This window comes from Paenibacillus woosongensis (assembly GCF_009725165.1).
GTDB lineage: Bacteria > Bacillota > Bacilli > Paenibacillales > Paenibacillaceae > Fontibacillus > Fontibacillus woosongensis.
In genome coordinates, this window is record NZ_WNZW01000010.1 from 115,344 (window position 1) to 160,025 (window position 44,682).

Sequence of the window (44,682 nt, forward strand, 5' to 3'; positions counted from 1 at the left end):
TGGACGTTAAAGCTTGCAGGCCAGCTTGCTCTCTTTCGCTGTCAGCGGTGGCGCCCCAGCTAATGTTTTGGCCCCGATGACCATAATGCTCGGCAGGCATGCGAAGCGGCAGCTTACGCTGAACGGCTCGCAGCACGCCTGGGAGATAGTCGCAGTTGCCAAGCAGAATGTTGTCCAGGTATTCGTTAAGGATGGCTGCTGAAGCTGCTTGATCCGGTTTCTCGCCGCTGCCATCCACACAGTTCAAAATAAGATCCCAGTGATGTGGCCGGCGGATGGAGCAAGGGGAGTTAACTGTGTCGAGTTTTTTCCAGGTCCAGAAGTTCCATGAAATATGATGATCCTCATATAAACCAAAGGCTCCAGCATACCAGCCCAAGCTGTTCTCACCGCCTTCACCCATGTATATAGGCATGTTCAGCATTTCCCGCTTCTCTAAATAGGGGGCGATTCCTTCCTGGTCAGGACTGCTCCAGTACTTGTGGAATTGCAGCAAAAGATTGTCGTCGAACATATCTTCGGCGGTAAACATCGACCAGTCGGTTGCCTAATGGGCGCCTTCAATGATAATCATATGCTTGTCGTCGACCTCGCGGATCGCGGCGGTGATTTCCTTGTAGAGCGGCATGAGCTTGCCGTTATGCATGTTGAACCATTCCGGAAGCGGCTCGTTCAGCAGATCGTAGCCGCCGACGATCCATTCATCCTTATAACGGTCGGCTAGCATTCTCCACAGCTCGACGGTACGCCGCCAGTAATCCTCGTTAGTGAACAGCTCCGGCTGATCATGTTCGGAGTCGTCGATATTCGCTCCCGTTTGCCCGCCTGGTGCTCCGTGCAGATCAAGGATGACGTACAGGCTGTATTTTTTGCACCAGCCAATAAAACGATCGATTAAAGCGAGGGTATCCGGGTTGAATCTTACAGGATCGCCCTCCTCCAGCAGCCAGCGCGCATTGATTGGCAGTCGAATGGAGTTCAAGCCCTCCGCAGCGATTTGGCGCACGTCATCCTCGGTTATAAACCGTTCGCGAAACGTAACCCAAAATTCCTTGGCAACGGCTTCTCCGATCAAGTCCGTGATGAGCTTCTCGATTCGTCTTGGCCGATCGGCGTTGGTCGGCGGGAACTTCCACATATAACCTTCCGGCAGCAGCCAGTTTCCCAGCCCCACGCCGCGCAGCAGCAGCTCCTGCCCGTCTCCGTTCACAATTCGCTGGCCTTCGGCACGCAAGTAGCCTTTTACCCGTCCATCGTCTCTGTACATTGCTTGCTCACACCTTTCGGTTGAAGTTGAGGTAGTCAAAGTGGACATTCAGCCTTAATATAGTCCTAATTTTGCCGGTTTGGGTAGGTCTCGAATTTCGGGTACGATTTTTCGGGTGGAAGAGAAAAAGACTCCTGTATTCTACCGGAGCCAATGGTATAGACTATATTATTTTTATGTAAGCTAAGAATAAGGAAACCCATCGCATAGGATTTGTTCCTAACGATGGGTTATTTGATGCAATTTACTAATGTAACTGAGATGAACTATTAGGGTCAGGATTCAACTCTACGTTCCGTGCAGTGCTGAATTGCTCGTTATTTTACTGTCTGATGAGTATTGGGTAGGAATAAATAAAGTAAATGCAAAGCTAGCTGTCAAAAGAAGTAACAGGATTTTTTTCTTCATTCTCATAAACTCCTTTTACTATAGTTTTATATTTTAGCAAGGTTTCTTGGGATGCCATATCTCTATATCGTTCGAATAATCCCATACATTTAAGCATACACTTTTTGTTATTTATATAGGAGGATTTTTCAAGTCCTTTTAGCAAATTCACGAACCCCGCGGTGTAAATTTCCTTCTTAAGATAATAGTAAGCTAAATTGTGTAATAATAGAGACAAAAGGTTTTCGCTATAATGGTTTTTGTTGATATCAACAGTCTTGTCCTTATTCACATAAGCTGCAAGTTCAGACTCAAAATGCTTAAGAATATGATCTACATTGAAATGGTATTGATTAGCTGCTTCCATAATATTAAATAAAGCTGGGATAAGTTCATTTTGTTCTTTTTCGATATATGCAACGTACTCTGGGAGTACACTGGTATCACCACACATTAGCTTAATCACATATGTATTGGCCTTTGCCCATTCCAGAAAGACACCTTTCCAGTGCCGGGTGTTCTCATCATCTTCTTTAACCCAGCTAAAATCAGCATAGTAGGAGGTATAGTGTAGTGCCTGCTTATAATCTCTTCGTGCATCACAAACATCAGCGTGAAATAAGTTGGCCAATGCTATATATGTAAACAGCGGCCTGCTAGGTTTAGATTTTTCTTGAATCTTCACAGGTCGCGCCGTGAAGTATAAAGTTCTGGCCAAATAACCCAGTCTGTTTGCTATCATTTCTACTTTATCCCACTGGTGTAAAAAACGGTATACATTTCCTAAGTCTCTCAAAGCATCTAATTGAACAAGTTCATCCAATCTTTCTACATAGGGCTCGAACAGAATAGCTGCTTTATAATTATCCTCTTGATTGCTTCCCAAGCGGATTGAAAATAGTCGATATTGGCAGAAGGCGAGCCGTTCTGAATGCTGATGCTTCTCGCTTAGAGCCACATTTTCAAACAATAGTTCTGCTGCTTTGCGCTTGTTCTGCTGGTAAAGGTCTTCCGCTACATCGAATAGAAGGGGAGAGTACATCAGATTATCCATTAACAAGCTGATCACTTGCTTCATACAGTCCAATTTATCGAGATCTGCACAGCGGTATAAGAACGGCTTGAATCTTCGCCAGTTGGGAATGTTTTGGCTCAAATGGTCTTTAATATATTGCTCGTAAAAATATCCCTCAGGGTAATTCATGACCCTTGTAAGGCGGTCCAAATGATCTACTGTTAATGTTTTGTTTTTATTTAATATGGAACTCAGTGTGCCTGCGTTAATATTGGAGCTACTTGCTAATTTCCTTAGATTCATATTTTCCTGGTTCATGAAATCGACGATATGCTGGAGAACTGAAGATGTATAGCTCATGCAAATCATCCTTCTTCAGTATTTCTTGTCAAACTGTAAGTGTTTAGAAAATGGAAAGGCCCTTGTCTTCGAAATATGTCTTTTTATTCTTTGATTTCTAGTATATTACAAATATAAACAATATTTGATGATTGGTCAATTCTATTTAATAAGATGTTTATATTATGTCATAATTTGATCTCAAGCTATACGAAAGAAGTTCATCCTTTGGAAGGGATTAAAGCTAGAGTCTGCAGGGAATGTCTGATAAAATAAATAAGTTATCGTCGTTTCAATTTAAATTTAAGGGAAATCAATATACGAGGGCCGCTCGGCCGCTCGGGGAGGAATATATGAGCAGCACAACATTAACGCGGCAGGACGTGGAACTCTTGGCGCCGGCGGGCGATTGGGACTGTATGCGGGCCGCGGTGGCGAATGGGGCGGACGCGATTTTTTTTGGAGTCGAGAAATTCAACGCCAGAGCCCGGGCGAACAATTTTCGCATGGACGAGCTTCCGGAGATTATGGCCTTTTTGCACAGCTACGGGGTTAAGGGATTCCTGACTTTTAATATTCTCGTATTCGAGGATGAGCTGCGGGATGCGGCGGAGTTGATCGAGGCCTGCATCGATGCGGGCGTAGACGCGGTGATCGTGCAGGATTTGGGACTGGTCAAAATGATTCGCGAAATGTCGCCGGACTTTCCGATTCACGGCTCGACCCAGATGACGATTACTTCGCCGGAAGCAGTCGAGTTCACGAAGCCATGGAATATGGAACGTGTCGTGCTGGGCCGCGAGAACAATTTGAAGCAAATCCAGAAAATCGGAGAACAGGCAAAGCTGCCGATGGAAGTGTTTGTTCACGGGGCGCTTTGCGTATCGTATTCGGGACAATGCCTGACCTCGGAGATGTGGGGCGGGCGCTCCGCGAACCGGGGGGAATGCGCTCAGGCCTGCCGTCTCCCGTATGACCTGATCGTGGACGGGGAGCAGAAGCCGATGGGGGATGTGGCGTATTTATTGTCTCCCAAAGACCTGGCAGCGATTGATTTGATGCCGGAGCTGATCGAGGCGGGTGTGACGTCTTTTAAAATCGAAGGCCGCTTAAAAAGCCCGGAATACGTAGCTAACGTTGTGAGCAAATACCGCAAGGCGATTGACCGTTATTTTGACGGGGAGGATGCCCGGCCGTCGAAGGAAGAGGTTCGGGAGCTGCAGCAGAGCTTCTCGCGGGGCTTTACGCATGGATTCCTGGAGGGCACGAACAATAAGAAGCTCGTAGAGGGCACGTTTCCGAAGAGCCGGGGCGTGTATTTGGGCCGGGTGGAGCAGGTGCTGCGCGACGGCGTTGTCTGCCGCCTGGAGGCTCCTGTGAAGCGCGGAGACGGGATTGTCTTCGATGCCGGGGATCCGACGAAAAAAGAAGAAGGCGGACGTGTCTATGATTTGCGCCGCAAAGGTGTGAGGCTGGAAGGCGAAGCGGACGAGAAGTGGATCGTCGATATCATACCGGGACGCAATGACGTCGATCTGCGCAAGGTTCACGTCGGCGACCGCATTTGGAAGACGAGCGATCCCGCGCTGGATAAAAGACTGCGCCAGACGTTCGAGACGGACAAGCCATACCGGGTATTCCCGGTGCATGTCCGCGCTGCAGGGCGGGCTGGCGAGCCGCTGGCGACCTTCTGGACGGATGTGCAGAAGGGAACAACGGTGCGCGTCGACTCCGAGCTGCTGCTCGAGACGGCGCAAAAACGGCCGATGGACGGCGCCCTGCTCGAAGAGCAGTTCGGCCGTCTCGGCGGCACGCTGTTTCAGCTCGAGCAGCTGGATGCATCGCTGCATGGCGATGTGATCCTGCCGATGCGAGAGCTGAACAGCATCCGCCGGCGCGCAGTGGAGCTGCTCGCCGGCGAACGGCCAAAGCCGCCCGTTTACGTGAAACGGGCGGACGCCGCCACCGCCGCCACAGCTGTGCTGGGCGCGGCGGGCGCTGGCGCACCACGCGCAGCGGGTGCGCCTGAAGGCGGCGGCGCGGGCTTGGCCGCGCGCCGCGCCTTGCGCGGTGAAGCGGAGCTCACCGCGCTGTGCCGCAGCCTGCCGCAGGTGCAGGCTGCGCTGGAGGCTGGCGTAGGGATGATCTACGCCGACTTTGAATTCATCAAGCAGTTTCCGGCAGCGGTGGAAGCCGTTCGGGCTGCTGGCAAACGAATCGCGCTCGCGACGCCGCGCATCCATATGCCGGGCGAGAACGGCTACCATAACAACATCCTGCGGCTTGAGCCCGATGCGGTGCTGGTGCGCAACACCGGGGCGCTGTACTATTATTTGCGCCACCGGCAGGAGAATCCGGACTCGAAGCATCCGCAACTGATCGGCGACTTCTCGCTGAATATTGCCAACCACAAGACCGTGGAGCTGTTTCTGGAGACCGGCTGCGATATCGTTACGCCATCCTACGATCTCAACATCCAGCAGATGGTGGATTTGCTGGGCAACAGCCAGAGCCTGGCTGGTAATATGGAGATCGTCATTCACCAGCACTTGCCGATGTTCCATACGGAGCATTGCGTCTACTGCACCTTCCTGAGCGAGGGTACGGACTATACGAACTGCGGCCGCCCATGCGAGCAGCATAGAGCATCCCTGCAGGATCGTATCGGCATGTCCCATCCGGTTCGTGTTGATGAAGGCTGCCGCAATACGGTATATAATGCGATCGAGCAGTCGGGTGCGGAATATTTGCGGAACTTCCTGGAGCTTGGGGTACGGAGCTATCGTGTCGAATTCTTGGAGGAAACGCCGGAGAAGGTGCATGAGGTCATCCGTCTCTACACCCAAGCCCTACGCGGTGAAATTAGCGGCACCCAGGTATGGAAGACGCTCAAGGCGACGAACCAGCTCGGCGTGACGCGTGGACAGCTGATCAAGTAAGCTGGCTGAAGTTAACCATCCAACTACGTGAAGCGACGAATTGAATAAACCAACTAAAGTAAACTGGGCGGCTCAAGCCAAGTGCACGACGAAGGGCAAGCTAGCCGACCGATCTATAGGAAATAACTAACCAAAGCCCCTCTGACGCTTCGAAATTAAGCGGAGGAGGGGCTTTTAGAATTGATAAAAAGTAGAAATTTTGGAGCTTTCGTCTGTTCTTGTCGCTGGAACTTATTAAGCAAGTTCTGCAGTGATAAGGCCAGGTGTTCCCTGTGTGGGCTTATCCCACATGCACTTCGAAGGAGGCGACCGCCTGTCAGCGGTCTAACGAATCTTAGCCACGTTATTTGTACATATTTGCGATTATTTTGAATTTAACGGTTATCATCGACTCTATTTACGGTTTATCTGCTGTTTGGGGAAGTGAAGTGTAAAATAACGTTACCTGCAACCGTTACATTTACCCAAGGGCTTATTTTAACCAAATAATGATTGTGAGATTCGTTAGAGAGTCGCGGTCAGTCTCAAGATCAAGGTCACCATCAGGGTCTAAGCCTTGGTGTCGCATCTCCCTAGGAGTCACGTCTTGCTGTTGCGCCCCGGTGTCGTATCTCAGTGCTTCGTCTCAATGTCACATATCCGAGGTTTCACGTGTGTCTCACTTCGTGCCACAGTCTAGGTCCAGGTATCGCGTTTGCCTCGCCTCGTGCCACAGTTCTAGGTCAGATCTAGGCCCCTGCCTCACTTTAACTCTATGTCCTGCCCGGGTGCTTGCAAATTCGCTCTCATGCTTCACGACTTGCGCTCAGCAGCAAAGTCTTGCTACAAGATGGCGAAGTCTCTACCTTACGATGAGCGTCCCCAAACATCTACCACAATTATAGCGTGGCAATGATTTTACCTGCAGAAATGGCTGTGGTATAGTCGGCGGGCGTTCCGGTATGGTCATAACCCGTCGGCCAGAATATCGTAGCTTCCGGCGGAGAAGAATTCGCCGCCGACAACGTCGTCCAAGCGCCGCTGCTGTCCTTGTAGCTGAAGCAATCGCACACGACGGCGTCGTGGCGGGTCGTCCATTCTGGAAGCGGGTCAGGCACAATCTCGAATTTCTGATCACAAGTGGCAACAACAAGCCTGGCAGTGGTCAATGCACCGAAGGGTTCATCCTCAGCCAGGAAGGTCTTCACGACCTCGCCGGCAACCTTGAACTCCAGCTGGCCGTCGCAATTCAGGGATAGTTCGATCGGCACCACCGATCCTCCCTTTATCATCCACGGCCCCCCATCGTTGGCAAATCCGGTATTCCAGAACCAGTGCCAGTTGTCATTTGCTGCTTCTGCGGGTTTGGTGGATAGTCCGCATTCGTAATGGACATTTGCGCCAAAGACACCCAAGTAGAAGTTGATGAAGCCTACATTTTTCTCGAAAGTTGCACTCTTGGGCAGCTGAATGGTAGTTCTTAGCCCATACACACCCACATCCGTTGACCATCGCAGAACTTTTGCATACTCTTCCATAACTACAACCTCTTTTCGTATATTTTTTGGATAAAGGAGGACAAGCTGTCGCCATGCTGAGGTAGTATTGTCCTTTCATGAATTAAGGAAATTATAGAAGGCGTTTTACAACCGTCGTTTAGTACTTTCGAAGTTTTAGCGGGAGATACTTCTTTTTTATATGCATAAAAAGCCTTGATTATATCCAAAGGGGACTAAACTTGTTTTAGATTAAAAGATTTAACGGAGTTACACTTTGAAGATCCTCTTATTTATATAAACCAAATACAGAATCGATAATAATACAGTCAGATGGACCAGTAGATTTCCATGTCCAGATTAATTCTCACAAGTAATCAAATGTTTTAAAACGAAGATGGTGGTGTGATTTGATAAAATGAATTACATTATGCAACAAGAATAGAAAGTGGACATCCCCTTAATGCAAAAATAGATAATGGGTATAACAATGAAGGATGTTGAAGATGAGTGAACAAGGCAATGGTACAACGAAACGTTTAAACAAAGTCATAAAGTATGTTCAAGAACAAACCAAGTTACTTGAGGGGAATGCTAAAGAGTTAAACATTAATCCCGGTACATTACGAAACTGGGGTGAAAGTATCGAAAGACTGAGAATGAACCTGTTAACGAAGGCGATACTCTTCGCTAGTAATCTAGTAATCGATGAGCAACATCGTTAAATCGAAGAGCTGAAATCAAAGGAGCCTAATTGGCTCCTTCTTCAATATGTACTGCATATTTCATTTTTAGTTTTACAGCAAAATTACTAATATGATAAATAATAAATGATATAAAAATGGATGAACCTAGATAAACAAAGGGCATTAGAGGTAAATTGTAACGAGCATAAGCAAAGTAGTAGCTATTAATCACAGTAAAATAAAGTATAAACAAAAAAATGAAGAATATTTCAGAGCGTTTATTTTTCAGCGAAAAAAGGGAAATTAGAAGGCCAGAAAAACCAATCCCTAACGAAATTTTTTGAAAAAGTGCTACGAAATCACCCGTTATATTAAATATTGGAATCCAATAAAAGGTATCTTTCCAAAATAAGATGGGCTTAAGAAGTAGATAACTTTTGATCATTGAAGACGGGTTTGTTTCCCACCAAACTCTCATTCTCTCTTTGGCAAAGATCTCCTCGTATTTAAGTTCATAATAAGCATCTTGCACAGGCATGACTTCTTTAACCTTTATTATCACATCATCGTATGATTCGTTGTTCGGATATCCTTCGCCTTGAAATGTTCCAAGAAGTAATGGATCTCCCGAACTACCTGAAAGGGGTATGAAGTCATTGAAATGAATATAGTTTCTAATCCACCAAGGAGTTAATAGCAGGATTAAAGTTATAAAAGCTATGGCGGCATACCTGATCATTAATTTCCAAGGATATTTTTTTGTTAGGTAGTATATTAGCAAAACAAAAGGCATTAGGGCTACCGTGGGCCTTAAAAATAAACAAATAACATAGAATGCCAACAAGCAGTAAAAATGTCTTCTTAGTTTAAACTTTACATGTAACATAGAAAAATAAACAAAAAAGATAAAACATGCTGTAAATGGTGCCTCTGTCATAACGAGGTTGTCAGTAACAATGTGAGGCACAGAAAGCGAGAAGATCAGAGCTGATAGAAGGCCAGTCCAAACATTATGTAAATATTTACCAATAAGGTATATTCCGTAAATTGAAGCCATGCCAAATAACATCATAAAAGTTTTTGTTACGTATAAACCTAAATCAGCAGAACCAAAGACATAAAATATTGTAGCAAGAAAGATGGTAAAGCCTGGCATAATATGTACTGTAGGAGTTCCTTTTTGATGATAACTAAACACTCCGGTTTGTAACAGATCCTTTGCACTATTGATATATCCTTGATCATCACTATTAATGGTCATGCCAATACCGTATTTTGCCATGGTGTAATTTCTTAATATGAACGCAATGCCTAGCACTATATAGATAAGGTATTGATTTTTCCCTAACAACATCTTTATCTTCATTAAGCTAATCATCTCCTTAGAAACTAATAGTATCATAATATTAATCTAGCGTGGTGTTCTTATAATGTTGTTGAGAAGAACTATTTATAAAACTGGTAGATCAGACGAAGCAGAGTTGACATTATGCATATAGCTTGGGTTAAGTTTCATGAGATGATTGCGATAACCCGGGAGGTATGAGTATAATTTAGAGCAATTACTATTTTTAGAAGAAGGTGCTCGATATTATAAATCAGAGGATCATATTTGCAGATATATTGAAGATTATAGCCATCTTTGCAGTAATTAATATCCATGTATCTGGATCATTCTCTATAGCTAGTTTTACTACAACCAATATCACTAACTGGTGGTTGGATAATGTATTTAACGGGGCTTCGAGATGGGCGGTACCAATCTTTTTTATGGTATCAGGGATGCTGTTACTAGAACCGAAGAAAAATGATTCTCTAAAGGTATTTTTCACTAAAAGATTCAATAAAATTTTTATTCCGTTTATAGTCTGGGGTGTATTGTATGAATTAATTAAACCCAGGTATACGGGCGTTGACTTTACATTCAAAGAAATGATAAAGGATTTTTTAGGAGGGTCAATCTATACACACTTTTGGTTTATGTATGCAATTATCGTCATATATATTTTTGCACCAATTTTAAAATCATTTGTTGCAAAAGCTAGCAAAGAAACTTTGTTATACACTCTGGCCGTTTGGTTCGTATTCGTATCAATATTGCCCCAACTAGAGCATTTATTAAAATTTAATTTTGATTATAGCACGGACATATCTTTTATTTGTTCATACGCTGGTTACTTCCTCTTGGGGCATGTGTTATCCCAGTACGAGTTTACGAAACTTTTCAAATCTGTAGTTTATACAGGGGCTATAATTGGTTTGATATTTGCACCAATATCAACTTACTACCTCACCAAAAAGAACGATGGTAATTATGCAACCTTCTTCAGCAACAATTTGAGCCCTGATGTAATCTTAATTGCTGTATCCGTGTTTCTTCTTTTCAAGTCGATAAATTGGGATCGCGTATCTGGGAAAAAGCAGGAAGTATTTGTAAGAGGAATTGAGACATTGAGTAAAACTAGCTTCGGTATTTATTTGTTACACTTTATTGTTTTAAATGAGTTGGTACGAAGTGGAATAGGCGTTTTTAAAGTGGATGCTCCATCTATATTAAGAGTGCCTATTACTGATATTGCAGTATTTTCAATAAGTTTTGCAGTGATTTACCTGCTACAAAAGATTCCGTTAGTCAAAAAAATTGTTCCTTAAAGTAATACAGACCCCTGTTTTGAGACAGGGATCAAAACACCCTGCAAATTTACGAAGCCAGTCGTTGGAAATCCATCGGCGACTGGTTATCTAGTTTCGTTTGAAAGCGAATTAAAGCGATGTGGTCACGAACGGTCTGTACCACGATTGCAATCGTGGTAAACTGTTCAAGATAGAACGTTTCAGACTTTAGCGTAGAGTTCCATAGGGCATTTCGGCAGGCGTTCCTTTATGGAACATGCTCATGATAATGCCTTTTCATTTTATCGCAGTCCTATAAGCTTGAGCCCATATATATGGCTGCCTTCCGTTGCTGTGAAGCAGCATATTTACCCGTTTGGAAGTTGATTCAGTGTATCCATAAGGAACCTGGGAAGCACCAACTGCTGCAATTTGGTCGTGTACATGCCCCCTTTTTGTGTATAATAGGCATATATTATTTCAGGTCTTTTATTAGAAAGGGACAAAGAAATATGAAAATCCGTAAAGCCATTATACCTGCGGCAGGATTAGGAACGCGGTTCTTGCCGGCGACCAAGGCGATGCCTAAGGAAATGCTTCCGATTGTGGATAAACCGACGATACAATATATCGTTGAGGAGGCAGTAGCCTCAGGAATTGAGGATATCATCATCGTAACGGGGAAAGGCAAGCGTGCGATCGAAGATCATTTCGATCACTCATTCGAACTTGAGTATAATCTACATGAGAAAGGCAAGTGGAAACTGCTTGAAGAGGTTCGTAAATCCTCCGAGATGGCGGACATCCATTATATTCGGCAGAAGGAGCCGAAGGGTCTGGGGCATGCGATCTGGTGCGCGAGAAAGTTCATTGGAGACGAACCGTTCGCCGTGCTGCTCGGGGATGATATCGTCGAATCAGAGAAGCCTTGCCTAAGACAAATGATTGAAGTATATAATGAGCAGAAATCATCTATCGTAGGCGTTCAGCCGGTGCCGTGGAGCGAAGTGTCGCGTTACGGCATCGTGGATGGCACGGAAATCGGAGATCGTGTTTACGTAGCTAATCAGCTTGTAGAGAAGCCGGAAATGGAAAAGTCTCCGTCCAATTTGGCTATTATGGGGAGATATATTTTAACCCCTGCCATCTTTGGCATACTGGAGGAGCAGCGTGTCGGCGTAGGCGGCGAAATTCAATTAACGGATGCGATATCCAGACTTAAAGAATATGAGCAAATCATTGCTTATAATTTTGAGGGAATCCGCCATGATGTGGGCGAGAAGCTAGGATTCATTGAAACGACGATACACTATGCCTTGCAGAGCGAAGAGTTGAGAGATCAACTGCTGGAGTACATGGCGCAGATCATCGACCGAAACCAACGAACAAAAACGGCCTCTCGTTAAACGAGAAGCCGTTTTTCTTATGCCTAGAATTGAAGCTTTGCGAGCTGAGTAATGGTTTCCTGCTCAGATGGGTTAATTTGAATCAATTGGTCGTAGACCGCTTGGTCATTCGCTCCGGTTTTCTGCAATGCAGCCAAATACCAGACAGCGATTTCTTGCATGGTTGAATCATGTAAGTCTCCCGTCAGGCCATTTTTCAGAACAGCAGCTGCCTGCTCCGGTTCATTCATCATAAACTGCATTTTACCGGCACTTAACGTCATCTGCGGTGTGATGTAGAACTCTCCGCCTTGGAATTGTCCCGGAGGGAGGGTTTTTAAATGCTCGACTCCCTCAACCACATGCTGGTAAGCATTTAGCCCGGTTTTGAAGTACTGCTCTTTTTCGGCGATATTGGCCTGGCCAAGTGCCTGATAACCGAGCTCATAGGATTGATAGATCAGTTGATCATACCAATTCATGTCCCAGGCATACTTGTCTGCGTTGTCTCTATATATAGCATACGCCTGCTCGTCTTCTCCTTTTAGCTGGTGCAGGGCGATAAGCTGGTTATAGATGTTTTTATTAAATGGTTCCTTTTTCAAAGCATTCGTTAGTAAATCATAGCTTGCCGTATAGAAGGTCTCATTCTGTGTCTGTTCATATCCTGCTTTCAGAAGCACGGACATATTTAGTACAGCATCAGGCTGGTGGGCACGTTTCTGAAGCGCACGATCCAGCGGTGCTTGGATCTCCTGGAAGTCGGAGCTTGTGCCCATGAGTTCTCGTCCTCTAGTTACTTCATCATTGGCTTGAATGTAGCGAATCGAGGTAAAGATGAGTACGAGTGAAGCAATGACCGCCACTGCGCTATACAACCCGCGAGCTGCGGATGGTTTCAAGGCTAGGCGCTTCACGGGCTCATTATCCATCGCTGCCGCCATGCCGGCCAATCCCAGGAATACGATAATACCGATATAAATGTAGCTCATATTGAAGTCCATCAAGCTGTGAATGAACAACGAGAATACGAGGATGAAGTAAATGAAATGAGATTCGCGCTGTTCTTCTGATGAACGGATATAACCTTTAATATATTTGTAGAAAATAAACAGAATGAAAGCCATAAATACCGCAAAGCCCAGAATCCCGACTTCCACTAAATACTGCATAACAAAGCTGTGTGCCTGCCGGCTGAGATAAGGGTTGTTCTGGTATTTTTCATATAGAGCAGCCCATGCACCACCGCCCGCACCGATGACAGGATAGTCCTTCATGACTTTAAGGGCATCTTTATAGAAGGTTAGACGCTCGAGCACACTGTGCTGCTGGAAGTTGATGTTCTCGAGGCGCTCGCCGATATTGCCTGGCAATAGATGCTTGGCATTTGTTCCAAGGAAAACTGCTGCAATAATGACAACCGCTACGATGGAGCCGATCGGCAGCCATAGGTTAGACAGCTTGCGCACAGACAAGCCGCTCAGGCGCTGTTCCAGCTTAGGAGCCAGGAAACGCTGGGTCAGCCAGGCAAGAGCTGCAACGATAACGGATGCGGCCAACACGTAACCCCAGCCTTTGGCTGGATCCTGGATGAGACCTTGGTGAAATTGCTGTCCTAACTCAGTTACAGGTTTAGCAATTAGCAGTGTGCCGATACCGGAAATCAAACAGTACAGAATCCAAAGAACCTGCTTTGCCGGTTTTAAGAATAGCAGAAGTACGATAAATACGACCGGAAGGAAAACTAAACCACCGCGTGATAGAGTCAGCAGGATGGAAAGCGCCATCGGTACGAGCATGAAGCCATGGATCGCTTGCTCATACCATTTCCGGGAACGCGTAATGGCGAACACCGCAACAAAGAAGAAAGCCATCAGGAAGGCGGCATATGTGTTCGGATATTGGAACACCGATGCCAGCCGTGGACCGTTAGCGTCAATCCAGACAGCCTGGTTATATTCTCCATTATATACCGTGCTCGAAAACCACCCGACGAGCGCTGACACGGTTCTGCCTTGGCCAAGCCAATTCAGCAAACCGAACATAACGATGATGTAAGCAGCAGTAATTGTCGTTATTTCGACAAAGCGGTTGCCTTGTTTATTTTGCAGCAAATATAGGCCTATAATAAATAGGATGGCGTACAGGCACTGGATAAGTACCATGTTCATTGCAAAATAGTGGGAAGCCGCTGATAGGAGCGAGAGCAGGTACGTGATAGGCACAAGCAGCACAAAAGCGGCTGTCCAACTGCGCTGATCGTCCAGTTTAATATTTTTGTAGTAAGCGGCAAGCCAGATCAGCAGCAGGAAGCTGCCGATAATGACAGACCAGTAGATGGGCTTCTCAAATTGTAGAATGAGGCCGTTGAATAAGCCGGCCTGAAAGGGCGCCCAAATCATTAGAAAAGCAATGCCAATCTTTAACAGCCATGCAGCAACCGATAATTTCTCTCCATTTCTCGACGCTGAGGCCTTTTTCCCGTATACTGGATTCGACAAGGTTACAATCTCCTTTGCTTGTAGATACGTCAATTATTTTAGCATACAAGAATTTTGGAGACCAGTGCGGTAGATTATCAAAATTTTAAATCTAGAAGGAGTTTTTGAACTTGGGTACTGTTAAATCAATATTAAGAAACCCTATTACTTTAGTAATAATGGTAGCCTTTTTAATTCATGTACTATTTTTAGTGAAAAACCCTGGGGATAACTTTTATTTTCCCCATCTATATTCGGAAGAATTGGTAAATAGATTTGGCCCAGGTATTGTACAGTACGGCTCATACGACGCCACCTTTTATGCTAAAGCGGCTGAACAACTTCTGTATGAGGGTATATTAGGGTATAATTCAGAACAACCTAATGCTTACGTTACACCAGGTTTGCCAATTTACTTGGCTTGCACCTTCGCGTTAGCTGATTTGGTTCACATAGACCATTCATTAATGGCTAAGATTTTTAATTTACTATTAAGTGTCGGTACAATATATATAGTTTATTTGATTTGCAAAGAAACATTTTCTAGGAGAATAGGGCTTATTGCTGCAGTTGTACATACCTTCTATTTTCCGATAATGCATTATTTTAGAACCTTGTTAACAGAGACACCATCCATGTTTTTTTTCTATCTGTCTGTATATTTATTTGTAATGTGCTTAAAAACCAACAAAAAATTCTTTCATATTATATTCGGTATTATTTTTTCTATCTCATTAATGATTAGGCCTAATCAGGCACCATTGATATTAATACCGATATATCTTGTAATAAAAAAATTCGGAGTAAAAGAAAGTTTTAAAATTGCATTGTTATGGTTAATAGGACCGCTGTTGATAATACTACCTTGGATTATAAGAAATGCTATTCAGCTAAACGAATTCGTATTATTTTCAACACAATCTAATCCGCTATTTGCTGGATCTAATCCATTTTTTCTAGAAGATTATAATTTGATGTTACAAAATTTGCAAAATTCAGGTATGAGTGAGTCGGAATATGCTATTTTACGAATAAAAGAGGGATTTAGATCTAATCCAATACTTTGGATAAACTGGTTTTTATTCGGCAAAACAATGTACTTATTTAATCACCCATCCGGTTGGTACAATTATATAACCAACTATGGTTATTTAACCCCATTGGTAAAAATTTATCATTTTTCCATCCTGTTTATTGGAGTGGGGATATCAATCATTTCAAAAAATAAAAAAGTAAGAATTATTTTTAGCTCACTTCTAGTTTATGTTGGTTTTTGTAATCTGTTTCTACCGAATGATCGGTATGGTTTTTTTATATATCCATTTTTAATCATATTATTTAGTTACGCTATAAATGCAGTAATCAATAAACTTCTACCACGCTTTTCTTCTAAGGTATCTGACGAAGCATCTGAGGTGAATAACGAAAATAATACTCAGAAGCCTAAAAGTACTATTGAATTATTAAAAAGTAGCCATTTAATTCAATTTAGTAAAGAAATAATTAAACAAAGAAATATCATTTTTGAGTTGGCGAAGAAAGACTTTAAATCTCGATACTTAGGGTCATATTTGGGGGTCTTTTGGGCTTTTATTCAACCAACACTTTTGGTGATTATATATTGGTTTGTGTTTCAGGTTGGCTTTAGATCAACGCCTATTGAGAATTTTCCATTTATTTTATGGTTGCTGGCGGGTATAATCCCTTGGTTTTATTTCTCGGACAGCTTAGCATCAGCGGTTAGTTCAATTGAACAAAATAGCTATCTAGTAAAGAAAGTTGTATTTAACGTCTTTTTTTTGCCAATTGTAAAAATAGTGACATCTATGATAGTACATTCAGTTTTCATAGTAATACTTTTTACAGTTTATTTTTCCTATGGTCAGCCAATCAGCATTTATCAATTCCAGATTATTTATTATTCGTTCGCGGTAACTTTATTTTTAACAGGTTTGTCCTGGATCGTTGCCTCGTTAAATGTTTTTCTTAAAGATATTAGTCAAATTGTCACTGTAGTCCTTCAATTCGGCTTTTGGCTTACTCCAATTTTCTGGACGTTCAGCCTAGTACCAAATAATTTACATTGGTTGTTTAAGCTTAATCCTATTTATTATATTGTAGAGGGATATAGGGATTCCTTTATTAATCAGGTATGGTTTTGGGAGCATCCTTACTTAACAATATATTTTTGGGTTTTAACAATCCTAATGTTGTTCGTTGGGGCAAAGTTATTTAAAAAGCTTAGTCCGCATTTTTCTGATGTATTGTAAGAGTAGGAGGCTTTTATGAGTATGGATCAGAGCATAATTAGGGTTACAAACTTATCAAAGACATATAAAATTTACGAACGGCCAGTTGATAGGCTTAAGGAATCGATAGGTCTAGGCAAAAAAACGTATCATGCCAACTTTCGTGCACTGGATAGTATTTCATTTTCTATTAATAAAGGGCTGACAATTGGTATTATTGGCAGAAATGGATCCGGAAAATCAACATTATTAAAGATACTATCAGGGGTTCTCAGCCATACTGAAGGTTCAGTTAATATAAATGGATCAGTAGCAGCTATCCTAGAGCTTGGTGCTGGATTTAATGTGGAATATACCGGGATAGAAAATATCTACTTAAATGGCACTATACTTGGGAAAACCAAAAATCAAATAGACGAACGTTTAAACGAGATTCTTGATTTTGCAGATATTGGGGATTTCATACATCAGCCTGTTAAAACATATTCAAGTGGAATGTTTGCAAGGTTAGCATTTGCTGTGGCGATAAATGTGGGTTCGGATATATTGATTGTGGATGAGGCGTTAGCAGTTGGGGATATGAAGTTCCAAGCTAAATGTTTCCGTAAGTTTGAGGAGTTAAAGGAGCGGGGAACAACTATTTTATTTGTGGGACACGATATTTCAAGCATAAGAAAATTTTGTGATAAAACGATGTGGCTCCATAATGGTAAACTATTGAAGTTTGGAGACACCCTGAATGTGACTGCGGAATATATGGAATTTATGAATTCTGATCAAACAGGTGCACTTCAAACGGTTAACAGTTCAGAGGTTGATCAGGTAAACGAATATATTGAGAATAACATGGAGCCTATTAATCGTTGGGGAAGCCAAGTGGGATTAATAACTAACGTTCTTTTAATAAATGAACTAGGCAAACAAATAAACACTATTCAATACGGAGAGACAGTACGGATTAAAGTTAACTTTAAGTTACCTAAAGATGCTAATTTAGAATGTTTTAGTGTGGCTATTTCTATAAAAAACACTATGGGGCTTGATTTAATTGTATTCACCACTCATGACGAGAATAAAGTAAACTTCAGCAGTAATGATCCTGAAAAAATTGAGTTAATATTTGAATTTGTTAATTACTTAACTGAAGGAGATTTTATTGTTGTTGCAGCTCTTGAAGATCGATCAACAGCTCAACCCGAATATTATGACTTTGTTGAAGGGGCTTGTTATTTTAAATCTCTTATTCAAACCCAACTATTCGGTATTGTACACCCACCATATCGCTTAAGCAAAAAGGAGGGGTTTAAGTGACTACAGAGAATAAAAAAATGATAAATAGTGAACAGTATTGGGAACATAGATTTAATACGGACTGGGAGGAAAACTCCGGCAGACAACAAACGTTATACTTTTGTCAATTAGCCGAATCTATGTTTCCTGATTGGTTTAATACTTTACTAATAGAAGGGGCATCAGTAGCAGATATTGGCTGTGCTGAAGGGGACTGTACACATTTTTTAGCTTCACGTTACCCTAAAAGCACTTTTACAGGTATTGATTTTTCAGAGACAGCAATTCGTAAAGCCAGAATGTATTATCCAGACCAATTATACCTTCAACAAAGCATTCAAGACATTGACTTGAAATTTGACATAGTATTTTCTTCTAATACATTGGAACATTTTAAGGAACCCTTTGAAATTTTAAAGCATTTATTTCGTATTTCAAATAAATATGTAGCTATACTAATACCATTTCAGGAGTACGAACGGTTTAAAGAACATTTTTATACGTTTGACTATCATGATTTTGATATTAATGTGGATAAATTCTCAATAGTGTTCGCTGAGGAGCATGATTGCGGTAGAAACCCTAACATTTACTGGGCTGGGAAGCAAATTCTGCTCATTTATGCTCACAAGGATATATTGCCTGCTCATAAATTGACTTTAAAAGATTACATTAATTCTTTATCTAGTAACTACAATACTATAAAACAAGAACTTGACAATATTAGGGATCAGGCGATGAAGCTTGAAGAACGTCATAATGAACAGGTATCAATTAGTACTAGTCAGCAGGAAACATTATTATTGCAAGCAAAGTTAGTAGAACAGCTTAATAAAGAAAAAGAAGAAGCTTATAAAGAAAAAGTTGAGCTCATTAAAGAAAAAAAACAGTTGATTGAGGAAACAAAGGAACTATATAAGGAAATTACTGAGCTAACTAAAAATAATGAGAAAGCTAAAGTGCAAGTAACAGAATTAATAAGCGAAAAGAAAACTCTTGAGCAAGAGATACAACAACTAAATTTAGTTATTGAAATTGCAGATAAAGACATAACGAAATTAAAAGAAGAGCAGGGTAAAATAAGTGAACTACTTAACGACTTTAAGTTGGCACTTTCCTTAAGGGATGAAGATGAAATATCAGTGACTAGAGAAATAAAACAACAAAAAAATCAAATAGAGTGGTTACTGTCAGAAAAATATAGAGCGGACATTGAGCTTCAAGCTATAAAGTCATCGACTCTATGGGCGTTCGGGGCTAAATACTACGCATTTAGAGACCGGACTCCATTGGTTAGGGACGTATTTAAAGCGTTGCGTATATGGAGGAGATATGGTTTTAAGTCTCTAGTTAAAAGAGCTTTGTTTAAAATGAAAAATACAAAAGAAAAAAAAGTTAATGGATCAGTTAATTCATTATTTGAGGAAATTCTTACAAAGTACAATTCGCATGAAATAGATGGTCTTACTATTATACCGTCAGCCTTTGAATTCAAGGAGTTGTATAACCAACGCACAATTAATTTAGCAAAATATCTATCAACCAACAACAAAGCAGTTTTCTTTGTAGTATGGCAATGGTCTAAAGAAGATAACGTTGCACACAACTTCCAAGAAGTTTACCCTAATGTTTATCAAATAGCATTATATGATTTTTTTGACAATATCAAGTTGCTGGATCACTTCAGCGGAATGCCCTATAAAAAGGCTGTACTGAACATACCTTCTAAGAATTGGGGTCAAATCATAATCGATTTAAAAACGAAGGGTTTTGAAGTAGTTTACGATATCATGGATGACTGGGAGGAATTTCACAAGGTTGGTCAAGCAGACTGGTTTCAAAAGGAGTTTGAGGAATTCTTTATCTTAAATGCCGAACGAGTATTTGCAGTATCGCAAGCACTCGTAAATAAGTTTAAGTATTTGAGGGAAGATATTATCTGCGTAGGTAATGGTTATTATACTAGTCTATTGGGTGAAGAAAACCGAGATATTTCATTAAGTAATTTAAGGGAGGATGGCAAGGTTGTATTAGGCTATTTTGGACATCTTACAGAGTCGTGGTTTGATTGGGAGCTCATTGAAAAAATTCTTCTGCAAGAAAACTATATAGTTGAAATAATCGGATATGGTGCTAAGGAAGAAACTATTGCTCGAATGAAAAAAAATCCGAATTTTAAATATATAGGGACAGTTAATCCTGGAGAGCTCCATAATTACGTAAAAAATTGGGATATAGGATTAATACCTTTTAAGGAATCCAGTTTATCAGTTGCAGTTGATCCAATTAAAGTTTATGAATATATTTACTTTGGGCTTAAAGTAATAGTTACCGGAATTCCTCACCTTCATAGTTATCCTAATGTATTCCTTTATGAACAAAATACCGATTCTATTGAACAATTAATTAAGAATGTGTATGAACAAGAGAGAAGTAAGGAACTGGATAAGCAGATAGACATTTTCTTGAAGAAAACCACTTGGGAAAATCGATTTGAAGAATTACTAGGTAATCCAACAAATTGTTACATGGAGATATATAATCATGAATCAAATTAGGATTTTAAATGTTTATAAGTGGGCAACAATGGGTGGAGTAGAACGGGTATTTTTAAATAGAGCACATGCTTTTAAAAATGCTGGGTTGAACGTTAAATATGATGTACACTTTCTATATGATAGTGGAGGAATTACCAGATTTCAAAATTATATAGAAAGTAATAATTTAGAAGATCATATTGAACTTGTTAGCCAACTTGAAGCGGATAAATATGATGTTATACTTTCTGTGGACACACCAGAAATCTTTGATTATACAAATAATTACAGCAAAGTTTTTTTAGAGTGCCATACGTCATATAAGGATAATCGCTCGTATATTCGTAGACTCCCTTATAATTTAGGTGGGATTATAGTTCCATCTAATTTTTTTGCCGAGGAGCTTAAAAAGGAGTTGCCGGGATATTTAAAAGATAAAATCTATAAATTATCTAACTTTACAGTAGAATCGACTCCTAGTCTAAAATTGAATAACTTAATTTACGGTAAAACCCCACTGCTGTATTTAGGACGCTTAGATAAATTGAAAAATATAGAAGAGATTTTGCAGATATTAGCAGACTATTTAGAGACTTTTGGTGATGATTTTATTCTTATATTAGCAGGTCCAATTATTGAACATGAAATAAGTTTGCAGGAATTATTAATTAAATATGACGTGGTAAATCGTGTAGTATATTTACCTCCAATAGACTTTGAATATGTTAATAAAATTTTTCAAATGATTGTTTTACACAAGGGGATATTTATTTCCTCTTCTAAATCGGAAACCTTTGGTTTATCTTGTGCAGAAGCAATTTATAACAACATACCTACTTTGCTTTCATCTATTACTGCTCATGAAGAATTAGTTAATAATGACTCCCGTTTTTTATATCGTCTCGGGAACATTAAAGAAGCCTCACAGAAACTTCACAGTATTCAGCAAAACTATTCTGAATATAAGCACCAGTTGAAAAAATTACAATATAACTTTTCAGATAAACAATTCTTAAAGGATTGGATATCTTTAATAGAAGGTGTTGTTAGTGTTTAAGAAGCTTAGAATTGCATATTTTATGCATGTCGATTGGAACTGGGCAAAACAACGACCTCATTTCATTTTTGAAGGTTTATCAGAGGTGTATGATGTTGATCTTTATTGTGTCAAGAGCTTTGGGAAGCATTCATTAACTTCTGCAAATAAACAAAAAGATCGATTAAGAAAAAACTATTTTTCCATCAACAAAATACCTTTATCCGGCAAATCGAAGGCTTTAAAATGGCTTGAACGATTATCAAATAGTAAATTATCGAAAGGAATGTTAGATAGATACGATATAATTTGGATAACATCGCCTGTGATGCTTCACTTTATACCAAATCATTGGCTTTCTGGTAGAACAGTTATATATGATTGTATGGATGATTATTTGTCATTTAATAGAAACAAAAGTAAGTTAAAAAAACACCAGTCATATGAAGAAGAATTGATCAAGGCATCTATACTAGTATTTGCATCATCAAGAACATTAAAGGATAGGATGCTAAAAAGATATTCTACCTACTTTAATAACGTTAATATTGAAGTTATCCAAAATGGAATTACAGAAAAATGGCTAGATTATAATTTTGAGCATTTTAAGAGAAACATGTCCTCTAAAAGCTATAATATAGTTTATTCTGGAACCATAGGTGATTGGATAGATTTTGACAGCCTGGTTTACTTACTTGAATCACAAGCTGAAATTAGTATTCAATTAATAGGACCTATTGATACAAAAATTGTTAAGCATCCTAGGCTTAACTATATAGGGCCAGTATCGCATGAAGAGCTCCCAAATTATTTGATTAACGCTGATGCATTTATAATGCCCTTTCAACTGACAGATTTGGTTCTGACGGTTGATCCAGTCAAGATGTACGAGTATATATCGTTTTCAAAACCTGTATTTTCAATATATTACCAAGAAACTAAAAAATTCGCTCCGTTTGTTAAGCTATATTCAACGAAAGAAGAATTACTTTCATATGTTACAGAAACCATGTGGCAAAACCATGATAAAGAAGACATTGACATTGAAACTAGAAGAGAATTTTTGAAAAACAACACTTGGGCAGAGAGGCTTAAATGTGTTATTACAAAAATAGAAGAATTATAAATAAATAAAATACCTTTATATGAGTAAGGTGAGAAAATGAAAAAAGTACTTATTATTGTACCTGCATATAATGAAGAAAGAAACATTACTAGCTTGATTAATGAAATAACAGATTATAAAAAAAATGAAGGAGGAATCGAAATTGATCTGTTAGTAATAAATGATTGTTCAAGCGACTCCACTTCTCTTCATTGTAGAGAAGAAGGTGTAAAGGTTATTGATTTACCATGTAATTTAGGTATTGGCGGTGCGGTACAGACTGGGTATAAGTATGCTAAAAGCAATAATTATGATATTGCTGTTCAAATCGATGGGGATGGACAACATGATCCATCCTATATAAAGGTACTTATTGAACCTATCATTCTTAATGAAGCGGATTTAGTGATAGGCTCAAGATATATTGAGTATAAAGGTTTTCAGTCTACTGTCCTAAGAAGAATGGGAATTCGTTTCTTTACGAGTCTGATCCTGTTATTAGGGCGAAAAAAAGTAACCGATGCAACATCGGGTTTCCGTGCCTGCAGTTGGGAATTAATTAATAAGTTTGCGGAAATTTATCCGAAAGATTATCCCGAACCTGAATCTATAATGAGTTGTTTAAGAGGAGGATTCAGGGTCAAAGAAGTCCCGGTGATTATGCGTGAAAGAAAAGAAGGGGTATCATCCATAAATATACACAGATCAATCTATTATATGTTTAAAGTATCCTTAGCCATTATTATCGACTGGTTAAGAAAAGATTCCTTAAAACAGGGAGCCTAGACATGATATCGTTTAAGTTACAAGTTATATTAGTTTGTTTATGTATTTTCTTTATTTTTCTTTTTATTAGAAGGGTTCAAATATATAAATTAGAGTTAAAATATGCACTGATATGGATGTTTACAATAATTGCATCTCTAATACTCGCGGTTTTTCCTAGTATTTTAAATTTTATTTCAATGCTGCTATATATTAAAGAACCGGTAAATGCGCTTTTTTTAGTGGGTATCGTATTTATATTAATTATCATTTACAGTTTGACATCTGCTCTATCGAAGGCATCTAATAATATCAAAGATTTATCGCAAGAGTTAGGCTTAGTTAAAGAAGAATTGGAGAGTCTAAAGAAAACATTAGACACAAAAAGTGACTGAATGATAGGACACTAGAAGGGGTGCTCAAATGAAAGCCATTATCCTTGCAGGAGGCACAGGCTCGCGCTTGTACCCATTAACTAAGGTAACCAATAAACATCTTCTGCCTGTTGGGAAGTATCCCATGATTTTTCATGCAATATATAAGTTAAAGCAGGCTGGGTTGGACGATATTCTTATTGTTACCGGAAGAGATCATATGGGGGATGTCGTCAACCTTCTTGGAAGTGGCCGGGACATTGGCGTGACCTTTACGTATAAAGTTCAAGATGAAGCAGGTGGAATTGCTCAGGCGCTCGAGTTGGCGGAGCAGTTTGTTGGTGAGGATCAAATGGTCGTTATATTAGGAGACAATGTATTTGCAGATAATATTAGGCCATACATAGACAAATTTCGCCAACAAGGACAGGGAGCAAAGATATTGCTCCAGGAAGTGCCAGACCCTCAACGATTTGGGGTAGCGGAACTAGAGGGAGACAGAATTATATCAATAGAAGAAAAACCGGATAAGCCCAAAAGTAAATATGCAGTGACCGGTATTTACATGTTTGATTATAATGTATTTAGTATTATCAAGACGCTTAAGCCATCCGAACGCGGTGAACTAGAGATTACAGACGTGAATAATAAGTACATCGAACGTGGCGAACTTACTTTTGACATTTTGCAGGGTTGGTGGTCGGATGCAGGGACTCATTCATCCTTAAGGAGAGCCAATGAACTAGCAAAGGATTTGGAATTTGACGAGGGATTTGGAAGGCAAGACTGAATAATGCACTTAATGGGAAAAAGGGCTGTCAGTTATTTCTATATAGTAAGGACTTATAATGAAAAAAAAACTTATTAATATAATTAAGAAATACCCAATAATTATTAACTTTATCCAATACGGTATAGTTGGCGTTATTGGTACAATAATCCATACTTCTGTATTGACTATATGCGTGGAGTTATTTAGTATTAGACCATTAATTTCAACAGTTATTGGCTTTTTATTTTCATTAATAACATCTTATATTTTAAATTCTTTTTGGACTTTTAAGAGCGCAAGTATGCAAAAAGGGAGTTTTCTCAAATATTTTATAACTTGTCTATTGGGCCTTATAATAAATATGGTTATTATGTATATTGTTGTTGATATAGCAAACAAATCATATTTATTTGCCCAATTTATTGCAGTAGTAATCGTACCAATTTTTAATTTTACTTTATCAAAATATTGGGTTTTTAACTCGATTAAAGTGAATAGTCTATAGGTGTTTCAGATAAAACATCTTTAGTTAGGAGGAATAAGCGTGTTATTAACTCCGTTAAAACTAAGAGGAGCAGCTTTACTTGAACCGGTGGTACATGGCGATCACCGGGGTTTTTTTATGGAAAGTTATAATGAACAGATTATGAAGCAGCTTGGAGTGAATTACAATTTCATCCAAGACAATCAATCCCTCTCAGCAGAACACGGTGTATTACGTGGCTTGCACTACCAGCTTAATCCCAAAGCCCAAACCAAGCTTATTCGTGTACTTTCTGGAGCTATCTACGATGTCATTCTTGATATTCGCCGAAGTTCCCCAACCTATGGCCAGTGGATCGGGGTTATTCTTAGCGAGTACAATAAGCGTCAACTCCTTGTTCCTAAAGGTTTTGCTCATGGGTTCTGTACCTTGGTGCCGAATACACAGGTTCTATACAAAGTGGATGAATATTATTCCCCGGAACATGACCGCGGCATACTATGGAATGATCCGGCTCTGAACATTGACTGGCCGGTTAGCGAACCATTACTATCCGATAAAGATCGGAATCACCCGACATTTGCGGATGCAGAAATGAACTTTGACTAGGAGGTCTCTTTATGAAATTGCTTGTTACAGGCGGTGCCGGATTTATCGGTAGCAACTTTGTACTATATATGCTTCAGCAGCATCCAGAATACAAGATTGTAAACGTGGACTCGCTGACTTATGCGGGTAATTTGGAAAATCTGAAATCGGTGGAGAGCAACCCGAACCATACATTTATTAAAGCTGATATTACGGATGCCAAGACCATGGATGAGCTCGTAAGTCAAGGTATTGACGTTATTGTGAATTTTGCAGCCGAATCACACGTGGATCGAAGTATTCTTGAACCGGACATTTTCGTAAAGACGAATGTGCTGGGGACCCAAGTGTTGTTGGATGCCGCCCGTAAGTATGAGATTTCAAAGTTTGTTCAAGTCTCTACAGATGAAGTGTACGGTACCCTTGGAGATACGGGATTTTTCACGGAGAAGACACCGCTTGAACCTAACAGTCCTTACTCTTCAAGTAAAGCAGGGGGGGACTTGCTTGTTCGTGCTTATCATGAGACATTTGGCCTTCCTGTTAATATAACACGTTGCTCTAACAACTACGGACCTTATCAATTTCCGGAAAAGCTTATTCCGCTGATGATCTCCAAAGCCTTGGCGGATGAATCGCTCCCGATTTATGGCGACGGATTGAATGTTCGGGACTGGTTATACGTTGAAGATCACTGCAGCGCTATTGACCTTGTGATTCATAAGGGGAAAAATGGCGAGGTTTACAATGTTGGTGGTCATAATGAGCGAACCAATATACAAATTGTTAAGACTATTTTAGAGCAATTGGGTAAGCCGGAGTCACTCATGACATTCGTTAAAGACCGTCCAGGACATGATCGCCGCTATGGTATTGACCCTACTAAGATTATGAGCGAGCTTGGTTGGAAGCCGAAACATAACTTTGAGACAGGAATTAAAGAGACGATTGCGTGGTACTTACAGAATAAAGAGTGGTGGACTCGTATTCAGTCAGGGGCATATCAGGAGTATTACGCTAAGCAATATGGCGAACGCCTCGGTGAGAAGGCATGAAGGTACTGGTAACCGGAGCAGGGGGGCAACTGGGGAAAGATGTTGTCACAGTGCTTCAAAATACGGGCCATGAAATCTTAGGATGTGATCGTCAGCAGCTGGACATAACAAATTTGGATCAGTGTTATTCTGTAGTGAACACATTTCATCCAGATGCTATTATTCATTGCGCGGCGTATACAGCAGTAGATGCAGCTGAATCAGATGTTGAGGGCGCATACTTGGTTAATGCGGCAGGTACCCGCAATTTGGTGCTGGCTGCAGAACAGATACAAGCAAAACTGGTATACATCAGTACAGATTATGTGTTCGACGGTAATGGGCAGCAGCCGTACCATGAATATGACAATACTAATCCACAAAGCATTTATGGCAAGTCTAAGCGTGCAGGTGAAGTATTAACCCAATCCTTATCGTCTAAATATTTCATTGTGAGGACTTCATGGCTATACGGTGTGCATGGTAATAACTTTGTTAAAACTATGCTTCGATTAGCTCAGGAGAAGCCCTTGTTGAAAGTGGTAAACGATCAAAAAGGCTCTCCTACTTACACAGTGGATTTAGCTCGGTTTATAGGACAGCTTATTGAAACAGAGAATTATGGAGTATACCATGCATCCAACAGCGGGTCATGTACTTGGTATGAGTTCACACAAGCGATTATTGACGAAGCGGCTAAAATTTTGGGAATCAAAATAGAAGCACAATTAGAGCCATGTACAACGGCTGAATTTCCAAGGCCAGCTCCGCGTCCTAAAAATTCAGCCATGGAGCATATTTCCATACGAGTAAACGGATTTCAAGAAATCCGACCTTGGCGTGAAGGTCTGCAATCCTTTTTGCAAGAATTGTCCTTAAAATAGTCAACAGAGTCACAAGCGTGCTAAAAGGCTCCTGTTCTATACACATGGAATAGGAGTTTTTGTTTATAATGGATATAAAAATGTGGAGGAACTGTGGTGTGATTCCTAAAATCCAAGTTTTGTTGTCTACTTATAATGGCGAACAATTTCTTAAGGAACAATTAGAGAGCTTACTAGCACAGCAGAATGTTGATTTAAACATACTTATTAGAGATGATGGTTCAAGAGATTCCACGGTAAGCATTATAGATGATTTTGTAAGGAAGTATCCTCAGGTTATTCAATTGTATGTTGGTGAGAATAAAGGAGCAAAAGCAAGCTTTTTTGACTTATTAGAGAATATAGCAAAGCAACCTACTGATTTTGACTTTGTAGCTTTCTGTGATCAGGACGATGTGTGGATGGGGGAAAAGTTAATATCTGCCGTTAAAACTCTTCAGAACGATAAGAATCGTGATACTATCCCGTTAATGTATTGTTCAACAACTCAAATGGTACAAAGTGATTTGCGAAAGTTGGCTGTTTGGCCCAGGCCTCCCCGCCAGCCAATTGGTATTTATAATGCTTTAGTAGAGAACATCGCAGTCGGATGTACGACAGTTCTTAATAGAGAGGCCGTGAGTTTGCTTGCAGCCAATATGCCGAATAATATTACCGATGTAATCATGCATGATTGGTGGGCTTACATTTGCGTGTCTTCAAGTGGAAAAGTCGTATTTGATGAGAATCCCCATATTTTATACCGTCAGCATGCAAATAACGCCCTTGGAGGCGGGACTGATCACTGGCTAATGAAATGGCTTAATCGACTCAAAAGATTTTCAAATGGTAAGAATCATTATATTATCAGCAATCAGGCCAGAGTATTTCTTGAGACTTTTCAAAGTAAGTTGCCTCCTGAGCAGATAAATATAATTAGACAATTGGCGGACGTGCCCCGAAAAAGAGTCCTCGAGCGTCTATTTTTCGCGTTACGTCAGCCCTTTTATCGCCAAAGTTCCACGGATAACCTGGTTTTGAAGGTTCTTATATTTCTCGGCAAGCTCTAAACTCTAAACCTCATCTGAACTCATCTTAGGATGGGTTCTTTTAGCCTTGGTAGATATTGTTAAGATGAAAAAACATTACCTTTATGATCTCTTAGTCCTATTATAATATTAAAATTTTATATTCAACTAAGCCTTTAGTATGTATAATAAGATAAACGCCCATAACGTTAGGCGTAGTTTTGTTTATCTAATCACAGGGGAGGAAGAAAGATTTGAAACAGCTTAGAAGAAAAAGCAACAAATTCCTGAGCCTGGTTCTCGGACTTTCATTGCTGGTTTCATCCGCAGTGGGATCGTTTGCTGCACCAGCACAGGCAAGCGCCGAGTCAGCAGCCAAGGCGAACAGCCTTCAGCAGCATTGGGCAGGAGCAGTCCTGAAAGAATGGCAGGACAAAGGATACATAAAGGGAGATGAGCAGGGCAACCTGCAGCCGGACGGGAAAGTAACCCGGGCTCAGCTGGCGGCATTGATCAACCGTTCATTTCAGCTGGAAGAGTCCAAGACGGTCTCTTACAGCGATGTTAAGGCAGAGGCTTGGTACTACAAGGATGTAGCCAAGGCAGCGGCCAAAGGTTACATGAAAGGTTATGAGGACGGAACCTTCAAGCCAGATGCTAAGGTTAGCCGACAAGAGCTGGCGGTTATTTTAACGTCATTGCTTGGGCTTAAACCTTCCGATGCCACCAACTCCTTCAAAGATACGGCGAATAGCCCGGCTTGGAGCAAAGGGGCGATCGGCGCTGTAGCGAACAGCGGACTTATGAAGGGGAATGACGGAAAATTCAATCCTCTTGCACCGGCAACCCGTGCCGAGGTTGTAAGCGTGCTGGATCGTGCGTTGAAGCAATCCGCCGCTCAAACTATCGTAACCTACGATAAAGCGGGAAGCTATGGGCCAAGCGCTGGAACCGAAACCGTTAAAGGTTCAGTACATATTACCACCGCGGATGTAACTTTGAACAATTTGATCATTGAAGGCGATTTGCTGCTGGGCGAAGGCATTGGAGAAGGGGACGTTACCCTGAACAATGTTACCGTCAAAGGTTCCGTGACCGTCGAGGGCGGCGGCAAGAATAGTATTCATGTCGTAGATTCCGTGCTGATTACGGTTATTGTCAATAAAAAAGACGGAAGCGTCCGTATTGTTGCCGAAGGCAACAGCGTAGTGTCACAGGTTACCCTGCAATCGGGCGCTATTCTCGAAGAAGCGGGACTGAGCGGATCGGGATTCCAGGATCTGATCCTCTCGGAGCAAATTCCGGCGGGAGCAGAAGTATCTCTCGCAGGTCAATTCGAGACAGTTGACGTGGTGGCGACTTCGCTAAATATCAACTTGACCTCGGGCTCCATCGGTGAGCTGTCCATTGGCGATCAAGCGGCGGGCAACAATATCCAAATCGGTGCTTCGGCGCTCATTTCCTCGCTGATCCTGAACGCAGCGACGAATGTGGGCGGACGAGGCTCGATCGGGCATGCTACAATCAATGCTCCCGGTTCAACCCTGGCACAGCGTCCGGGAATCATAAGCTACAATAACAATAGCTCCGCTAACATTGGCGGACAGTTATCCTCAGGCAGCACAGGGAATTCAAGTGGATCAGGTTCAAGTAACAGCGGCAATAACGGCGGCGGTTCGACTCAGCCTGAGCGCAATCATCTTATCGTAACGAACGGTAAAGTAAGCTTGAAGTTCATTAGTACAGTCTCTGGCCTGGAGCTTGCGGATTTGAATGTCGCTGCGACGGTTGCGGGGGATGCTGTCAGCTTGGAGAATGTTGCTTTCGATAGCTTGGCTAACGAGCTATCCTTTGATCCTTTATCGTTGGAAGAGCATTATGGCAAGCAATTGGTTGTAGAGGTAACTCCTCAAGAAGGAGTAACTAAATTTAGCGGGACATTAAGCGGAAGCGTGCGTCTTGAAGGCTTCGCCGGTACAATTGTTGATGTAGACGACCAGCCGGTGGCAGACATGACGATCAAATTCCGCAGAGGTCTTGCCAATACAAACGGCGCTGTAGCTGCTACAGTAGTTACCGATCAGAACGGACGGTATTTGGTCAACCTTCCTGCTGGCGTTTATACAGGTGAGTTGAACAAAGCTGGGTTTATTAAAGGATATGTTGTTGGAGTATCGGTTAGCGATACGTTCAACCAGAATGAGGATGCTACGGCAATTAAAGTGCCGGAATCTGGGGAGCTTCGCATTGTACTGACATGGGGCGAGAAGCCTCGGGATGAGGATTCCCACCTCATTGGCCCTACACCGGCCGGTGGCAATTTCCACACATGGTATGGAGACAAAGAACATCGCTTTAACGGCGAATTGTATGCGGATCTGGATCATGATGATGTCGATTCCTATGGTCCAGAGACAACAACTATTCGCAAAAGAGTCGATGGGATTTACACATTCTACGTGCACAACTATTCCCGAAACGGTTACGATGGCAAGGAAACCTTGCGCAAATCTACCGCGAAGGTAGAAGTTTACGATGCAACCGGCAATCCGCTGGCAACTTACCATATCCCTACGGGAGAAGGTACTGAGCTCTACTGGCATGTTTTCGATATGAAAATCGAAGGCACCAACATTGAGTTCATCGACAAAAACCTGCTTGTAGATACCGCCCCTAGCGGTTCTGTATCCGAGCCAAGCGCAGAATACGCGCTTCTGCAGCAGGAAAAGAATAAGCTGGCTTCAGTAACAACAGTTACTTATGATGTACAGTTGGATTCGGCATTGTCATTGACTGTTCCAGGGGAAGCTTTATTAGCAGACACGCAACTCAAAATCCTGAATGTGTCCCCGGTCTCCGTAACGGATGATGTCTACTTGGTGAAGAGCTTGGATGAAAGCGAGCTTCTCTTCGCTCAATACAACAATTCCGGCGAAACAGCAAGGTACAATGTCGAGGTCGAGTTAACCAGAGGAAGCCTTGCGATTACCGGATGGATTTCTGTTGCTGTGCCGACGTTGGATGTTTTGCTAAATGAAGCAAAAGATTCCGCAGAAGCTTTGGGCAGACCGGAACTTGCGGGCGAAATTCAAGCTGTTGAAGATGCGCTGGGCAACGGCGTCGACGAAATGGTCAAAATTGCGGCCCTGCAGTCTCTCCTCGATGCTCTAGCAAATCTGTAATTAGTCAATAAATTAGAAGAAGCGGCTTTCAACGGTGCAAACCTATGAAAAGGCCGCTTCTTTTTCCGTTTAATATAAAGTAACTCTATCTATATGTTATAATGTCGATAGATTACTATTTTTGTCAGGGGCGCGTTTTATAATGGACTTAAGCATCATCATCGTTAGTTACAATACCTGCCGCCTAACGCTCGATTGCCTGCAATCGGTGTTCGACTCCAGGACGGCTTATCAATATGAAGTTTTTGTAGTCGATAACGCTTCTTCGGACGATTCCGTAGAGGCGATTTCACGCGAGTTCCCGCAGGTGATTCTTATCGCCAATGAGGAGAATACCGGCTTCGCCAAAGCGAACAATCAGGCGATGGAGATCGCTAACGGCCGCTATGTGCTGCTGCTTAATTCGGACACGATCATTCAGCCGGAGACGCTGCAAACGATGATATCCCTCATGGATGAGCGGTCTGATCTTGGCGCAGCAGGCTGCAAAATCATTCTTCCCGACGGCTCGCTGGACAAAGCCTGCCGCCGGGGGTTCCCTACGCCATCGGCCTCGTTCTATTATGCGTTTGGCTTCTCCAGACTGTTTCCCAATACGCCGCGCTTCAATCAATACCAGTTAGGTTATCTCGATCCGGACGAGGCTTATCCGGTCGACTGCCTGATGGGGGCCTTCATGCTCGTGCGGCGAGAGGTCATTCAGCAAATCGGCGGCCTGGACGAGACCTTTTTTATGTATGGCGAGGATGTCGACTGGTGCTACCGGATCAAGGAAGCGGGCTGGGGCATTCAGTATGAGCCAGCTACATACATTGTTCACTATAAAGGAGCGAGCAGCCGCCGCAAGCCTTTTAAAATCATCTATGAATTCCACCGGGCGATGTGGGTATTCCACCGCAAGCATTATAAGCGCCATTATTCGTGGCTGACCAATGCCATCATTTACTTGGGGATCGCAGTAAAATTCATGCTGTCCTTAGCCAGCAACAAATTGAAGCCGGGCAAGCCGGCAACTCGGCCGCTGCCTGCGTCAGCCTCAACTCAGATGACCCAAGGAACCGACAGTAACATGGAGGTGAGACGATGATCCGGAAAAATCAGCGTTTTCTGACCCAGCTGTATATTTTGGCTGATTTCATGTTCGTCCAGCTCGCTTTTCTATTGGCTTGGTGGGTGAAGTTCGAGAGCGGCATTATTCCTTACGAGCAGCCGCTGCCTATGGAGATTTATGCATTCTGGAGCCTGGTTTACGGCGCCGTAACCATCCTGGTGGGCATCCTAATTTCCTTTTATTCGCCCAAACGCAAGAAACGGTTCGCCGATGAAGTGCTGAAGATCATTCAAGTGCATTTCACAAGCCTCGTTATCCTGCTCAGCTTGATGTTCTTCGTGAAGCAGGTCGACATTTCAAGGTACTATCTGGCAATTTATATGGGCTTTAATCTGCTGTTTATTATGCTATACCGTTATTTTCTAAAAAGATCGCTAAAACAGCTCCGCCGCAAGGGCTATAACAAGCAGTTCGTGCTCATTATCGGAGCGGGCTCGCTCGGCCGCAAATTCCATGACAACTTGAAGTTGTATCCGGAGCTCGGTTACGAAATCATCGGATTTCTTGACGACTATCAGCAGTGGCATCCCAATGAAAAGGGCAAATACAGCCCAATTCTCGGAACAGTCGATCAACTCGTAGAAATTCTGGAAAGCAAGCTCGTTGATGAAGTGGTGCTGGCTCTGCCGCTGGACGCGCATTCCAAATACGCGAGAATCATAGCCGCTTGCGAGAAGGCCGGCGTACGGGCGCTGATTATCCCCGACTTTTTTGACTATTTGCCGGCAAGGCCGTATTTCGACAATTTCGCGGGCATGCCGATGATCAACGTGCGCGACATCCCGCTTGATATGGCGGGGAACCGTCTAGTGAAGCGGGCCTTTGACATCGTATTTTCCATAGCGGCTATTATTATAACCTTGCCCGTGATGCTCTTCGTCGTGATCGGAATCAAGCTAACTTCGCCGGGCCCGGTTATTTTCAAACAAGAACGAGTCGGGCTGAATCGCCGGACCTTCCAAATGTATAAGTTCCGTTCGATGAACGTGCTGCCCGAAGGGGCCGTTGACACGGGCTGGACGACGGAGAACGATCCGCGGCGGACGAAGTTCGGGGCATTTATCCGCAAGACGAGTATCGACGAGCTGCCGCAGTTCTTCAACGTGCTTGCGGGGCATATGAGCGTCGTAGGACCCCGTCCGGAGCGGCCTTACTTTGTGGAGCAGTTCCGGGAGGAAGTGCCGAAATACATGGTGAAGCACCATGTCCGCCCGGGCATTACCGGTTGGGCGCAAACGCATGGGCTGCGCGGGGACACATCGATAGAAGAGCGGATTCAGCATGATATTTTCTATATCGAAAATTGGTCGATGCTGCTGGATATCAAAATCATTCTGCGGACGATCATTCACGGCTTCGTGAACAAAAATGCTTACTAGACCAAACTTCGTGAACCAAAGGATGTTGTTAGACGATGAGAAACAAGCTGTTATATAGTCTGCTGGTCGTCTGTGCGCTAGGAATCGTGCTGCTTGCGATATGGCAGCGGCCGGCAGAGCCATCATTCACCGGCTTCAAAGCTCACCGCATCATCGCCCATGCCATGGGCGGCATTGAAGACATGACCTACACGAATACACGAGACGCTTTTATAGCCAACTACGAGAAGGGTACCCGGGTGTTTGAAGTGGACCTGCTGCTGAGCAAGGATGATCAGTTGATTGCTCGTCATGAATGGGGACAATTTTTCACGAACATGCTCCGTCAGCAGGACGGGATCAGCGAGGAGCGGTCCGGGGCTGTTTGGTCGGCAGAGGAATTCAAACAGGCCAAAGTCGACGGAAGATACGAGCCGTTATTTTGGGACGATATCGTAGAACTGCTGGCCGAATATCCGGATATCTATATTGTGACAGATACGAAGCAGATTAAGCCTGAGGAAATCGACAGTATTTTTGCCAAAATCGTTGACAGTACGAAGCGCAAGGATCCGAACTTGTTGGAGCGCATCGTGCCGCAAATCTACAACCAGCCGATGCTGGGGCAGATCAAGCAATATTATCCTTTTGATTCCGTGATCTATACGCTCTATCAATCGCAGGACAGTGACCGGCAGGTGGTCAATTTTGCTAGGAGCAACGGAATCGCCGCAGTGACCGTGTCTGAGGGGCGTGTTAACGAGCAGTTGGTTAAATCCTTGAAGCGGGCTGGAATACCGACTTATGTCCATACAATCAATGATATGAAGCTGGTGTCCGACTATAAAAAAATGGGCGTCTATGGCTTCTACAGCGATTTTCTGGCTGGGGACCAAGCGGATTCTGCCTCATGATCTGTTCCCCTTTCATGCGAACATTGACACGGTATCCTTCGTCACTTAGACTAGGAATGAAACGACTATATTGCGATGGAACAGGCATCATGAATAATGGGAATTTAAGGTGGCGGGGCGTGTGGCAGGCCCCGTTTTTCGTGCCGATGTGGGAGGAATGGGATTGAAGCAAACGATATCGACCTGGCGACATGTGTTCAAAATAGACCCCGACCGCAATTTGGATGATGCGGCCCTGGAGGCGATCTGCCTGTCCGGTACCGACGCCGTCATGATCGGAGGCTCAAGCGGCGTTACCTATGATAATACGGTAGAGCTTCTATCGCGTGTCCGACAGTTCGAGGTTCCTTGCGTGCTGGAGGTATCCAGCCTGGAAGCGGTCGTTCCCGGCTTTGATTTATACATGATTCCGATGGTGCTGAATACGAAGCACCCCGATTGGCTGATCGGTCATCATGCGCGAGCCGCCCATAAATATAGCTATTTGATCCCTTGGGAGCAGTTGATTCCTGAGGGCTATATCATTTTGAACCCGGATTGCACCGCGGCAGCCGTCTCCGAGGCGAATGCAGCCCTGACGGAATCCGAGGCGGCGGCATATGCGGAAATCGCCGACAAACTGCTGCATCTGCCGATTGTTTATGTGGAATATAGCGGCATGTTCGGCAATCTGGATCTGGTCTCCGCCGTCCATCGCTCATTGAGCGGTTCGCAGCTGTTCTATGGCGGTGGGATCAAGGATGCCGGCACGGCGCGGCTGGCCGCTGGGGCCTGCGATACGATCGTGGTTGGCAATGCGCTGTACAGCGATCTGGAGCAGGCGCTGTTAACGGTGGCTGCGGTTAAGCCAAGACGAGTGTAGGCAGCTGTCTATATCTGCCCGGCGTTCTGAACTGAAGGAAAGGAGTATCTCTATGCAACCTGTGAACATACAAGATGCGATAACAAAACTAAATCCCGAGCAGCGCAAAGCCGTGGTAACGACCGAGGGACCGCTGCTCATTATGGCGGGGGCAGGCAGCGGTAAGACGCGGGTGCTTACGCATCGGATCGCTTATCTTATAGCTACGCGCAAAGCTCCGCCGTGGGCCATTCTGGCGATTACGTTTACCAACAAGGCGGCCCGGGAAATGCAGGAGCGCGTTTCTCAGCTGGTAGGACAAGAAGGCAAGGACATTTGGGTTTCGACCTTCCACTCGATGTGCGTTCGGATTTTGCGTCGGGATATTGAGCGGATTGGCTTTTCTTCGAGCTTCTCTATTCTCGATTCGACCGACCAGCTGTCCGTCATTCGCAATTGCATGAAGGATTTGAATATCGATACGAAGAAGTTTGAGCCAAAGGCTGTCCAAGCGATGATTAGCACCGCCAAGAACGAACTGATCACCCCTCAGCAGTATGAGCAGAAGATAGGGGACTACTTCGAGGGCATCGTGGCCAAAGTGTATACCATGTATCAGAAACGGCTGCGCCAGAACAATTCCCTGGATTTCGACGACCTGATCATGAAGACGATCGAACTGTTCAAGGAAGTACCCGATGTGCTCGACTTCTATCAGAAGAAATTTTCCTATATTCATGTCGATGAATATCAGGATACGAACCGGGCCCAATATATGCTCTGCAAGCTGCTGGCCAACAAGCATCACCGCATCTGCGTCGTGGGTGACAGCGACCAGTCCATCTACCGCTGGCGTGGAGCAGACATTACTAACATTCTCAACTTCGAAGAGGATTATCCTGAGGCAACAACCATTTTCCTGGAGCAGAACTATCGCTCTACCTCGAATATCCTCAATGCGGCCAATGCTGTCATTGCCTTGAATACGGGCCGCAAGCCCAAGAACCTGTGGACCGACAAAGGCGACGGCGACAAAATTAAAGTATATCGCGCAAGCTCCGAGCACGACGAAGGCTACTTCGTCACCTCGGAAATTCATAATAGCATCAAAAGAGGCAGAAGCTATCGGGACCATGCTATTTTGTACCGGACAAACGCGCAGTCCCGGGTGATCGAGGAAACGCTGATCAAATCGGATATTCCTTATCAAATTGTCGGCGGGATCAAGTTCTACGACCGCAAAGAGATCAAGGACTTACTCGCTTATTTGCGGCTGCTGTCCAATCCGGATGACGATATCAGCCTGACGCGAATTATCAATGTGCCCAAAAGGGGCATCGGCGATACAACCGTTGGCAAGCTGGCGGCTGCGGCTGCGGAGCGGGGAGTATCGATTTTCCGCCTGCTCTATACAGTGGACGACCTCGGATTTTCCGGACGGACGCGGAATGCGCTCGTCGAGTTCTATGACATGCTTGCTGCGCTGCATCAAATGGTCGAATATTTATCCGTGACCGAGCTGACGGAGAAGCTGCTGGAAATGACGCAGTACCGGCTGGAGCTGCAAAATGAGAATACGATCGAATCCCGCTCCCGGTTGGAGAATATCGATGAGTTCCTCTCCGTGACGATGGAGTTTGAGAAGAATAACGAAGACAAGACGCTTGTTGCCTTCCTGACCGATTTGGCGCTGATTTCCGATATCGATACGATGAACGATGAGGAGGAGGATCAGCCTGGAGACGCGGTTATCTTGATGACTATGCATAGCGCTAAGGGACTGGAGTTCCCTGTCGTCTTCATTATCGGCATGGAGGAAGGGGTCTTCCCGCACAGCCGTGCGTTTCAAGATAATGAAGAGCTGGAAGAGGAACGCCGTCTTGCTTATGTTGGCATAACGAGAGCGGAGGAGCGTTTGTTTCTCACCTGCGCGCAGATGCGCACGCTCTTTGGCCGGACAACGGCCAATGCTCCGTCCCGGTTCCTAGAGGAGATTCCAGAGGAGCTGAAGGAGGATACCGAAATGGCCCGCGACCGCTACCGGCGGGGCGCAGGGATTGGCGGGGCATACAGCGGCCGCGGATTCGGCGCAGGAGCAGGAAGCAACTTTGGCCACCGGTCTGCCGACCGGGGAGGGACACGAACGTCTGCGCCGACCTCGAGCGGCGTAACCGTGACCACCGGTGTTACCGGAGCCCAGACCGCGAAGAAGGCAGATTCTGCCGACTTCAATGCGGGCGATAAAGTGGCGCATGGCAAGTGGGGCATCGGGACGATCGTAGCGGTTAAAGGCACAGGGAATGATATGGAACTGCAAATTGCATTCCCTGCGCCGACTGGAGTGAAGCGGCTGCTTGCAGGCTTCGCACCGATCACGAAAGTGGAAGAGTAATCATATTTAGGAGGGTTGTCCGCATATGGATGCGATGCAAACGATGGAGCGGCTCGTCGAGCAATTGAATCAATACAACTATCATTACTATACCTTGGATCAGCCTCTGGTAAGCGATAAGGAATATGATGCCCTGTACGATCAGTTAACCGCGCTTGAAGCGGAGACGGGCATCGTTCTGCCCGATTCTCCGACGGGCCGGGTTGGCGGAGAGCTGCTGAAGGGCTTCGAGCCGCATCGTCATTTGGCTCCGCTGTGGAGCTTGGACAAAGCGCAAACGGAGGAGCATCTGATTAACTGGAATAATCGGGTAATTCGCCTGATCGACGATTATAACAGCAAATATCCGGACAATCCGCTTCCGTCGCCGACTTATGTCGTCGAGCTTAAATTCGACGGGCTGACGTTGAATCTGACGTATACGGACGGAAAGCTCGTGCAGGCTTCCACGCGGGGGAATGGCGTCGTCGGCGAAGGGATTCTAGCCCAGGTGAAGACGATTAAATCGGTGCCGCTGACGATTCCTTACCGCGAAGGGACGATCGAGGTTCAGGGCGAGGGCATCATGAATTTATCCGTCCTGGCCAAATACAATGAGACCGCCGCCGAGCCGCTCAAGAATGCCCGCAATGCCGCTGCTGGAGCGCTGCGGAATTTGAATCCGCGGACGACGGCTGAACGAAAGCTGAACGCGTATTTCTACAACGTCGGCTATTCCGACAATATTCAGTTTACGGACCATCGTCAGATGATGGACTTCCTGAAGGACAATCGTTTCAAAGTCAATACGTATATCGAATATTTCGATGATTTCACCCAGGTGATGAAGGCGCTGGGGCAAATTCAAGAGCGAAGGGATTCGCTCGATTATCTGATTGACGGAGCCGTCATTAAAGTCACGGACATGAGAACTCGCGAAGTGCTCGGTTATACGGATAAATTCCCGAGATGGGCGATTGCTTATAAATTTGAAGCCGAGGAAACAACGACGATTCTGGAGTCAGTATCCTGGAACGTCGGGCGAACCGGCAAAATTACGCCGCTCGCCAGGGTCGAGCCTGTGGAGCTCGCCGGCGTGACGGTACAGAACTGTACGCTGAACAATGTCGGGGACATTGAGCGCAAGAACCTGAAGTTTGCCCTGGGAACCCGGGTGTTCATCCGCCGCTCCAATGATGTCATCCCGGAAATTCTTGGCAAAGTGACCGATGAGCAGGATGGCGGGGAAATTGTGTTCCCGGATACTTGTCCGGCCTGCGGCTTCCCGCTGGAGCAGCGGGGAGCGCATCTATTCTGCAACAACCGCTTCGATTGCAAGCCGCAAATCGTCACCCGCATCACTCACTTTGCTTCCCGGGATGCAATGGATATCGAGACGCTTAGCGACAAGACGGCCGAGCAGCTATTCGAAGAGCTGGACATTCACGAGCCGGCGGATCTGTATGAGATTACTTTCGAGCAGCTTGTTAAGCTAGAGCGCTTCGGGGAGAAGAAGGCGAATAATTTGCTGGATGCGATCAACAAGAGCAAGGGGCGGGATTTGGCTTCCTTTCTGTATGCGCTTGGCATTCCGAATACCGGCAAATCGACCACAAAGGTGCTGGCCGATCATTTCCGCGATCTGAAAGCGATCATGTCAGCAACCGAGGAAGAACTGATGCAGCTCCCGGATATCGGAGGCATTGTCGCCGAGAGTATCGTTACCTTCTTTGCCGATCCATTCATGCAGGCGGGCATTCACAAGATGCTTGAGCTTGGCGTGGAGGCTAAAGCGCCGGAGGAGCGAAGCCCTGTGAAGGACTCCTTTTTCACAGGCAAAACGGTAGTGCTGACTGGGACGCTGCACCAGCTCAGCCGCGATGAGGCGACAGAGCGTCTTGAAGCTTTGGGCGCTAAGGTAACGGGAAGTGTATCGAAGAAGACCGATCTCGTCATCGCTGGCGAGAAAGCGGGCAGCAAGCTGACCAAGGCTAAGGATCTTGGCATCCCGGTTATCGAGGATGAGAATGAGTTCGTTCGGTTATTGACCGAGTAGAACGCAGGACATCATGCTGGATTGAATTAAGAAAGTGGGAATATCCCTCAGCAAGCAGCCGCTTGCTGGGGGTATTTTTTATATTTAAATATAGGCTCTAGCAGGCTTTATAAATTTTTCTCATATAAAAAGCTTCCAAAATGTAACCATGTTGCCATCAAATACGTTTATAATGGTGAACTAGAGAAAATACAAATTTTGGAGGTAAAAATGTCTATTAAAGGAATGAAGAAGGCGCTGTTCTTGATCATGTGCCTCGTGCTTGTGGCGGGATGTACTAGCAATCCCGGTTCCAAAGAGCCCGAGCAGCAAAGCTTGAGAGTAATGTTCTGGGATGAAAACTACTTTTTCCAACAATACGGCGATTTATTTACTATGCAGCACCCTAATATTGAGATCGAAGTTGTAAGCACTAATAATATCTATAGAGATATGGGTCCGGATGGGGATTATGATAAGGCTTTTAAGGATTTTATCGATAAGGAACAACCGGACGTGCTTATGGTAAGCATTGATCAGATGGAGACTTATATTTCCGAAGGCAAAATTCGTGAGCTAGATACTTTGATTGAGCGGGACAAATACAGTATCGATACGATTTACCCCGCATTGATCGAGCTTCTGAAGGAACGCGGGGATAATAAGATTTACGGTCTGACCCCGAATTTCTACGGTTCGGCGATTTTGTATAACGCGGATTTGTTTGCCAAGCATGGTGTGGAATTGCCGCGCGACGGCATGAGCTGGTACGACATTATTGAGTTGGCCAAGCAGTTTCCTACCGAGGGCGATGAGAAGACTCGAATATATGGCTTCGACAATAACTGGGGAATCAATATGACGCAGCTTGCCTCGATGATTTCCTCGTCTGAAGGAATTGAACAGATCGATACGAATTCCATGAAGCTTACGTTGAATACCGAATCGTGGAAAAAAATCTATCAGACCTCTCTTGATGCCATGAAATCCAATGTGTTTTATAATCCTGGAGAAGATGGCTTCAGAGGCGGTTCGATGGAGGAGTACTATCAAAGTCAGCCGTTTGTAATGGGAAGAGCCGCAATGACGACCGGCGACACGTATGTGCTTCGCAATTTGAAGGAAGCTGCGGATGCCTTGAAGGATTACAAGCCTTTTGAAATCGGCATCGTGGCAGGACCGGCATCATCTACTGACCCGGATAAATCCAGAAACATCGGCATAAGCGAAGTATTTGCCATTTCGGCAAATTCTCCGAATGCGGATGCTGCTTGGGAATTCATCAAATTCGTTAATGGTGACCAGTTCGCCAAGATTAAGTCGAGAAGCCTGAACAATGGATTGTTGTCCCGGATGGGATATACCGACGAATATAACGGCATCAGTCTTGAGGCTTATTATAAATTGAAGCCGCTGCCGACGGATTACTCGGGAATGAGAAAAATCCCTAACGGATTTTATGAGAAATTCCAGCCTCTGCTTGATACGGAGCTGAAGGCCGTTGAAGATAACACCAAATCCTTGGATGAAGCTTTGGCTAAGATTGAGGCCGAAGGCCAAGTCGCTTTGGATCAAGCGCTGAAGGAACAGGAAGAGAAGAAGAAAGAAGAGGAAGCCCAAGGCGGCTCCAGTGAAGGGTCTGCTGATGATTCCGCGGGAACCGCAGACTCCAGCGAAGGCTCTGACGGAGCGGAAGGCTCAGCGGAAAACAGCGCGAACGAAGGCTAACCCGAAGACTCTGACTCGAATAGGGAATTCCCTTATTTTTTAAACTCTTCGAGTGCTCTATAATTAACACAATCGAGAAGAGCGAGCAGGATTCGGTGTAAGGCGAACTATCCTAGAGCTCCCGCAGATTGGGAGAGAATGAGGCTGTCACAATGAATGCTGACGGAATGATCTGGTGAACCGGGCCGCTATGGAAGAACGGATGGGTGTATATGAAACGACTATTGTACGGCATCGTTATGCTTTGCTTTATGGACTTGTTTATACAGCTGCCTGTCATGGGACCGTTCGCCAAGAGCCTTGGCGCCGGGTCATTCATTATTGGTCTTGCCGTCGGATTGTATTCGCTGACCAATATGTTCGGAAATATTGCGGCAGGCTACTGGATTGACCGCTACGGAGCACGAAATATTTTACTGCTGGGATTTGTTCTGACGGCTGTCGTTATGATGCTATATCCTCTAGTTAGTCAGCCCTGGCATTTGATCATCGTACGTTTTGTTCATGGTTTGACTGGTGGACTCTTAGTGCCCAGCGCCTTTACTTTAATCTCGCATTTTGCTTCGACTCAGCAGCCGGGTAGAGCGATGGCTCTCTCCGGTGCGGCTGTCGGAGCGGCGGCGATTGTAGGCCCGGCTGTAGCCGGGATCACGAAGGCTAAGCTGGGCCTTCCTCCTTTATTTTGGGGGACGGCCACGCTGCTGATGCTTGGCGGTTTATTGGTGGGGGTGACGATCCCGGCGTCACAAGCGAAACGGATTACCCGGAGGCTTCAGCTCTCTCGTTCGGTGGAAGGGCTCGGGGCTATGCTTCGCAAGGGGCCGGTGCTGCAATCTTATATTGGAGCATTTTCGCTTATGTTTGCGATGGGGGCTTTAACCTATGCCTTGCCTCTGAAAGCGGATGAGCTTGGCTTCCCGGCACAAGCCTCAGGGCTGATGCTAAGCACGTTTGGCATAGTTGCGATCGTTGTATTCGTTATGCCAAGTAATCGCTGGTTTGATCGACTGTCTTCGCTCCTGCTGATGTTTTCTGGCGGGACAGTCATCATGCTGGCGCTGCTGCTGCTATCATTTTTTCATCAGCAGGCAGCCATGTTTGCTGTCATGGCTTTCTATGGGCTTGGATTTTCCTTGCTATTTCCGTCTTTGAATTCTTTACTAGTTAAGAATGTTAGCGAGGAATTCAAGGGAAGAGCATTCGGCTTGTTTTACGCGTTCTTCTCGCTTGGCGTCGTAGCAGGTTCCTCGGGAATAGGGGCTCTGACAGCGGATTATGATATTGCTCTGCGTATTGCGTCAGGATTCATATTGTTGGCAGGTAGTGTGGTTGCGCTGTTGAAATATGCGGAGTTCAAGGGAAAAGAGAGAAAAACTGCTTAAATCAATGGATATTTGAATTTCATAAATCACATCTGGTTAATCCTCTTGAAGTTAGGATTAGCCTTTTTTATTTGTCATATTAAACTAATCTAATCGTAGTACTGAGAGGTTGTCATGTATAGAAAAATCCATCGGAATAGCATACAGATTGTTAGCAAATGGTTTATCCCTATATTCTTACTCTCGCTGCTGCTAGTCTCCGCTTGTGGAAAAGAGCAAGGAAACCCGGATACTAACCAGAAGACAGCGATAAAGGTCATGTATTGGGATGAGACTTCGTATTTTAACAGTTTCGGCGATTTGTTTGCGATGAAGTATCCCCATATTGAGGTTGAGGTTGTGAGCACCTGGGAGCTTCAAAAAGGTGGGGATTCGAAGCAAGCGCTAGAGAAATTTATCGAGAGGGCTGCAGAATGAGCAGACTAGGAAACTGACCATCAACACGCCCTCATGGAGAAATATCTACCAACTCGCATTGGAGGGCTGGGCGTCGGGCACTATTTATAGTGAGGGGGACTTCCGTTCTCTAGGGGATGGGTTGATGGAGGACTATTATAGAAGGCAGCTTTTCTTAATGGGACGAATGGCGATGGTCGTCTCGTAAAGTGCAGGCTGCGGATTTATTTACCAGCCTAAAATACGAAAATAAATATTGCAATATGTCCTTGGACGTGATAAATTATTACTTGTCGCTCGAAACGAGCTAAATAAATTAGCGTCGAATACAGTTGACAACAGCGTGATGGTTTGATATAATATTTAATTGTTCGACAAAATTTGATTTAGAATCAATGATGGAGAACAGAAGGCAAGTTCTTTGAAAACTGAACAAATGGAACTCGTTATTTTTTAGATTCAATAATGAATCGTCAGATTCAAAATGAGCAAGTCAAACACCTTAGCTGAAAGAGATTTTACCTTCGGTAAAACTTCCTTTCACCTGGGATGAAAGATCCCGTCCATTGGATAAGTGATGCTTTCATCCTTTATTGGAGAGTTTGATCCTGGCTCAGGACGAACGCTGGCGGCGTGCCTAATACATGCAAGTC

Annotated in this window: 33 protein-coding genes and 1 rRNA gene (1 of these 34 cut by a window edge); 28 read left to right on the plus strand and 6 right to left on the minus strand. The window is 43.9% G+C overall.

What is annotated here, in order from left to right:
• The 3 genes from GNP95_RS26280 to GNP95_RS19755 form a co-directional block, all read right to left on the minus strand.
• Positions 1-532, minus strand: the 5' portion of a protein-coding gene (locus GNP95_RS26280; RefSeq protein ID WP_230873919.1) for a hypothetical protein. Its footprint begins 446 nt before the window's first position; only the first 532 of its 978 coding nucleotides appear in the window; it begins with the start codon at positions 530-532; its stop codon lies off the left edge, out of view.
• 15 nt (positions 533-547) lie between these two features.
• Positions 548-1,267 (minus strand): glycoside hydrolase family 5 protein, encoded by a 720-nt coding sequence (locus tag GNP95_RS26285; RefSeq protein WP_230873920.1) that lies wholly within the window; start codon positions 1,265-1,267, stop codon positions 548-550.
• A 370-nt stretch (positions 1,268-1,637) separates the two neighbouring features.
• Complete coding sequence (locus GNP95_RS19755; RefSeq protein WP_155612565.1) at positions 1,638-3,029, minus strand: transcriptional regulator; 1,392 nt, start codon at positions 3,027-3,029, stop codon at positions 1,638-1,640.
• 332 nt (positions 3,030-3,361) lie between these two features.
• Here GNP95_RS19755 and GNP95_RS19760 point away from each other — a divergent pair, with 332 nt between their 5' ends.
• A complete protein-coding gene (locus GNP95_RS19760; RefSeq protein WP_155612566.1) occupies positions 3,362-5,947 on the plus strand; it encodes a U32 family peptidase in 2,586 nt (861 codons plus the stop codon).
• Between the two features lie 878 nt (positions 5,948-6,825).
• Here the strand turns inward: GNP95_RS19760 and GNP95_RS19765 are convergent.
• Positions 6,826-7,464 (minus strand): hypothetical protein, encoded by a 639-nt coding sequence (locus GNP95_RS19765; protein WP_155612567.1) that lies wholly within the window; start codon positions 7,462-7,464, stop codon positions 6,826-6,828.
• Positions 7,465-7,928: 464 nt separating this feature from the next.
• Between GNP95_RS19765 and GNP95_RS19770 the strand changes: the two genes are divergently transcribed.
• Positions 7,929-8,147, plus strand: coding sequence for a hypothetical protein (locus GNP95_RS19770; RefSeq protein WP_155612568.1), 219 nt, complete (start codon positions 7,929-7,931; stop codon positions 8,145-8,147).
• Between the two features lie 25 nt (positions 8,148-8,172).
• Here GNP95_RS19770 and GNP95_RS19775 read toward each other — a convergent pair whose 3' ends face one another.
• Positions 8,173-9,474 carry an ArnT family glycosyltransferase gene (locus GNP95_RS19775; protein WP_196427254.1) on the minus strand — a complete coding sequence of 434 codons (1,302 nt, stop codon included), beginning with the start codon at positions 9,472-9,474 and terminating at the stop codon, positions 8,173-8,175.
• Positions 9,475-9,731: 257 nt separating this feature from the next.
• Between GNP95_RS19775 and GNP95_RS19780 the strand changes: the two genes are divergently transcribed.
• Both GNP95_RS19780 and galU read left to right on the plus strand, forming a co-directional pair.
• Positions 9,732-10,760: an acyltransferase gene (locus tag GNP95_RS19780; RefSeq protein WP_155612570.1), complete on the plus strand. Its 1,029-nt coding sequence runs from the start codon at positions 9,732-9,734 to the stop codon at positions 10,758-10,760.
• 473 nt (positions 10,761-11,233) lie between these two features.
• On the plus strand, positions 11,234-12,127 hold the full coding sequence (galU, locus tag GNP95_RS19785; protein ID WP_155612571.1) for a UTP--glucose-1-phosphate uridylyltransferase GalU: 894 nt from the start codon (positions 11,234-11,236) through the stop codon (positions 12,125-12,127).
• A gap of 23 nt (positions 12,128-12,150) precedes the next feature.
• On the opposite strand, the gene GNP95_RS19790 is transcribed toward galU, so the two are convergent.
• Positions 12,151-14,607, minus strand: a complete 2,457-nt coding sequence (locus tag GNP95_RS19790; protein WP_155612572.1) for an O-antigen ligase family protein — start codon at positions 14,605-14,607, stop codon at positions 12,151-12,153.
• A 110-nt stretch (positions 14,608-14,717) separates the two neighbouring features.
• On the opposite strand from GNP95_RS19790, the gene GNP95_RS19795 reads away from it, so the two are divergent.
• The 24 genes from GNP95_RS19795 to GNP95_RS19910 all read left to right on the plus strand — a co-directional run.
• On the plus strand, positions 14,718-16,856 hold the full coding sequence (locus GNP95_RS19795) for an ABC transporter permease (RefSeq protein WP_155612573.1): 2,139 nt from the start codon (positions 14,718-14,720) through the stop codon (positions 16,854-16,856).
• A gap of 15 nt (positions 16,857-16,871) precedes the next feature.
• On the plus strand, positions 16,872-18,146 hold the full coding sequence (locus tag GNP95_RS25835; RefSeq protein WP_196427255.1) for an ABC transporter ATP-binding protein: 1,275 nt from the start codon (positions 16,872-16,874) through the stop codon (positions 18,144-18,146).
• Positions 18,143-20,683, plus strand: coding sequence for a methyltransferase domain-containing protein (locus GNP95_RS19805; RefSeq protein ID WP_155612574.1), 2,541 nt, complete (start codon positions 18,143-18,145; stop codon positions 20,681-20,683). The genes GNP95_RS25835 and GNP95_RS19805 overlap by 4 nt, the downstream gene beginning before the upstream one ends.
• Positions 20,670-21,719 carry a glycosyltransferase gene (locus GNP95_RS19810; protein WP_155612575.1) on the plus strand — a complete coding sequence of 350 codons (1,050 nt, stop codon included), beginning with the start codon at positions 20,670-20,672 and terminating at the stop codon, positions 21,717-21,719. The genes GNP95_RS19805 and GNP95_RS19810 overlap by 14 nt, the downstream gene beginning before the upstream one ends.
• Complete coding sequence (locus tag GNP95_RS19815; RefSeq protein ID WP_155612576.1) at positions 21,712-22,824, plus strand: glycosyltransferase family protein; 1,113 nt, start codon at positions 21,712-21,714, stop codon at positions 22,822-22,824. The genes GNP95_RS19810 and GNP95_RS19815 overlap by 8 nt, the downstream gene beginning before the upstream one ends.
• A gap of 36 nt (positions 22,825-22,860) precedes the next feature.
• Positions 22,861-23,589 carry a glycosyltransferase family 2 protein gene (locus GNP95_RS19820; protein ID WP_155612577.1) on the plus strand — a complete coding sequence of 243 codons (729 nt, stop codon included), beginning with the start codon at positions 22,861-22,863 and terminating at the stop codon, positions 23,587-23,589.
• Between the two features lie 2 nt (positions 23,590-23,591).
• Positions 23,592-23,963 carry a DUF2304 domain-containing protein gene (locus GNP95_RS26790; protein WP_155612578.1) on the plus strand — a complete coding sequence of 124 codons (372 nt, stop codon included), beginning with the start codon at positions 23,592-23,594 and terminating at the stop codon, positions 23,961-23,963.
• 28 nt (positions 23,964-23,991) lie between these two features.
• A complete protein-coding gene (locus tag GNP95_RS19830) occupies positions 23,992-24,732 on the plus strand; it encodes a sugar phosphate nucleotidyltransferase (RefSeq protein WP_155612579.1) in 741 nt (246 codons plus the stop codon).
• 58 nt (positions 24,733-24,790) lie between these two features.
• Positions 24,791-25,219 (plus strand): GtrA family protein, encoded by a 429-nt coding sequence (locus GNP95_RS19835; RefSeq protein WP_155612580.1) that lies wholly within the window; start codon positions 24,791-24,793, stop codon positions 25,217-25,219.
• A 39-nt stretch (positions 25,220-25,258) separates the two neighbouring features.
• On the plus strand, positions 25,259-25,807 hold the full coding sequence (gene rfbC / locus GNP95_RS19840; protein WP_330163528.1) for a dTDP-4-dehydrorhamnose 3,5-epimerase: 549 nt from the start codon (positions 25,259-25,261) through the stop codon (positions 25,805-25,807).
• Between the two features lie 11 nt (positions 25,808-25,818).
• Positions 25,819-26,841: a dTDP-glucose 4,6-dehydratase gene (rfbB, locus tag GNP95_RS19845; RefSeq protein ID WP_155612581.1), complete on the plus strand. Its 1,023-nt coding sequence runs from the start codon at positions 25,819-25,821 to the stop codon at positions 26,839-26,841.
• Positions 26,838-27,704: a dTDP-4-dehydrorhamnose reductase gene (rfbD, locus tag GNP95_RS19850; protein ID WP_155612582.1), complete on the plus strand. Its 867-nt coding sequence runs from the start codon at positions 26,838-26,840 to the stop codon at positions 27,702-27,704. Before rfbB ends, rfbD begins: the two co-directional genes overlap by 4 nt.
• A 68-nt stretch (positions 27,705-27,772) precedes the next feature.
• Positions 27,773-28,753: a glycosyltransferase family 2 protein gene (locus GNP95_RS19855; protein WP_230873921.1), complete on the plus strand. Its 981-nt coding sequence runs from the start codon at positions 27,773-27,775 to the stop codon at positions 28,751-28,753.
• A 212-nt stretch (positions 28,754-28,965) separates the two neighbouring features.
• Positions 28,966-31,893, plus strand: coding sequence for an S-layer homology domain-containing protein (locus tag GNP95_RS19860; RefSeq protein ID WP_155612583.1), 2,928 nt, complete (start codon positions 28,966-28,968; stop codon positions 31,891-31,893).
• Between the two features lie 142 nt (positions 31,894-32,035).
• Positions 32,036-32,980, plus strand: a complete 945-nt coding sequence (locus GNP95_RS19865; RefSeq protein WP_155612584.1) for a glycosyltransferase family 2 protein — start codon at positions 32,036-32,038, stop codon at positions 32,978-32,980.
• Complete coding sequence (locus tag GNP95_RS19870) at positions 32,977-34,383, plus strand: undecaprenyl-phosphate glucose phosphotransferase (protein ID WP_155612585.1); 1,407 nt, start codon at positions 32,977-32,979, stop codon at positions 34,381-34,383. Before GNP95_RS19865 ends, GNP95_RS19870 begins: the two co-directional genes overlap by 4 nt.
• A 35-nt stretch (positions 34,384-34,418) precedes the next feature.
• Positions 34,419-35,276 carry a phosphatidylinositol-specific phospholipase C/glycerophosphodiester phosphodiesterase family protein gene (locus GNP95_RS19875; protein WP_155612586.1) on the plus strand — a complete coding sequence of 286 codons (858 nt, stop codon included), beginning with the start codon at positions 34,419-34,421 and terminating at the stop codon, positions 35,274-35,276.
• Between the two features lie 163 nt (positions 35,277-35,439).
• Positions 35,440-36,138, plus strand: a complete 699-nt coding sequence (gene pcrB / locus GNP95_RS19880) for a heptaprenylglyceryl phosphate synthase (RefSeq protein WP_196427256.1) — start codon at positions 35,440-35,442, stop codon at positions 36,136-36,138.
• 52 nt (positions 36,139-36,190) lie between these two features.
• On the plus strand, positions 36,191-38,509 hold the full coding sequence (gene pcrA / locus GNP95_RS19885; RefSeq protein ID WP_155612587.1) for a DNA helicase PcrA: 2,319 nt from the start codon (positions 36,191-36,193) through the stop codon (positions 38,507-38,509).
• 25 nt (positions 38,510-38,534) lie between these two features.
• On the plus strand, positions 38,535-40,544 hold the full coding sequence (ligA, locus tag GNP95_RS19890; protein ID WP_155612588.1) for an NAD-dependent DNA ligase LigA: 2,010 nt from the start codon (positions 38,535-38,537) through the stop codon (positions 40,542-40,544).
• A gap of 210 nt (positions 40,545-40,754) precedes the next feature.
• Positions 40,755-42,251 carry an ABC transporter substrate-binding protein gene (locus tag GNP95_RS19895; RefSeq protein WP_155612589.1) on the plus strand — a complete coding sequence of 499 codons (1,497 nt, stop codon included), beginning with the start codon at positions 40,755-40,757 and terminating at the stop codon, positions 42,249-42,251.
• A 212-nt stretch (positions 42,252-42,463) separates the two neighbouring features.
• Positions 42,464-43,633 carry an MFS transporter gene (locus tag GNP95_RS19900; protein ID WP_155612590.1) on the plus strand — a complete coding sequence of 390 codons (1,170 nt, stop codon included), beginning with the start codon at positions 42,464-42,466 and terminating at the stop codon, positions 43,631-43,633.
• A gap of 258 nt (positions 43,634-43,891) precedes the next feature.
• Positions 43,892-44,050, plus strand: coding sequence for a hypothetical protein (locus GNP95_RS25840; protein ID WP_196427257.1), 159 nt, complete (start codon positions 43,892-43,894; stop codon positions 44,048-44,050).
• A gap of 569 nt (positions 44,051-44,619) precedes the next feature.
• Positions 44,620-44,682 (plus strand): 16S ribosomal RNA (locus GNP95_RS19910); the annotation flags it as partial.

Bases quoted from the DNA above. Each gene is read 5' to 3' on its own strand.
- GNP95_RS26285 (WP_230873920.1), bottom strand. From the start codon at position 1,267: ATGTACAGAGACGATGGACGGGTAAAAGGCTACTTGCGTGCCGAAGGC.
- GNP95_RS19755 (WP_155612565.1), bottom strand. From the start codon at position 3,029: ATGAGCTATACATCTTCAGTTCTCCAGCATATCGTCGATTTCATGAAC.
- GNP95_RS19760 (WP_155612566.1), top strand. From the start codon at position 3,362: ATGAGCAGCACAACATTAACGCGGCAGGACGTGGAACTCTTGGCGCCG.
- GNP95_RS19765 (WP_155612567.1), bottom strand. From the start codon at position 7,464: ATGGAAGAGTATGCAAAAGTTCTGCGATGGTCAACGGATGTGGGTGTG.
- GNP95_RS19770 (WP_155612568.1), top strand. From the start codon at position 7,929: ATGAGTGAACAAGGCAATGGTACAACGAAACGTTTAAACAAAGTCATA.
- GNP95_RS19775 (WP_196427254.1), bottom strand. From the start codon at position 9,474: ATGAAGATAAAGATGTTGTTAGGGAAAAATCAATACCTTATCTATATA.
- galU (WP_155612571.1), top strand. From the start codon at position 11,234: ATGAAAATCCGTAAAGCCATTATACCTGCGGCAGGATTAGGAACGCGG.
- GNP95_RS25835 (WP_196427255.1), top strand. From the start codon at position 16,872: ATGAGTATGGATCAGAGCATAATTAGGGTTACAAACTTATCAAAGACA.
- GNP95_RS19810 (WP_155612575.1), top strand. From the start codon at position 20,670: ATGAATCAAATTAGGATTTTAAATGTTTATAAGTGGGCAACAATGGGT.
- GNP95_RS19820 (WP_155612577.1), top strand. From the start codon at position 22,861: ATGAAAAAAGTACTTATTATTGTACCTGCATATAATGAAGAAAGAAAC.
- GNP95_RS26790 (WP_155612578.1), top strand. From the start codon at position 23,592: ATGATATCGTTTAAGTTACAAGTTATATTAGTTTGTTTATGTATTTTC.
- GNP95_RS19830 (WP_155612579.1), top strand. From the start codon at position 23,992: ATGAAAGCCATTATCCTTGCAGGAGGCACAGGCTCGCGCTTGTACCCA.
- GNP95_RS19835 (WP_155612580.1), top strand. From the start codon at position 24,791: ATGAAAAAAAAACTTATTAATATAATTAAGAAATACCCAATAATTATT.
- rfbB (WP_155612581.1), top strand. From the start codon at position 25,819: ATGAAATTGCTTGTTACAGGCGGTGCCGGATTTATCGGTAGCAACTTT.
- rfbD (WP_155612582.1), top strand. From the start codon at position 26,838: ATGAAGGTACTGGTAACCGGAGCAGGGGGGCAACTGGGGAAAGATGTT.
- GNP95_RS19855 (WP_230873921.1), top strand. From the start codon at position 27,773: ATGGATATAAAAATGTGGAGGAACTGTGGTGTGATTCCTAAAATCCAA.
- GNP95_RS19865 (WP_155612584.1), top strand. From the start codon at position 32,036: ATGGACTTAAGCATCATCATCGTTAGTTACAATACCTGCCGCCTAACG.
- GNP95_RS19870 (WP_155612585.1), top strand. From the start codon at position 32,977: ATGATCCGGAAAAATCAGCGTTTTCTGACCCAGCTGTATATTTTGGCT.
- GNP95_RS19875 (WP_155612586.1), top strand. From the start codon at position 34,419: ATGAGAAACAAGCTGTTATATAGTCTGCTGGTCGTCTGTGCGCTAGGA.
- pcrA (WP_155612587.1), top strand. From the start codon at position 36,191: ATGCAACCTGTGAACATACAAGATGCGATAACAAAACTAAATCCCGAG.
- ligA (WP_155612588.1), top strand. From the start codon at position 38,535: ATGGATGCGATGCAAACGATGGAGCGGCTCGTCGAGCAATTGAATCAA.
- GNP95_RS19895 (WP_155612589.1), top strand. From the start codon at position 40,755: ATGTCTATTAAAGGAATGAAGAAGGCGCTGTTCTTGATCATGTGCCTC.
- GNP95_RS19900 (WP_155612590.1), top strand. From the start codon at position 42,464: ATGAAACGACTATTGTACGGCATCGTTATGCTTTGCTTTATGGACTTG.
- GNP95_RS25840 (WP_196427257.1), top strand. From the start codon at position 43,892: ATGTATTGGGATGAGACTTCGTATTTTAACAGTTTCGGCGATTTGTTT.